The 56487-nt window shown below is 63.4% G+C and carries 57 protein-coding genes and 2 tRNA genes (1 of these 59 only partly in view); 51 read left to right on the plus strand and 8 right to left on the minus strand.

From position 1 onward, the window contains the following. From odhB to G3574_RS16065, 5 genes are all read left to right on the plus strand, one after another. The coding region (gene odhB / locus G3574_RS16045; RefSeq protein WP_163965147.1) for a 2-oxoglutarate dehydrogenase complex dihydrolipoyllysine-residue succinyltransferase at nt 1–1007 on the plus strand (1007 nt) is incomplete at its 5' end. Nucleotides 1008–1121: 114 nt separating this feature from the next. After that, nucleotides 1122–2555, plus strand: a complete 1434-nt coding sequence (gene lpdA / locus G3574_RS16050; RefSeq protein WP_163965150.1) for a dihydrolipoyl dehydrogenase — start codon at nt 1122–1124, stop codon at nt 2553–2555. 16 nt (nt 2556–2571) lie between these two features. Further along, complete coding sequence (locus G3574_RS16055) at nt 2572–2970, plus strand: hypothetical protein (protein ID WP_163965152.1); 399 nt, start codon at nt 2572–2574, stop codon at nt 2968–2970. A 108-nt stretch (nt 2971–3078) separates the two neighbouring features. Further along, a complete protein-coding gene (zapE, locus tag G3574_RS16060; protein ID WP_163965155.1) occupies nt 3079–4176 on the plus strand; it encodes a cell division protein ZapE in 1098 nt (365 codons plus the stop codon). A 6-nt stretch (nt 4177–4182) separates the two neighbouring features. Continuing rightward, nucleotides 4183–4884, plus strand: a complete 702-nt coding sequence (locus tag G3574_RS16065) for a hypothetical protein (protein ID WP_163965157.1) — start codon at nt 4183–4185, stop codon at nt 4882–4884. Between the two features lie 3 nt (nt 4885–4887). On the opposite strand, the gene G3574_RS16070 is transcribed toward G3574_RS16065, so the two are convergent. Next, nucleotides 4888–5664, minus strand: coding sequence for a PP2C family protein-serine/threonine phosphatase (locus G3574_RS16070; RefSeq protein WP_163965160.1), 777 nt, complete (start codon nt 5662–5664; stop codon nt 4888–4890). A gap of 217 nt (nt 5665–5881) precedes the next feature. On the opposite strand from G3574_RS16070, the gene G3574_RS16075 reads away from it, so the two are divergent. From G3574_RS16075 to G3574_RS16085, 3 genes are all read left to right on the plus strand, one after another. Beyond that, nucleotides 5882–6082: a YdcH family protein gene (locus G3574_RS16075; protein WP_163965162.1), complete on the plus strand. Its 201-nt coding sequence runs from the start codon at nt 5882–5884 to the stop codon at nt 6080–6082. Nucleotides 6083–6261: 179 nt separating this feature from the next. Further along, entirely contained in the window at nt 6262–8145 is a 1884-nt protein-coding gene (locus tag G3574_RS16080; protein ID WP_407941679.1) for an ATP-dependent DNA helicase, read from the plus strand. A gap of 78 nt (nt 8146–8223) precedes the next feature. Further along, nucleotides 8224–9168, plus strand: a complete 945-nt coding sequence (locus G3574_RS16085; RefSeq protein ID WP_163965167.1) for a flagellar brake protein — start codon at nt 8224–8226, stop codon at nt 9166–9168. A 72-nt stretch (nt 9169–9240) separates the two neighbouring features. On the opposite strand, the gene G3574_RS16090 is transcribed toward G3574_RS16085, so the two are convergent. Continuing rightward, nucleotides 9241–10221, minus strand: a complete 981-nt coding sequence (locus tag G3574_RS16090) for an NADPH:quinone oxidoreductase family protein (protein WP_163965170.1) — start codon at nt 10219–10221, stop codon at nt 9241–9243. A gap of 139 nt (nt 10222–10360) precedes the next feature. Between G3574_RS16090 and surE the strand changes: the two genes are divergently transcribed. The 6 genes from surE (at nt 10361) to rlmD (ending at nt 16235) form a co-directional block, all read left to right on the plus strand. Beyond that, on the plus strand, nt 10361–11098 hold the full coding sequence (gene surE / locus G3574_RS16095) for a 5'/3'-nucleotidase SurE (RefSeq protein WP_163965171.1): 738 nt from the start codon (nt 10361–10363) through the stop codon (nt 11096–11098). Continuing rightward, complete coding sequence (locus G3574_RS16100; protein WP_163965174.1) at nt 11095–11970, plus strand: protein-L-isoaspartate(D-aspartate) O-methyltransferase; 876 nt, start codon at nt 11095–11097, stop codon at nt 11968–11970. Before surE ends, G3574_RS16100 begins: the two co-directional genes overlap by 4 nt. Nucleotides 11971–12011: 41 nt before the next feature. After that, complete coding sequence (locus G3574_RS16105) at nt 12012–12986, plus strand: peptidoglycan DD-metalloendopeptidase family protein (RefSeq protein ID WP_163965177.1); 975 nt, start codon at nt 12012–12014, stop codon at nt 12984–12986. A gap of 5 nt (nt 12987–12991) precedes the next feature. Further along, nucleotides 12992–14011 (plus strand): RNA polymerase sigma factor RpoS, encoded by a 1020-nt coding sequence (rpoS, locus tag G3574_RS16110; RefSeq protein ID WP_163965179.1) that lies wholly within the window; start codon nt 12992–12994, stop codon nt 14009–14011. Next, nucleotides 14008–14796, plus strand: coding sequence for a 3'-5' exonuclease (locus G3574_RS16115; protein ID WP_163965182.1), 789 nt, complete (start codon nt 14008–14010; stop codon nt 14794–14796). Before rpoS ends, G3574_RS16115 begins: the two co-directional genes overlap by 4 nt. 98 nt (nt 14797–14894) lie before the next feature. Next, the gene (gene rlmD, locus G3574_RS16120; protein WP_163965195.1) at nt 14895–16235 is read left to right on the plus strand and encodes a 23S rRNA (uracil(1939)-C(5))-methyltransferase RlmD; all 1341 of its coding nucleotides are present in this window, start codon (nt 14895–14897) and stop codon (nt 16233–16235) included. A gap of 108 nt (nt 16236–16343) precedes the next feature. Here rlmD and G3574_RS16125 read toward each other — a convergent pair whose 3' ends face one another. Beyond that, nucleotides 16344–17036: a Bax inhibitor-1/YccA family protein gene (locus tag G3574_RS16125; protein ID WP_163965198.1), complete on the minus strand. Its 693-nt coding sequence runs from the start codon at nt 17034–17036 to the stop codon at nt 16344–16346. Between the two features lie 253 nt (nt 17037–17289). Between G3574_RS16125 and ndk the strand changes: the two genes are divergently transcribed. From ndk to G3574_RS16210, 17 genes are all read left to right on the plus strand, one after another. Further along, on the plus strand, nt 17290–17715 hold the full coding sequence (gene ndk, locus G3574_RS16130; protein ID WP_163965201.1) for a nucleoside-diphosphate kinase: 426 nt from the start codon (nt 17290–17292) through the stop codon (nt 17713–17715). Nucleotides 17716–17775: 60 nt separating this feature from the next. Then, nucleotides 17776–18939: a 23S rRNA (adenine(2503)-C(2))-methyltransferase RlmN gene (gene rlmN, locus G3574_RS16135; RefSeq protein ID WP_163965203.1), complete on the plus strand. Its 1164-nt coding sequence runs from the start codon at nt 17776–17778 to the stop codon at nt 18937–18939. 29 nt (nt 18940–18968) lie between these two features. Beyond that, the gene (gene pilW, locus G3574_RS16140) at nt 18969–19763 is read left to right on the plus strand and encodes a type IV pilus biogenesis/stability protein PilW (RefSeq protein ID WP_163965206.1); all 795 of its coding nucleotides are present in this window, start codon (nt 18969–18971) and stop codon (nt 19761–19763) included. 7 nt (nt 19764–19770) lie between these two features. Then, entirely contained in the window at nt 19771–20847 is a 1077-nt protein-coding gene (locus G3574_RS16145) for a helix-turn-helix domain-containing protein (protein ID WP_163965210.1), read from the plus strand. Nucleotides 20848–20889: 42 nt separating this feature from the next. Continuing rightward, nucleotides 20890–22170 carry a flavodoxin-dependent (E)-4-hydroxy-3-methylbut-2-enyl-diphosphate synthase gene (gene ispG, locus G3574_RS16150; protein ID WP_163965213.1) on the plus strand — a complete coding sequence of 427 codons (1281 nt, stop codon included), beginning with the start codon at nt 20890–20892 and terminating at the stop codon, nt 22168–22170. A 53-nt stretch (nt 22171–22223) separates the two neighbouring features. Beyond that, a complete protein-coding gene (gene hisS / locus G3574_RS16155; protein ID WP_163965216.1) occupies nt 22224–23579 on the plus strand; it encodes a histidine--tRNA ligase in 1356 nt (451 codons plus the stop codon). A gap of 90 nt (nt 23580–23669) precedes the next feature. Continuing rightward, on the plus strand, nt 23670–24314 hold the full coding sequence (locus G3574_RS16160; protein WP_163965219.1) for a YfgM family protein: 645 nt from the start codon (nt 23670–23672) through the stop codon (nt 24312–24314). A 34-nt stretch (nt 24315–24348) separates the two neighbouring features. Further along, nucleotides 24349–25512: an outer membrane protein assembly factor BamB gene (bamB, locus tag G3574_RS16165; protein ID WP_163965221.1), complete on the plus strand. Its 1164-nt coding sequence runs from the start codon at nt 24349–24351 to the stop codon at nt 25510–25512. Nucleotides 25513–25518: 6 nt separating this feature from the next. Beyond that, nucleotides 25519–26862, plus strand: coding sequence for a ribosome biogenesis GTPase Der (gene der, locus G3574_RS16170; protein ID WP_163965223.1), 1344 nt, complete (start codon nt 25519–25521; stop codon nt 26860–26862). 118 nt (nt 26863–26980) lie between these two features. Then, entirely contained in the window at nt 26981–27217 is a 237-nt protein-coding gene (gene hfq / locus G3574_RS16175; protein WP_163965225.1) for an RNA chaperone Hfq, read from the plus strand. Continuing rightward, on the plus strand, nt 27198–28367 hold the full coding sequence (hflX, locus tag G3574_RS16180; protein ID WP_268958891.1) for a GTPase HflX: 1170 nt from the start codon (nt 27198–27200) through the stop codon (nt 28365–28367). Before hfq ends, hflX begins: the two co-directional genes overlap by 20 nt. Nucleotides 28368–28498: 131 nt before the next feature. Further along, a complete protein-coding gene (gene hflK / locus G3574_RS16185; protein WP_163965229.1) occupies nt 28499–29779 on the plus strand; it encodes an FtsH protease activity modulator HflK in 1281 nt (426 codons plus the stop codon). Continuing rightward, on the plus strand, nt 29779–30684 hold the full coding sequence (hflC, locus tag G3574_RS16190) for a protease modulator HflC (RefSeq protein WP_163965231.1): 906 nt from the start codon (nt 29779–29781) through the stop codon (nt 30682–30684). Before hflK ends, hflC begins: the two co-directional genes overlap by 1 nt. Before the next feature lie 12 nt (nt 30685–30696). Further along, on the plus strand, nt 30697–30891 hold the full coding sequence (locus tag G3574_RS16195) for a DUF2065 domain-containing protein (RefSeq protein WP_163965234.1): 195 nt from the start codon (nt 30697–30699) through the stop codon (nt 30889–30891). 13 nt (nt 30892–30904) lie between these two features. Next, nucleotides 30905–32056, plus strand: coding sequence for an ATP phosphoribosyltransferase regulatory subunit (locus G3574_RS16200; protein ID WP_163965237.1), 1152 nt, complete (start codon nt 30905–30907; stop codon nt 32054–32056). A gap of 12 nt (nt 32057–32068) precedes the next feature. Next, on the plus strand, nt 32069–33367 hold the full coding sequence (locus tag G3574_RS16205) for an adenylosuccinate synthase (protein WP_163965240.1): 1299 nt from the start codon (nt 32069–32071) through the stop codon (nt 33365–33367). Between the two features lie 18 nt (nt 33368–33385). After that, nucleotides 33386–33922 (plus strand): phosphoribosyltransferase, encoded by a 537-nt coding sequence (locus G3574_RS16210; RefSeq protein ID WP_163965243.1) that lies wholly within the window; start codon nt 33386–33388, stop codon nt 33920–33922. A 312-nt stretch (nt 33923–34234) separates the two neighbouring features. Here G3574_RS16210 and G3574_RS16215 read toward each other — a convergent pair. Beyond that, nucleotides 34235–34321, minus strand: a tRNA-Leu gene (locus tag G3574_RS16215). A gap of 140 nt (nt 34322–34461) precedes the next feature. Here G3574_RS16215 and rnr point away from each other — a divergent pair. From rnr to G3574_RS16235, 4 genes are read left to right on the plus strand one after another with little or no spacing between them, the layout of a single operon-like run. After that, the gene (gene rnr, locus G3574_RS16220; RefSeq protein WP_163965246.1) at nt 34462–36939 is read left to right on the plus strand and encodes a ribonuclease R; all 2478 of its coding nucleotides are present in this window, start codon (nt 34462–34464) and stop codon (nt 36937–36939) included. A 3-nt stretch (nt 36940–36942) separates the two neighbouring features. Beyond that, nucleotides 36943–37683, plus strand: a complete 741-nt coding sequence (rlmB, locus tag G3574_RS16225) for a 23S rRNA (guanosine(2251)-2'-O)-methyltransferase RlmB (RefSeq protein WP_163965249.1) — start codon at nt 36943–36945, stop codon at nt 37681–37683. Nucleotides 37684–37733: 50 nt separating this feature from the next. Further along, nucleotides 37734–38486: a serine O-acetyltransferase gene (cysE, locus tag G3574_RS16230; RefSeq protein WP_163965251.1), complete on the plus strand. Its 753-nt coding sequence runs from the start codon at nt 37734–37736 to the stop codon at nt 38484–38486. 9 nt (nt 38487–38495) lie between these two features. Next, on the plus strand, nt 38496–39176 hold the full coding sequence (locus tag G3574_RS16235; RefSeq protein WP_328804796.1) for a YceH family protein: 681 nt from the start codon (nt 38496–38498) through the stop codon (nt 39174–39176). A 137-nt stretch (nt 39177–39313) separates the two neighbouring features. Here the strand turns inward: G3574_RS16235 and G3574_RS16240 are convergent, their stop codons facing one another. From G3574_RS16240 to G3574_RS16250, 3 genes are read right to left on the minus strand one after another with little or no spacing between them, the layout of a single operon-like run. Next, the gene (locus G3574_RS16240) at nt 39314–40075 is read right to left on the minus strand and encodes a UDP-2,3-diacylglucosamine diphosphatase (protein ID WP_163965255.1); all 762 of its coding nucleotides are present in this window, start codon (nt 40073–40075) and stop codon (nt 39314–39316) included. Nucleotides 40076–40102: 27 nt separating this feature from the next. After that, nucleotides 40103–40591, minus strand: coding sequence for a peptidylprolyl isomerase (locus G3574_RS16245; RefSeq protein ID WP_163965258.1), 489 nt, complete (start codon nt 40589–40591; stop codon nt 40103–40105). A gap of 21 nt (nt 40592–40612) precedes the next feature. Further along, entirely contained in the window at nt 40613–41149 is a 537-nt protein-coding gene (locus G3574_RS16250) for a peptidylprolyl isomerase (RefSeq protein ID WP_407941678.1), read from the minus strand. A gap of 362 nt (nt 41150–41511) precedes the next feature. Between G3574_RS16250 and cysS the strand changes: the two genes are divergently transcribed. The 6 genes from cysS to G3574_RS16280 all read left to right on the plus strand — a co-directional run bounded on the left by cysS (nt 41512) and on the right by G3574_RS16280 (nt 47635). Continuing rightward, the gene (cysS, locus tag G3574_RS16255) at nt 41512–42903 is read left to right on the plus strand and encodes a cysteine--tRNA ligase (RefSeq protein WP_163965263.1); all 1392 of its coding nucleotides are present in this window, start codon (nt 41512–41514) and stop codon (nt 42901–42903) included. Nucleotides 42904–42906: 3 nt separating this feature from the next. Beyond that, nucleotides 42907–43557, plus strand: coding sequence for a DNA-3-methyladenine glycosylase family protein (locus G3574_RS16260; protein ID WP_163965266.1), 651 nt, complete (start codon nt 42907–42909; stop codon nt 43555–43557). 73 nt (nt 43558–43630) lie between these two features. Beyond that, a complete protein-coding gene (locus G3574_RS16265; RefSeq protein WP_163965269.1) occupies nt 43631–44605 on the plus strand; it encodes an acetyl-CoA carboxylase carboxyltransferase subunit alpha in 975 nt (324 codons plus the stop codon). 48 nt (nt 44606–44653) lie between these two features. Continuing rightward, nucleotides 44654–46039 (plus strand): tRNA lysidine(34) synthetase TilS, encoded by a 1386-nt coding sequence (gene tilS, locus G3574_RS16270; protein ID WP_163965290.1) that lies wholly within the window; start codon nt 44654–44656, stop codon nt 46037–46039. A 133-nt stretch (nt 46040–46172) separates the two neighbouring features. Continuing rightward, on the plus strand, nt 46173–47423 hold the full coding sequence (locus G3574_RS16275) for an aspartate kinase (protein ID WP_163965293.1): 1251 nt from the start codon (nt 46173–46175) through the stop codon (nt 47421–47423). A 118-nt stretch (nt 47424–47541) separates the two neighbouring features. Continuing rightward, nucleotides 47542–47635, plus strand: a tRNA-Ser gene (locus G3574_RS16280). A 174-nt stretch (nt 47636–47809) separates the two neighbouring features. Here the strand turns inward: G3574_RS16280 and G3574_RS16285 are convergent. Further along, the gene (locus G3574_RS16285; protein ID WP_163965296.1) at nt 47810–48649 is read right to left on the minus strand and encodes a phytanoyl-CoA dioxygenase family protein; all 840 of its coding nucleotides are present in this window, start codon (nt 48647–48649) and stop codon (nt 47810–47812) included. A 21-nt stretch (nt 48650–48670) separates the two neighbouring features. Here G3574_RS16285 and G3574_RS16290 point away from each other — a divergent pair, with 21 nt between their 5' ends. The 10 genes from G3574_RS16290 to G3574_RS16335 all read left to right on the plus strand — a co-directional run. Then, a complete protein-coding gene (locus tag G3574_RS16290; RefSeq protein ID WP_163965298.1) occupies nt 48671–49048 on the plus strand; it encodes a hypothetical protein in 378 nt (125 codons plus the stop codon). Nucleotides 49049–49324: 276 nt separating this feature from the next. Next, complete coding sequence (gene flhD, locus G3574_RS16295; protein ID WP_163965301.1) at nt 49325–49642, plus strand: flagellar transcriptional regulator FlhD; 318 nt, start codon at nt 49325–49327, stop codon at nt 49640–49642. A 45-nt stretch (nt 49643–49687) separates the two neighbouring features. Continuing rightward, the gene (flhC, locus tag G3574_RS16300; RefSeq protein ID WP_163965304.1) at nt 49688–50257 is read left to right on the plus strand and encodes a flagellar transcriptional regulator FlhC; all 570 of its coding nucleotides are present in this window, start codon (nt 49688–49690) and stop codon (nt 50255–50257) included. A 17-nt stretch (nt 50258–50274) separates the two neighbouring features. After that, nucleotides 50275–51066, plus strand: coding sequence for an SAM-dependent methyltransferase (locus G3574_RS16305; protein ID WP_163965307.1), 792 nt, complete (start codon nt 50275–50277; stop codon nt 51064–51066). A 162-nt stretch (nt 51067–51228) separates the two neighbouring features. Then, a complete protein-coding gene (gene motA / locus G3574_RS16310) occupies nt 51229–52089 on the plus strand; it encodes a flagellar motor stator protein MotA (RefSeq protein ID WP_163965309.1) in 861 nt (286 codons plus the stop codon). A gap of 36 nt (nt 52090–52125) precedes the next feature. Continuing rightward, complete coding sequence (motB, locus tag G3574_RS16315; protein WP_163965311.1) at nt 52126–53082, plus strand: flagellar motor protein MotB; 957 nt, start codon at nt 52126–52128, stop codon at nt 53080–53082. Nucleotides 53083–53130: 48 nt separating this feature from the next. Continuing rightward, complete coding sequence (locus G3574_RS16320) at nt 53131–53679, plus strand: chemotaxis protein (RefSeq protein ID WP_163965315.1); 549 nt, start codon at nt 53131–53133, stop codon at nt 53677–53679. Between the two features lie 62 nt (nt 53680–53741). Then, the gene (locus G3574_RS16325) at nt 53742–54107 is read left to right on the plus strand and encodes a response regulator (RefSeq protein ID WP_163965318.1); all 366 of its coding nucleotides are present in this window, start codon (nt 53742–53744) and stop codon (nt 54105–54107) included. 69 nt (nt 54108–54176) lie between these two features. Next, nucleotides 54177–56336 carry a chemotaxis protein CheA gene (gene cheA, locus G3574_RS16330; protein WP_163965321.1) on the plus strand — a complete coding sequence of 720 codons (2160 nt, stop codon included), beginning with the start codon at nt 54177–54179 and terminating at the stop codon, nt 56334–56336. After that, a protein-coding gene (locus G3574_RS16335; protein ID WP_205609817.1) for a chemotaxis protein CheW crosses the window boundary here: on the plus strand, nt 56336–56487 show its start. 358 nt of this gene lie beyond the right edge of the window; the window shows 152 of its 510 coding nt (coding positions 1–152); it begins with the start codon at nt 56336–56338; its stop codon lies off the right edge, out of view. The genes cheA and G3574_RS16335 overlap by 1 nt, the downstream gene beginning before the upstream one ends.

Genomic DNA, 56487 nt, shown 5'->3' on the forward strand with positions numbered 1-56487 from the left:
CGGCCGCACCCGCGCCCGCTGCTGCCCCGGCCGCCGATCCGGTCGCCGCCGCCATCGGCCAGCTCGCCGCGAACGCGGGCGGCGCCTCCGCCGGCGTCGCCATGCCGGCCGCAGCGAAGATGCTGTCCGAGAACAGCATGAACGCTTCCCAGGTCGCCGGCACCGGCAAGGATGGCCGCGTCACCAAGGGCGACGTCATCGGCGCCCTGCAGAACAAGGCTGCACCGGGTCCCGCCGCCGCGCCTGCGCCCGCCGCCAAGCCCGCTCTCCAGCAGGTCGCCGCGCCGGTCACGCTCAACCTCGCCAACCGCCCGGAAGAGCGCGTTCCGATGAGCCGCCTGCGCGCCCGCATCGCCGAGCGCCTGCTGCAATCGCAAGCCACCAACGCCATCCTGACCACGTTCAATGAAGTGAACATGCAGCCGGTCATGGACCTGCGCAACAAGTACAAGGACAAGTTCGAGAAGGAGCACGGCGTCAAGCTGGGCTTCATGTCCTTCTTTGTGAAGGCCGCCGTGGCCGCGCTCAAGAAGTACCCGATCATCAACGCCTCGGTCGACGGCAATGACATCGTCTACCACGGCTACTTCGACATCGGCATCGCCGTCGGCTCGCCGCGCGGCCTGGTCGTGCCCATCCTGCGCGACGCCGACCAGATGACCATCGCCGACATCGAGAAGAAGATCGCCGAATTCGGCGTCAAGGCCAAGGACGGCAAGCTCACGCTCGACGAGCTGACCGGCGGCACGTTCTCGATCTCCAATGGCGGCGTGTTCGGCTCCATGCTGTCCACCCCGATCATCAACCCGCCGCAGTCGGCCATCCTCGGCGTACACGCCACCAAGGATCGCCCGGTGGTGGAGAACGGTCAGATCGTCATCCGTCCGATCAACTACCTCGCGATGTCCTACGACCACCGCATCATCGACGGCCGCGAAGCCGTGCTCGGCCTGGTCGCCATGAAGGAAGCGCTGGAAGATCCCGCGCGCCTGCTGCTCGACCTGTAATCCGCTGCACCCGGACGTCCGCCGGACACCCTCTGGCGGACGGCATCCCTTCACGCCGCGGCAGGGCGACACGCCCTTGTCGCGGCCAAACTACCTAGCGATCAAGGTACACCTATGTCCAAGAATTTTGATGTGGTGGTCATCGGGGGCGGTCCCGGCGGCTACATCGCGGCCATCCGCGCTGCGCAACTCGGTTTCAGCACGGCCTGCATCGACGAGTGGAAGAACGCCAAGAACGGCCCCGCGCCGGGCGGCACCTGCACCAACGTCGGCTGCATTCCCTCCAAGGCCCTGCTGCAATCGTCCGAAAACTTCGAGCATGCCGGCCATGCCTTCGCCGACCATGGCATCAAGGTCGACGGCCTGTCCATCGACATCCCCAAGATGCTGGCCCGCAAGGACACCGTCGTGAAGCAGAACAACGACGGCATCCTCTACCTGTTCAAGAAGAACAAGGTCACCTTCTTCCATGGCCGCGGTTCCTTCGCCAAGGCTGCCGACGGCGGCGCGGGCTATGAAATCAAGGTCGCCGGCGCGGCAGAGGAAACCATTACCGGCAAGCACATCATCCTTGCCACCGGCTCCAATCCCCGCCAGCTGCCCAACCTTCCCTTCGACGAGAAGCTCATCCTGTCGAACACCGGCGCACTCGCCATCGACGCCGTGCCCAAGAAGCTGGGCGTGATCGGCGCCGGCGTCATCGGCCTCGAAATGGGCAGCGTCTGGCGCCGCGTGGGCGCGGAAGTCACCGTGCTCGAAGCGCTGCCGGCCTTCCTCGGCGCGGTCGACGAGCAGATCGCCAAGGAAGCTCAGAAGCTGTTCGTCAAGCAGGGCCTGGCCATCCACCTCGGCGTCAAGATCGGCGCGATCACTGCCGGCAAGAAAGACGTCACCGTCGAATACACCGACGACAAGGGCAATGCGCAAAAGGCGGTGTTCGACAAGCTCATCGTTTCCATCGGCCGCGTGCCCAACACCACCGGCCTGAACCATGATGCCGTCGGCCTCAAGCTCGACGAGCGCGGCTTCATCGCCGTCGACCACGACTGCAAGACCAACCTGCCGAATGTGTGGGCGGTCGGCGACGTGGTGCGCGGCCCGATGCTCGCCCACAAGGCGGAAGAAGAGGGCGTGGCTGTCGCCGAGCGTATCGCCGGTCAACATGGCCATGTGAACTTCAATACAATTCCCTGGGTCATATATACGTCTCCGGAAATTGCCTGGGTGGGCAAGACCGAGCAGCAGCTCAAGGCGGAAGGCGTGGCCTACAAGGCCGGCACCTTCCCATTCATGGCCAATGGCCGCGCCCGCGCGCTTGGCGATACCTCCGGCATGGTGAAGTTCCTGGCCGATGCCAAGACCGACGAGATCCTCGGCGTGCATATCGTTGGCCCGATGGCCTCCGAACTGATTTCCGAAGCCGTGGTCGCCATGGAGTTCCGCGCCTCGGCCGAGGACATCGCCCGCATCTGCCATGCCCATCCTTCGCTTTCCGAGGCAACCAAGGAAGCCGCGCTCGCGGTCGACAAACGGTCGTTGAACTTCTAAAGCCAAGGAGCCTGCCATGCGTTACCCGATCCTGTTGCTGACCGCACTGCTTGCCGCTTGCGCGACGACGGGATCGAACGATGGCAGCATCACGATCGACACCCGCGCCGGCGGGCAGCAGCTGGCCGGCGCGAATTGCATGGTCAGCACCAACAGCGGCAGCTGGAACGTCGTGACTCCCGCCACGGTACCCGTCGGCAGCGCCAACGGCGACCTGCGGGTCGTCTGCAACAAGCCGGGTTACCGCACGGCCGAGACGCTATACCGGCCGGCGGGTTCATCGGGATCCAGCCTCGGGCTCGGCGTCGGCGGGGGTGGCGGCCATGTCGGCGTCGGCCTCGGCATCGGCGTGCCGATCCAGCTTGGTTCGCGCGGTTATCCCGGGACGGTCACCGTCGACATGAACCCGCAATGAGCAGTAAACGCGTGCACGCAGGCTAGCGCAGGGCGAGCAAGACTCGCCTTTTTCATTGTCCAATTTTTGCATCCAGGAAAGCTTTCCGGATGACAGGCGAACGAAGCCATGAATGTCAGGGAGTTCTACGCGCATGCGCTCGCGCAGCGCGGTTACCAGTCCGACGATGCCCAGGCGCGCGCCGTCGCGCGGCTGCAGCAAGCCTATGACGACTGGGTCGCGTACAAGGCGCAACGCTCCAGCCGCCTGAAGCGCCTGATCAGCCGGCCGGAGGTCCCGCGCGGGCTCTACATGTGGGGCGGGGTAGGGCGCGGGAAGTCGTTCCTGATGGACAGCTTCTATTCCGTCGTGCCGGTGGTGCGCAAGACCCGCCTGCACTTCCATGAATTCATGCGCGGCGTGCATCGCCAGCTCGACGACCTCAAGGGCGTCGCCGATCCGCTCGACGAGGTCGCCAAGCGCATCGCCAAGAAATACCGCCTCATCTGCTTCGACGAATTCCATGTTTCGGACATCGCCGATGCCATGATTCTCTACAACCTGCTCAAGGCCCTGTTCGAGAACGGCGTCTCCTTCGTGATGACCTCGAACTACGAGCCGGGCACCCTCTATCCGGATGGATTGCACCGCGACCGCATCCTGCCGGCCATCGCCCTCCTGAAGGAAAAGCTCGACATCCTCAATGTCGATGCCGGCAATGATTACCGCAAGCGCGCGCTGGAGCAGGTGGAGGCCTACCACACGCCGCTCGGCGCGGCCGCAGACGAAGCCCTGCGCAAGGCGTTTGCCAACATCGCAGAGACCGCCGACGAAGATCCCAGGATCCATATCGAGGCGCGGGAAATCCGTGCCCTGCGGCGCGCGGGCGGCGTGGTATGGTTCGACTTCCATACCCTCTGCGGCGGGCCGCGTTCGCAAAACGACTACCTCGAGATCTCGAGCCGCTTCCATACGGTGATCCTGTCGGACGTGCCGCGCATGTCCGCCGCCATGTCTTCCGAGGCCCGACGCTTCACCTGGCTGGTCGACGTGTTCTATGATCACAAGGTCAAGCTGCTGATGTCGGCGGAAGCGCCGCCCGACGAGCTCTATACCCAGGGGATGCTGGCCAATGAATTCCACCGCACGGTGTCGCGCATCATCGAGATGCAATCCGCCGAATACATGCAGAGCCAGCGCCGCGACGTCGCCGGCTCGCTTGCCTGACGCGCCATGAACCGATTCCTTCGCCATCTCGCTGCCTGCCTCTTCGCCTTCGCAATGCTGCCGCCGCCTGCCGGTGCAGCCGACGGCAGGCCGGCCCCGGCATCGCCGGTGGCGATCGATTCCGTGGAGACCGCCGACCGCATCATTGAGCAGTCGGCCAGGGCAAGGGAACGCATCGAATCGCAATTCCAGCGGGAGACCGGCGCCTGCGCCGACCGGTTCTTCGCGTCCTCGTGCGAAGCCGAGGCGCGCGAGCGGCGCCGGCGCGCCTTGAACGACGTGCGCACGCAGGAAGTGGAGGCGAATGCCTACAAGCGGCGGGTCCGCACCGAGCAGCGCGATGCGGCGCTCAAGGAAAGGAACCAGGCGGCAGAGGAAGACCGGCAGCGCAGGGAAGGGCAGATGCCCGCAACGGCGCCCGGGCACGCCGGCATCCCGGACCAGGATCTGGATATTCCCCGGCCGGCGGACAGCGAGCCGGCGGCCGCTGGTCCGTCCGAACGCGAACGGCAGCACGCCGAGCGCCTCAGGCGCGCCCGAGAAAAAGAAGCGGCCGATGCGCCGCGCCGGGCAGAGAAGGAAGCCGCTTTCGCGCGCAAGGCGCAGCAGGCCGAACAGGAGCAGCAGGCCCTGCGGCAACGGCAGGCGGAGAAGGCAAAAGAGGCAAAAGAGGCCGAGGGCAAGGCTAACAGCGAAGCGCCGAAGTAGGCGTCAGGCTTTCGCTGCCGGTCCGGGCAGCGCCAGCTTCACGATGGCAAAGGTGCAGTTGTCCGCCTCGGTGCCTGAGGCACGTTCGCGCGCCTTGGTGATCAGCATTTCTGCCGCCGAGCGGGGAGCATTCATGGCGATCGCCGCGCCGAGTTCCGCATCCGAGAAGTAGTGCCACAGGCCGTCCGTGCACAGCAGGAAGGCGTCGCCCGGTTCGAGGCGGGCATGTCGGCCGAGCGTGATTTCCGGATCGGCTTCATGGCTCCCCAGGGCCGAGAGCAGCACGTTCGACAGGCGGTGGTTCGCCGCCTGGTCCCGCGCCAGTTTTCCCTGCGCCACCAGTCGCTCGACATAGGAATGGTCGATGGTGCGCCCGGCGAAATTCGGACCCGAGAAGCGGTAGAGCCGTGAATCGCCAACGTGCACCCAGTGGGCCGAGCGTTCCGGCGTCAGCACCAGGGCAACGAGGGTGCTGTGCGGTTGTTTTTCAGTGGAAAAGGCTGTCAGCTTGATCACGGTATGCGCGTCGCGCGCAACGCCGGCCAGCAGTTGCTCCACGCTTTCAGTAGCCGGGGAAAACTGGTCGAAGGCCAGTTTCGCGGTGCGCAGCACCTGTTCCGCGGCGAGCGCGCCGCCGCTCCTCCCGCCCATGCCGTCCGCCACGACCGCCATCATGTACCCCGGCGCACGCGGGGAGGTGAACAATGCCACGCGATCCTGCTGCTCGTGCCGGTCGCCGATGTGCTGTCCTGTGCCTGCTTCGATTTTGTATTGGCTCATGTGGCTGGTGTGGATTACACTGCTGACATTCTGCAAGTATTGCATCGGGCACCTGGATCGGCCCGCCTGTGTAAGGTTTTTTTACAACTCTTTGCCTCAGGAAAAATTGTTCCCCGCCGATGCGGTGTTGCACAAACACATCGGCCGGGCAGGTCCTATGCGGCCAGGCCAATCACTTTTAAAATAGCGGCTCAAGCAGCATCAGCCATTTCGTGCCATGATTTCAAACGAAGAAATTCAGCGACGCATCGTCGAACTGGAAGTTGAACACCGTGATCTCGATTCCGTCATTGAACTTCTCATCCGCGACGGGCGGCACGACGAACTGCAGATCCGCCGCCTGAAAAAGCGCAAGCTTCAGCTCAAGGATCACATCACCCTGCTGAAGATGCAACTGATTCCCGACATCCCTGCCTGACGAGGCCCCGAGCCCGCGCAGGGAACCCAACCCATTCCCGGCACGCTGCTTTGACTGAAGAAAACGTTTCACTTCCCGCGCCCGATGAACATGACGCCGACATCGAGCGCCTGTTCAGCCCCGATGGTTCCCTGAGCAATGCGGTCAAGGGCTTCCGCCCCCGGCAATCGCAGACGGAAATGGCCAAGGCGATCGCTTCCGCCATCGGCCAGCGCAGCACCCTGATCGCCGAGGCCGGCACCGGCACCGGCAAGACCTTCGCCTACCTCGTCCCCGCGCTGCTGTGGGGCGGCAAGGTCATCCTGTCCACCGGCACCAAGAACCTCCAGGACCAGCTCTACCTGCGCGACATTCCCACCGTGCGCCGCGCCCTCAACGCCCCGGTGTCGGTCGCGCTGCTCAAGGGCCGGGCAAATTACGTCTGCCACTTCCATCTCGAACGGACCTTGCAGAATGGCCGCCTGACCACCCGCGAGGACGTCGGCTACCTGCGCGAGATCTCCCGCTTCATCAAGACCACCAGCACCGGCGACAAGGCCGAGCTTTCCCGCGTGCCGGAAACCGCCTCGGTCTGGAACCTCGTCACCTCCACGCGCGACACCTGCCTCGGCGCCGAATGCCAGTACCACCAGGACTGCTTCGTGATGAAGGCGCGCAAGGAAGCCCAGCAGGCCGACGTGGTCGTGGTGAACCACCACCTGTTCTTCGCCGACGTCGCCCTCAAGGACACCGGCATGGCCGAGCTGCTGCCCTCGGCGAACACCATCATCTTCGACGAAGCGCACCAGCTGCCGGAGACCGCCACCCTGTTCTTCGGCGAGACGGTATCGACCTCGCAGATCCTGGAATTGTGCCGCGACGTGCTCGCCGAAGGCCTGGCGCATGCGCGCGACGGCGCGGACTGGCCCAAGGTGGTCGCGCCGGTCGAGCGCGCCGCCCGCGACCTGCGCCTGACCTTCCCGCAGGACATCGTGCGCATGTCGGTCAGCCAGATCGCGCCGTCGAGTCCCTTCTTCGCCGCGCTGGAAACCCTCAAGGACGAGCTGCACGACATGAACGCCGTCCTGGAGAAAATGGCCGAGCGCGCCGAGACCATCGAGCAATGCCATGGCCGCGGCGTGGAACTCGGCACCCGCCTGGAGCGCTGGAACGCGCCCGGCGAACCCGCCAAGGACGGCGAGGACAAGGTGCTGTGGGTGGAAGCCTTCACCTCCTCGCTGCAGCTGCACCAGACGCCGCTGTCCATCGCGCCCATCTTCAGCCGGCAGCGCGAGGGTTCGCCCCGGGCCTGGGTCTTTGCCTCGGCGACGCTGGCGGTCAAGAACGACTTCCATCACTACGCCTCGCAGATGGGCTTGTGGAACGAGCCCGCGAAGACCTGGCCCAGCCCCTTCGACTACGGCTCGCAAGGCATTCTCTACGTGCCGGACAACATGCCGCAGCCGAATGCGCCCGACTACACCGACGCCGTGATCGATGCGGCCTTGCCCGTCATCGAGGCGTCCGGCGGCCGCGCCTTCCTGCTCTGCACCACGCTGCGGGCAGTCAACCGCGCGGCCGAGCGGCTGAAGGAAGAGTTCGCCAGTCGTGGCTTAGATTTTCCACTTATGGTACAAGGAGAGGCTGGCCGCACGGAATTGCTTGACCGCTTCCGCGCGGCGGGTAATGCTGTGCTCATTGGCAGCCAGAGTTTCTGGGAAGGGGTGGATGTGCGTGGCGAAGCGCTGTCGCTGGTCATCATCGACAAGCTGCCGTTTTCGCCGCCCGACGACCCGGTGCTCGCCGCCAGGATCGAAGCGCTGGAACGCAAGGGTCTCAATGGTTTCGTGCATCATCAACTGCCGTCGGCCATCATCAACCTGAAGCAGGGCGCCGGCCGCCTGATCCGCGACGAGACCGACCGCGGCGTGCTGATGATCTGCGATACGCGCCTGATCACCAAGCCTTACGGACGGCGCGTGTGGCAAAGCCTGCCGCCGTTCAAGCGCACCAGGGACGTGGCCGTGGTGCGCGCGTTCTTCGAGGAATGCAGGAAAGCAGAGCCGGATGCGGTGACCATCTAAAAAAATCGCGCGGCAGGGCAGGGGGACGCCGCGCCAAGGGAGGCGCTGCGATCGGGAAACCGCAGTGGAAAAGAGAAGATGACTGAACCCGTGATTTCACTGGTGCCGGTCCGGGGATCGGAACTGGCTGTTGGAAAACCCTTGAGCCAGTCCGTCTACGACTGGCACGGCAAGCTTCTGCTCGGCGCCGGATGCGTGATCGAGTCCGCCTCCCAGCTCGAATCGCTGACGGAAAGCGGTTACGTCGCCGATTCCACCTGGGACCTGAAGCCGGCCGAGCCCAAGCCTTCGCCGCTGATGAAGCCGTCGGTGGGCGCCAAGCCGGAGAAACCCGCGCAGAAACCCGGAGCGCCCTTCGATGACGACCAGGGCAAGGAAGTCGTCACCGCGATGGACGACATCCGCTGGCAGGTCAACGAGACCCTCTACCTGCAGCAGATCGACAATCCCAACATCCGCTACACCGTCCGCATGATCGGTTTCATGAAGGGCAAGATGGTGTTCGTCACGCCGCCGGCGGCCGACGGCAAGTTCGAGTTCGTACGAGAAGGCCAGATCTTCGTGGCACGCGCCTTCTCGGGCAAGAAGGCCTACGCGTTCGCGGCTGCCGCGATGAAGTCGGTGATGACGCCGCATCCTTACCTGCTGCTGTCCTATCCCAAGGAAGTCCGGTGCACGGTGGTTCGCCGCGGCGTCCGCGCCGCGGTCAAGCTGATCGCCTCGGTGACGGTGGGCCAGCCGGAACGCACCGGCGCCGCCACGCTGACCGACATGAGCATCGGCGGCACGTCCGGCCTGCTCAAGCAGGCCATCGGTGTGAAGGGCGACGAAGGCATCATGAAGTTCAAGGTTCATGCCGCTGGGCAGGATGAATTCCTCAGCGTGAAGATCGTCCTGCGGTCGGTGGCCCAGGCCGAGAACGGCGAGGGTTTCCGGCATGGCTTCGAGTTCGTGGATTTGTCGATCCACGACAGGCTGATTCTCTCGGCTTTCGTGCACCAGACGCTGGCGGAAGGGGAGTAGTCCCGCCAGATGTTGCAGCGCTCATTCCCGCTTGCGCGGGAATGAGCGAGGTCGTCGGCGTTGACGGATCCGTTACCGCTGCGGCTGGATCACCACCTTCCCCGTCACCTTCCGCGCCGCCATGTCCTCGAGCGCGCGCGCCGTCTCTGCCAGCGCATAGCGCCCCGAGATGTGCGGCTTGATCTTCCCTTCCGCCATCCATCCCATGAGCTGCTGCATCGCCGCGGCATTCGCCTTCGGCTCGCGCCGCGCATACTCTCCCCAGAACACGCCCACCAGGGAAGCGCCCTTGAGCAAGGGCAGGTTCAGCGGAAGCTTGGGAATCTCGCCGTTCGCGAAGCCGATGACGAGGTAGCGTCCGCGCCATGCGATCGAGCGGAAGGCCGGTTCCGCATATACGCCGCCGACCGGGTCATAGATGACGTCTGGGCCCTTGCCGTCGGTGGCGGTCTTGATCGCTTCGCGCAGGTCTTGCGTGGTGTAGTTGATCAGCGCATCGGCGCCGTGCTGGCGGCAGACTTCCAGCTTTTCATCGGTGGAGGCAGCAGCGATCACGCGCGCGCCGAGTGCCTTGCCGATCTCGATGGCGGCCAGTCCCACGCCGCCGGCCGCGCCGAGCACCAGCATGGTTTCGCCGGCCTTCAGGGCGGCGCGGTCGACCACGGCATGGTGCGAGGTGCCGTAGGTCAGGGTGACCGCCGCGGCGGTATCGAAATCCAGCCCCGGAGGCATGGGCATGACCGCTTTCTCGGGCGCGGCGATCTGCTGCGAGAATGCGCCGGTCGACACGAAAGCCAGCACCCTGTCGCCGACCTTGTGGCGGGTCACGCCTTCGCCGACCGCGCGCACCACGCCGGCCAGTTCGCTGCCCGGGGTGAACGGCAGCTCGGGCTTGAACTGGTATTTGTTCTGGATGATCAGGACGTCAGGGAAGTTGACGCCGGCAGCCTGCACATCGATAGCGACCTCGCCCGCGCCCGGAACCACGTCCGGCAAGTCCTCGACGACGAGGGTATCGGGCAATCCCCAGGATTTGCAGAGCACTGCTTTCATGTTGTCTCCTTGTTTCTAATGGTCAGTAAAAAGCGAACGGTCGTTTCATTTTTATGCGGCAGCGCCAAAATGTCAATAAGCGTCTTTCGTCGTCTTTTCCACCACATCGGCGGCGGGAGGCATCAGGTAAAATCGTCGCATGAAAATTCTCGTGAGTAATGACGACGGCTATCTCGCGCCCGGCCTGCTGGCACTGGTGGAAGCCTTGCGGCCGATCGCCGAAATCGCCGTGGTCGCGCCGGACAGCAACCGTTCCGGCAGTTCGAATTCATTGACGCTCGACCGCCCCCTGACGGTGCAGCGCGCGGAGAACGGCTTTTATTTCATCAATGGCACGCCCTCGGATTGCGTGCACGTCGCCCTGACCGGCGGCCTGACCTTCCGGCCCGACCTGATCGTGTCGGGCATCAACCAGGGCCAGAACATGGGCGACGATACCCTGTACTCGGGCACGGTCGCCGCCGCCACGGAAGGCTATCTGTTCGGCATCCCGGCAATTGCCTTTTCGCAGGTGGAGCGCGGCTGGGAACACGTGAAGGATGCCGCCTGCGTCGCGCGCGACATCGTCGAGCAGGGTTTCGGCAGCCTGCCGCGCCCCTGGCTGGTCAACGTCAACATTCCCAACCTGCCTTACGACCAGATCAAGGGGCGCGTGCCGACGAGGCTGGGCAAGCGCCACGAATCCGAGCCGGTGATCCGCACCCAGGATCCGCATGGCCGTGAAATCTATTGGATCGGCCCCGCCGGACGTGCCAAGGATGCCGGCGAGGGCACAGACTTTCATGCCGTGGCGCAGGGCTTCGTGTCGGTCACGCCGCTGCAGATCGATCTCACGCACGCGCGCCAGCTGGAGCTGCTGAAGAAGGAAATGTCATGACGGAAAAGGACAAGCGCTTTCCCCTGAACTTGTCTTCCGTCGTCGACAAGCCCAAGGCCCAGCGCGCAGGCGCGCCCGCGCGCGTCGTCGCGACGCCCCAGACCGCCACGCAGAACGCCGCGCGCAACGTCAACCTGGCACCGCCGCGGCCGGCCGTTTCAACGACGGAACGCATTTCGCCGCGCAAGGAAGCCATCGCCGTGACGACGCCGGCGAGGCCCGCGGCCCTGGTGTCGGATGCCGTGCGCAGCGCCATGGTGGCGCGCGTCGCCAAGCAGGGCGTGCGCGATGCGCGGGTGCTCGCCGCGCTGGAAAGCGTGCCGCGCCATCTGTTCATCGAGCCGGCCTTGTCGAGCCAGGCCTATATCGACGCCTCGCTGCCCATCGGACATCACCAGACCATCTCCCAGCCGTATATCGTCGCGCGGATGATCGAGGTCATGCGCGCCAACGGCAATGGCGGTACGCTGGACAGGGTGCTCGAAATCGGCACCGGATGTGGTTACCAGGCGGCAGTGCTGTCGCTCGTGGCGAGGGAGGTGTATTCCATCGAACGCATCAAGCCGTTGCACGAGCTGGCGAAGACCAATCTCCGTCCATTGCGCATCCCCAATATCCGCTTGCACTATGGAGATGGTATGCTTGGCTTGCCGCAAGCCGCCCCATTCGATGGCATCATTCTCGCCGCGGCCGGCCTCGAGGTGCCGCAAGCCCTGCTGGAGCAGCTTTCCATCGGCGGACGCCTGGTCGCGCCGGTCGGCGAGCGCCGGCAGGTGCTGCAGCTGATCGAGCGCACCGGCAAGTTCGAATGGACCAGAACCACCCTGGAAGATTGCCATTTCGTGCCGTTGCGTTCCGGAGTGGTGGCCTGATGCGCCAGCGTTGTGCATCAGCTCATGATGAATTGAAAAGAATGAAGAAAGCAAGACTGTTAACCTTCCTGCTGGCGTCCGGCATGCTTGCCGCGTGCACGACCACGCCGCGCCAGACGGCGCCGGTGGTCGACCGCACGCCGCCGCCGAAACCCGTCGAGGCGCCGCGCCCGCCGGTGCAGGCCCAGCCCGTCACGCCGCCGCCGCAAAAACATAACGAGCGCGGTTTCTACACCGTCAAGAAAGGCGATACCCTGATCCAGATCGCACTGGATGTCGGCCAGAATTACCGTGATCTCGTGGCCTGGAACAACCTCGCCAATCCGAACGACATCAAGGTCGACCAGGTGCTGCGCGTCCTGCCTCCGGAAGGCGGCGTGCAGACCGGCGCGGTGGCGCCGTCGTCCGGGATCGAAACCAAGCCGCTGCCGGCCGGCACGGCGACGCCGCCGGCCGCCGCGGGAAGCGCCGGCCACAAGACCGGTCCGCGCGGTGAGAAGCGCCCGTATTCCGACGCCGCACTGGCAGAGTTGAACAAGCCCGATGCCGCCGTGGCCGCACCGTCGGCCGGCACGAAGACCGAGCCGCCGAAGACTGCCGATAAGCCGGAAAAATCTCCCGAACCGCCCGTCGCCGCGTCGCCGGAAGACGAAGGCCTGTCCTGGGTATGGCCGGCCGACGGCAAGATCGTTTCCAATTTCGGCGAAGGCAAGCGCGGCATCGACATCGCCGGCAAGCTGGGCCAGCCCGTGCTGGCGGCCGGCGCCGGCAAGGTCCTGTACGCCGGCAGCGGCATCCGCGGCTATGGCAACCTCGTGATCGTCAAGCATTCGAACAACTTGCTGTCAGCCTACGCTCACAACAAGGCAATCTTCGTGAAAGAAGATCAAACCGTCACCAAGGGGCAGAAGATCGCCGAGATGGGCAACTCGGATGCCGATTCCGTGAAGCTGCATTTCGAGATCCGCCAGCAGGGCAAGCCGGTTGATCCCTCCAAATTCCTGCCAAGCCGATAGATGCCATGAGCCGACTTCCCGACGATTCGCTGGATGATGATGCCGTTCCCGACAATATGTCCGAGGACATGAGCCTCGGCGACGCCGGGGAAGCGGCCATCACCGAAGACGGGGAAGTGGCGCAGGCCGACGGCGCGGCCGCCCAGGCCGATCCGGTCGACGAACTGAAGACGGTGCTCGCCGCCGAGCTGTCCACCGACACGACGCAGCATTACCTCAACCAGATCGGCGCCCGGCCGCTGCTGTCGGTGAAGGAAGAGCTGCACTACGCCACGCTCGCCAAGCAGGGCAACTTCGAGGCGCGGCAGAAAATGATCGAGCACAACCTGCGCCTGGTCGTGTCGATCGCCAAGCATTACATCAACCGCGGCGTGGTGCTGCTCGACCTCATCGAGGAAGGCAACCTCGGCCTGATGCGCGCCATCGACAAGTTCGAGCCCGAGCGCGGGTTCCGCTTCTCCACCTACGCGACCTGGTGGATCCGCCAGAGCATCGAGCGCGCCATCATGAACCAGGCCCGCACCGTGCGCCTGCCGGTGCACATGGTGCGCGAGCTCAACCAGATCCTGCGCGCCAAGTACCACCTCGAAGCCCAGCACCACGACGGCAAGGACGCGACCGCCGAAGACATCGCCCATCTTGTGGACCGCCCGGTGGAAGACGTGCAGGACATCCTTGCCTTGTCCGAGCATGCCACCTCGCTCGACGCGCCGCTCGACAACGATCCGCAGGCCAGCCTGATGGACATGCTGCCCGGCGATACCGAGGACGGACCCGATTCCCGCGCCGAACACCACGAAATGACCATCCTCGTGCGCGACTGGCTCAAGAAATTGCCGGACAAGCAGCGCGTTGTCATCATCCGCCGCTTCGGCCTCGACAACGATGACCCCGCCACGCTGGAAGAACTCGCGGCGGAAATGAGCGTCACGCGCGAACGCGTGCGCCAGATCCAGCAGGAAGCGCTGGTCAAGCTCAAGCGCGCATTGACCGCCCGCGGCGTCAGCAAGGACGCTCTTCTGTGATTCCGGTGCTCGTATTCGACATCGAGACCATTCCCGATGTCGCGGGTCTGCGCGCGCTCCATGACCATCCTGCCTCGATGAGCGACGCCGAGGTGGCCGCCGCCGCCTTCGCCGCGCGCCGCGAAAAGACCGGCTCGGATTTTCTGCCGCATCACCTGCATCGCGTCGCCGCGATTTCCTGCGTCTTCCGCGACAAGGACGGTTTCCGCGTGAAGTCGATCGGTTCGCTTGAAGACGGCGAGCCCAAGCTGGTGCAGGATTTCTTCCGCATCATCGACAAGTACACGCCCCAGCTCGTGTCCTGGAACGGCGGCGGCTTCGACTTGCCCGTCCTGCATTACCGCGCAATGGTGAACGGCATCTCTGCCGCGCGTTACTGGGAGATGGGCGACGACGACCGCGACTTCAAGTGGAACAACTACCTCAGCCGCTACCACACCCGCCATCTCGACCTGATGGACTTGCTGGCCCTGTACACCGGCCGTGCCAACGCGCCGCTCGACGACCTGGCCAAGCTCTGCGGGTTTCCCGGCAAGCTCGGCGTCGACGGTTCGCAGGTCTGGACCTTGTTCCAGGAAGGGCGGCTGAAGGAAATCCGCGACTATTGCGAGACCGACGTGGTCAACACCTACCTCGTCTACTGCCGCTACCTGCTCATGCGGGGCGTAATGAGCCGGGAAGACTACCAGGAGGAAGTGGGGCTTGTCCGCAGCACCCTCTCGGGCATGGACGGCGAACAATGGAAGGCCTACCTCGCCGCGTGGAAGCCGGTCATGCGCGGCTGAGGCCGCAACCCCTCTTTCCGGACGCGGTCGAAGTATAATGCCGGTTTTTCCGGGGCACGCCGATGCGGGCAGCCCCGCGCCATCTCCCGATTTTCCTTATGCAGCAACCCATTATCGAAATTGAATCCCTCGACATGGAGGGACGCGGCGTCGGCCATCTGCGTGATGAAGAAGGCAACCCCGGCAAGGTCATCTTCGTCGAGGGCGCCTTGCCCGGCGAACGTGTCAGCTTCCAGTCCTTCCGGCGCAAGCCCAAGTGGGAAGCGGCGACGCTGACCGCGCTCCACAACGAATCGTCGCTGCGGGTGAAGCCGAAATGCGAGTATTTCGGCACCTGCGGCGGCTGCGCCATGCAGCACCTCGAGCCATCGGCCCAGGTCGCCGTCAAGCAGCGCGTGCTGGAAGACAATCTTTGGCATCTCGGCAAGGTCAGGGCGGAAACCATGCTGCGGCCGATCTACGGCCCGACCTGGGGCTACCGCTACCGCGCCCGGCTGTCGGTGCGCAACGTCGTCAAGAAGGGCGGGGTGCTGGTCGGCTTCCACGAGCGCAAGTCGTCTTACATCGCCGACATGAAGACCTGCGAGATCCTGCCGCCGCATGTGTCCGCCATGCTGGTGCCGCTGCGCGAGCTGGTTGCGTCGCTGTCGATCTTCGACCAGATGCCGCAGATCGAGCTGGCCGTCGGCGAAACCGTGACTGCGCTGGTCATGCGCAACATGGCGCCGCTCACGGCCGACGACGAAGCCAAGCTCCGCCGGTTCGCGGATGAATACAAGGTCCAGTGGTGGCTGCAGCCCAAAGGGCCGGACACGGTCCATCCCTTCTACCCGCTGGACCAGGAACTCCATTACGCCTTGCCGGAATTCGGCGTGAAGATGCCCTTCAAGCCGACCGACTTTACCCAGGTCAACCACCACATCAACAGGGTGCTGGTGGCACGGGCATTGCGCCTGCTGGACATCCAGCCGGGCGAGCGCGTCGCCGACCTGTTTTGCGGCCTGGGCAACTTTACCCTGCCGATCGCGACCCTCGCCAGGGAAGTGGTGGGCATCGAGGGCAGTACCACCCTGACCGACCGCGCGCTGCAGAACGCGAGGATCAACCGTCTCGACGGCAAGACCACGTTTCAGTCACGCAACCTGTTCGAGGCGACGACGGACGACTTCGTCAAGCTGGGCAAGTTCGACCGCATGCTTATCGATCCGCCCCGCGAAGGCGCGTTCGCGGTATGCCAGGCCATCGCCGGCCTGGCCGAAGGACATGCCGGCATGAAGCCGCGCAGGCTGGTGTACGTTTCTTGCAATCCGGCGACGCTGGCGCGCGACGCAGGCTACCTGGTTCACCAGGGCGGGTACGTGCTCAGGCATGCCGGCGTGGTGAACATGTTCCCGCATACCGCCCACGTCGAATCGATCGCGGTTTTCGATCTGGCTTGACGGGGGCGGCCACGCCGCGGATTCGCGCTGGCGTCGTATCAAAAGAAAAAGCCGGCGTGCTGCCGGCTTTTTCACTGGTGGAACGCTTGTTCCGGATTCAGTGCCGCTTCAGTCCCGCTGGCCGCCGAAGATGCCGAGCAGGGCGAGGAGATTGCTGAAGATGTTGTAGATGTCGAGATAGATGTTCAGCGTGGCGGTGATGTAGTTGGTCTCGCCGCCGTTGATGATCTGTTGCACGTCGAACAGGATGTAGGCGGAGAAGATGCCGATCGCGATCACCGACATGGCCAGGTACAGGGCAGGGAGGTGCAGCCAGATGTTGGCCACGCCGGCGACCAGCACCACCAGCATGCCGGCGAACAACCACTTGCCGAGGCCGGAAAAGTCGCGTTTCGAGACAGTCGCGATGGTGGCCATGGTGCCCAGGATCGCGGCGGTGCCGCCGAATGCCGTCATGATCAGGGAAACGCCGTTGGAAAAGCCGAGGATCTGTCCGACGAGGCGCGACAGCATCAAACCCATGAAGAAGGTGAAGCCCAGCAGGATCGCCACGCCCAGGCCGGAATTCTTGGTCTTCTCGATGGCGTAGAAGAAGCCGAAGGCAATGGCGAGGAAGGCAACGAAGCCGATGAACGGGCTGGCGGGGAAGAAGTTGAACTTGAACTGCACGCCCAGCCATGCGCCCAAAATCGTGGGAATCATGGAGATGGCGAGCAACCAGTAGGTATTGCGCAGCACCCGGTTGCGGACGACGAGGACGTCGCTGCTCGTGCCGTATGCCTGTTGCAGACGTTGATCCATGTTTTCCTCCTGAAAAGTTGATCGGTCCGGACGCGGCGGAAAATCGCCTCCGGATAGCAAAAGCATACCATGTGCCTGCCCGAGCTTGGATGACAGGTAAGTGTCAAGGTTCTACGCTAGGTTCAACAGCGAAAACATGCGCTTGAAATCCGCGCTGCAAGGCAATAGATAGCGCTATTCATGCTACAATAGAAGGTTAGTTGATTTCTAACTTAATAACTTTAACCCTTTATTTTTATTGGAGTTTTTACAGATGGCAATCGAGCGCACCCTGTCGATCATCAAGCCCGACGCAGTTGCAAAAAATGTGATCGGCCAGATCTATACCCGTTTCGAAAACGCCGGCCTGAAGGTCGTCGCCGCCCGCATGGCCCAGCTGTCCCGCGCCGAAGCCGAAGGCTTCTACGCCGTGCACCGCGAGCGTCCCTTCTTCAAGGACCTGGTTGACTTCATGGTCTCCGGCCCGGTCATGATCCAGGTGCTCGAGGGCGAGAGCGCCATCGCCAAGAACCGCGAACTGATGGGCGCCACCGATCCGAAGAAGGCTGACAAGGGCACCATCCGCGCCGACTTCGCCGACTCCATCGACGCCAATGCCGTTCACGGCTCCGACGCGGTCGAGACCGCCAATGTGGAAGTGGCCTACTTCTTCCCTGCCCTGAACGTTTACTCCCGTTAATTGACACGCCGTTCAACTTGATGATCTGATTCTTCAACATGAACGGCCACTGGAAAAACCATGACAGCTCTCACCAATCTGCTGGATCTCGATCCCGCGCAACTCGTCGCCTACTGCGGCGAGTTGGGTGAGAAGCCGTTTCGCGCCAAACAGCTGCAGCGCTGGATCCATCAGTTCGGCGCGAGCGACTTCGACGCGATGACCGACCTGGCGAAATCGCTGCGCGAAAAGCTCAAGACGCGCGCCACGATCACCGCTCCCGCCATCATCAGCGACCATACTTCCTCCGACGGCACCCGCAAGTGGCTGGTGGACGTGGGGCAGGGCAACGCGGTCGAAACCGTGTTCATCCCTGAGGAAAACCGCGGCACCCTTTGCATTTCCACCCAGGCCGGCTGCGCGGTGAACTGCCGCTTCTGCTCCACCGGCAAGCAAGGCTTCAACCGCAACCTCGCCGTCGGCGAAATCATCGGCCAGCTCTGGATGGCCGAGTTCGAACTGCGCAAGACCAAGGGCATCGAGTTCGGTCCCAAGGGCGAGCGCCAGATCACCAACGTCGTCATGATGGGCATGGGCGAGCCGCTGCTCAACTTCGAGCCGACGGTCACGGCGCTCAAGCTCATGCTCGACGATAACGCCTACGGCCTGTCGCGCCGCCGCGTAACCTTGTCCACCAGCGGCGTCGTGCCGATGATCGACAAGCTTGCCCAGGAATGCCCCGTGGCGATGGCCGTGTCGCTGCATGCGTCCAATGACGCGCTGCGCGACGGGCTGGTGCCCCTCAACAAGAAATACCCGCTGGCCGAACTCATGGCGGCATGCCGCCGCTACCTCGAGTTCGCGCCGCGCGACTTCATCACCTTCGAGTACTGCATGCTCGACGGCGTCAACGACACCGACGCCAATGCGCGCGAACTGGTGGCGCTGGTGCAGGGACATGACGTCCCTTGCAAGTTCAACCTCATTCCCTTCAATCCTTTCCCCGAATCAGGGCTGACGCGCTCCAACAATGCGCGCATCAAGGCCTTCGCCCAGATCCTGATCGACGCCGGCATCGTCACCACCATCCGCAAGACGCGCGGCGACGACATCGACGCCGCATGCGGACAGCTTGCCGGAGAAGTGCAGGACCGTACCCGCGTGCAGGAAAGGATGCTGAAGATGGAAGAATACAAGCAGAAGTTCGGCAAGAACTTCGGCCGCATCGTCGAGGTCCCGCGGTGAGGTCCGGGCTGCGGTCGACAGGGTGCCTGATGGGCCGCCCCACCACGCGCGCCGCCGCCGGCCTGTTCTTCGCGCTGCTCGCGCTGGCCGGCTGCAACAATCTCCCGGCGAGCGGGCAGGCCGACCTTCCCACCAGCTCCGACCAGACCGATGCCCAGAAGCGGGCCCGCATCCGGCTGCAGCTGGCGACCGGCTACTACGAGCAACGCCAGATTCCCGTGGCGCTGGATGAAATCAAGATGGCGCTGCAGGCCGACCCCAACATGGCCGATGCCTACAGTGTGCGCGGCCTGATCTACCTGGACATGGGCGAGAACAAGCTGGCCGAGGACAACTTCATCACGGCCCTGAAGCTGGAGCCCAACTCGCCGGATTTCAACAACAATTATGGCTGGTTCCTGTGCCAGACGGGCAGGGCGGCCAAGTCCATCGACTATTTCGAGACGGCGCTCAAGAGCCGCGCTTACCGGTCGCCCGAAAAGGCGCTGAACAATGCCGGCCTGTGCAGCCTCAAGCTGAAGGACAAGGCGGCGGCGGAAAAATATTTTTCGCGCGCCTTCCAGGCCGACCCTGGCAATCCTAATACCAACGCCAATCTCGCCCGGATCTATTACGACCAGGGAGATTACGAGCGCGCGCGCTTTTATGTCGGGCGCGTGATGAAGGCGGAAGTCATGACCGCCGACATCCTGTGGCTCGCCATCAAGATCGAACATAAGCTGGGAGACCGCGCGGCGGAATCCAGCCTGGCCACGCAATTGCGTCGTCGCCATGGCGGATCCTCCGAATTCGCGGCTTACCAGCGTGGGGCTTTCAATGAATGAACGGGAAATGAATCACGAGCCGGACGAGGCAAGGGGGCAGGACATGTCCTCCATGCCATCGTCTCCGGGCGCCATCCTGCGGCGCGGGCGCGAAGAGCGCGGCTGGACCGTGGAACAGGTCGCCAGCCAGCTGAACCTCGCGCCGCGACAGGTCCATGCCCTGGAAAGCGACGACTATCCCTCGCTTCCCGGCATGGCCATCGTCCGCGGCTTCACCCGCTCGTATGCCAAGCTGCTCAGGATCGACGCCGCGCCGCTGCTGGCCGCGCTAGGCGGCGAAACGATGATGGCAAAGGAATCCCTGCCATCGCGCAAACCTCTGGCGACGCCTTTCTCCGAAACGCGCATGCCATCGATGACCGACAAGAACGGCGTGTCCTCGAAATGGCTGATCGGCGGCCTTCTTGTCGTGCTCGCCGGTGTCGGCCTCTGGGCCGCCCAGCAGAATGGCCAGGTCGCCAGCCTGTCGAAATCCGCTTCCGAGCAGGTGAGGGATGGCATCGCCCAGTTGTCGGGCTCCGACGCGTCGAAGAACGCGAGCGCCCCGCAGTCGGCGCCCGCCACAAATTCCGCCGAGTCCGCGACTTCCGCCACCGCACCCTCGGCACCCCCGGCACCCGCAACGTCCAACACGCCTTCACCTGACGCCGGCGCCCCTCCTGCCGCCCCGTCCGCGCCAGCCGCCGATGCGGCGGCCACGGCGAAGGCGCCAGCTGCAGACAAGGCCCAAGAAAAACCCGCGGAGCCGCCCAAGGCCGCCGCTCCTGCCAATGCCGCCCCCGACAGCGCCGCGTCCTCCGGCAAGTCCGTCGACGCCGGTGCCGGAACCGCCGCCGCGAGCGACGCGAAGAACCCCCTCGTCCTGAACGTGCGCGAAGAATCGTGGGTGACCGTCAAGCGCGCCGGAGATGGCGGCACGGTGTTTTCCCGGCTGATGAAGGCGGGAACCAGCGAGACGATCGACATTCCCGGGCCTGTCAATGTGGTCATCGGCAACGCCGCAGGCGCGAGCGCGACCTTGCGCGGCGCGCCCGTCGACCTCAAGCCGGGCAGCAGCAACGTGGCCAAGCTTTCCCTGAAGTGATCGCCGCCGCGCCATCGAGTTCAACAACAGACCAGACCACCCATGCCTGACACCACCACGATCCACTCGCCGATTCCCTCCGGACCCGCGCGGCGGCACATGACCCGCCAGGTCACCGTGCGCTACGGGGACCGCCAGGTGCTGGTCGGCGGCGGGGCGCCGGTAGTGGTGCAGTCGATGACCAACACCGATACCGCGGACGCCATCGCGACCGCGATCCAGGTCAAGGAATTGGCCCGCGCCGGTTCGGAAATGGTCCGCATCACCGTCAACAATCCGGAAGCCGCCGCCGCGGTGCCCGCCATCCGGGATCAGCTCGACCGCATGGGCGTCGACGTGCCGCTGATCGGCGACTTCCATTACAACGGCCACAAGCTGCTCACCGACTTCCCGGCATGCGCCCAAGCCTTGTCGAAGTACCGCATCAATCCCGGCAACGTCGGGCAGGGCGCCAAGCGCGACACCCAGTTCGCCCAGATGATCGAGGTCGCCTGCAAGCATGACAAGCCGGTGCGCATCGGCGTCAACTGGGGCAGCCTCGACCAGTCGCTGCTGGCGCGCATCATGGATGAAAACGCTCGCCGCGCCGACCCCTGGGATGCGCAGGCCGTCATGTACGAAGCCCTCGTGACGTCCGCGATCGAAAACGCGCAGCGCGCGGAAGAGCTCGGCCTGGCCGGCAACATGATCACGCTGTCGTGCAAGGTGTCCGGCGTGCAGGACTTGATCGCGGTCTACCGCGAACTCGCGCGCCGCTGCGACTATCCGCTTCACCTCGGGCTCACCGAGGCCGGCATGGGCAGCAAGGGCATCGTTGCGTCGACCGCCGCGCTGTCGGTGCTGCTGCAGGAAGGAATCGGCGACACCATCCGCATCTCGCTCACCCCGGAACCCGGCGGCGACCGCACCCGCGAAGTCATCGTCGGCCAGGAAATCCTGCAGACAATGGGGCTGCGCAAGTTCACGCCCATGGTCATCGCCTGCCCGGGCTGCGGCCGCACCACGTCCACCGTGTTCCAGGAACTGGCCGACAAGATCCAGACCTACCTGCGCGAGCAGATGCCGGTCTGGAAGCACCAGTATCCCGGCGTGGAAAACATGAACGTCGCCGTCATGGGTTGCATCGTCAACGGTCCCGGCGAATCCAAGCACGCCCACATCGGCATCAGCCTGCCGGGCACCGGCGAATCGCCGGCCGCGCCGGTATTCGTCGACGGCGAAAAGAAAATCACCCTGCGGGGCGAGCGCATTGCCGAGGAGTTCCAGGCGATCGTGCTCGACTACGTCAAAACCCGCTATGGAAAGGAATCCGCCGCCGCCTGACGCTTGCGCCCGACCTCCGGCGCAGCGCAGCCGCAGCCATCTCAGAGAACCGTATGTCCGAAAACAAGAAAGCAGAAAAGATCGCCGGCGTGAAGGGGATGAACGACATCCTGCCCGCCGACGCGCCGTTATGGGAGCTGTTCGAAAACACGGTGCAGTCCGTGCTCAAGAGCTATGGCTTCCAGCAGATCCGCACGCCCATCGTCGAGCCCACCGCGCTGTTCGCGCGCGGCCTCGGCGCCGTCACCGACATCGTCGAGAAGGAAATGTATTCCTTCGTCGATTCCATGAACGGCGACAACCTCACGCTGCGCCCGGAAAGCACCGCCGGCGTGGTGCGCTCCGCTATCGAACACAACCTGACCTATGACGGTCCCAAGCGCCTCTGGTACTTCGGCCCGATGTTCCGCCACGAGAAGCCGCAGCGCGGCCGCTATCGCCAGTTCCACCAGGTGGGCGCCGAAGCCCTCGGCTTCACCGGTCCGGACGTCGATGCCGAACTCATCATGCTCTGCCAGCGGCTGTGGGACGACCTCGGCCTGCAGGACGTGCGCCTGGAAATCAATTCCATCGGCGATGCCGAGGAGCGCAACCGCCACCGCGCCGACCTGATCGCCTATTTCGAGCAGCACAAGGACAAGCTCGACGCCGAGGCCCAGCGCCGCCTGTACAGCAATCCGCTGCGCATCCTCGACACCAAGAATCCCGCGATGCAGGAGCTGGTGAACGCCGCGCCCAAGCTGCTCGACTACCTTGGCGACGAATCTCGCGCCCACTTCGAGGGCCTGCAAAAGATCCTGCGCCACAACAGCATCGTTTTCACCATCAATCCGCGCCTCGTTCGCGGCATGGATTACTACAACCGCAGCGTGTTCGAGTGGGTCACCGACAAGCTCGGGTCGCAGGGCACGATCTGCGGCGGCGGCCGCTACGATCCGCTGGTGGAAATCTTCGGCGGCAAGCCGACGCCGGCATGCGGCTTCGCGATCGGCGTGGAGCGCCTGATCGAGCTGCTGAAGGAATCGGGCGAGGAATTCGTACCCAACCAGTGCGATGTCTACGTCGTGCACCAGGGCGAGCAGGCGCAGCTTCAGGCATTCGTGGCCGCAGAGCGCCTGCGCGACGCCGGCCTCGACGTGGTGCTGCATTGCGCCGCGGCGGGCAGCGGCGGCAGCTTCAAGGCGCAGATGAAGCGGGCCGACGCCAGTGGCGCCAGCTTCGCCGTCATTCTCGGCGAGGACGAAGTGGCGCAAGGCGTGGCTGCGGTCAAGGAATTGCGCGCCGACGACGGCAGCGGCAAGCAGGCGACCATTCCGTTCGAGCAGCTCGTCGACCACATCGTCGGCCAGATCACGGGCGGCGGCGACTGCGTCGATTGCGACGATCCCACCCATCATCACCATCACTGACGACGTGCCGCGCCACGCTGCGGGATGGCAGGGCGGGCGGATCAGGACACGCGGAACACAAAGAACACAGGGAACACGAGGAGGACCAACATGGCATACGATCTCGAAGAACAGGAACAGCTAGCCACGCTCAAGGCATGGTGGAACCAGTACGGCAACCTCGTCACGTGGCTGCTCATCATCGCCCTGGCCGGCTATGCCGCCTGGTCCGGCTGGAATTTCTACCAGCGCAACCAGTCCGCGCAGGCAGGCGTGCTCTACGAAGAATTGCAGAACGGGCTGAACGCCAAGGACAATGCCAAGGTGCAGCGCGCCTCCGGCGACCTGACCTCGCGCTATCCTGGCACCGCCTATGCGCAGATGGCCGGCCTGGCCGCGGCGAAGAGCGCCTTCGACGCCAACGACCTCAAGACCGCAAAGACCCAGCTGCAATGGGTGGCCGACCACGGCAACGAGGAGTACAAGGCGATCGCGCGCATCCGCCTGGCCGGCGTGCTGCTCGACGAGAAGGCCTACGACGACGCCCTGAAGATCCTCGCCGGCGACTTTCCGGCACCCTTCGCCGGCGAGGTTGCAGACCGCAAGGGAGATATCCTGCTGGCGCAGAACAAGGTCCAGGAGGCACGCGATGCCTACAAGCTCGCGCTCGAAAAAACAGAAGAGAAAAATCCTGGCCGCCAACTGATCCAGCTCAAGCTGGACGCGATCGGCGGCGCCGGCAAGGCCGCCGCCTGAGGCGCCGCACTGGCCGTTCACTGAAGGGGAAGAAATGCGTATTGCCATCAAGCTGTCCTGCCTTGCCGCTGCCATGGTGCTGGCCGGGTGCTCATCCATGTCGTCGTGGAATCCGTTCGCATCGAAGACGGACGCCAAGAATCCGCCTTCGCCGCTGGTCGAGTTCCAGCCCGTGCGTTCGGTTGCCACGACCTGGACCGCCAACATCGGCAAGGCGGGCAACTTCAGCTTCTCGCCCGCGATTGCCGGCAGCAGCGTCTATGCCGCGGCCGCCGACGGAACGCTCGCCCGCCTCGACGTGGTGAGCGGCCGCCAGGTGTGGCGCATCAATGCCGGCATGCCCCTGACCGCCGGCGTCGGCACCGATGGCCAGACCGTGGCGGTGGCGGGCGAGAAAGGCCAGCTCCTGGCCTACGATGCTGATGGCAAGCAAATCTGGAAGGCGCAGGCTTCCAGCGAGATACTTTCCGCGCCGGCCGTGGGGCAGGGCGTGGTCGTGATCCGCAGCGTCGACAACAAGCTCGCGGCCTATGATGCCGCTACTGGCGCCCGCCGCTGGGTGACGCAGCGCACCGCGCCGCCGCTGACCCTGCGCACTGCCCCGGGCATCGTCATTTCCGGGCAGACCGCCTATGTCGCCATGCCGGGCGGACGCCTCCTCGCGCTGTCGGTCGCCAACGGCGGCCCGCGCTGGGAAATGGCCGTGGGCGATCCGCGCGGCACCACTGAACTTGAGCGCGTGGCCGACGTTTCCGGCCGGCCCGCGATCATTGCCGGCGACGTCTGCGCGGCTGCCTACCAGGGCCGCATCGCCTGCTTTGACGCCAACACCGGCGCGCCGCGCTGGGCCAAGGATTTTTCCAGCGATACCGGTGTCGCAGCCGATGAGCGCTTCGTCTATGCCGGCGATGACAAGGGCAACGTTTCCGCCCTGTCGCGCGACACCGGCACCAGCGCCTGGCGCAACAACAAGCTGGTCAACCGCCGTTTATCCTCGCCTGCCGCCGTCGCCAACATGGTGGCGGTCGGCGACTACGAGGGATATGTCCATTTCCTGAACCGCGACGACGGCGCATTTGTCGCCCGCGCCCGCACGGATGGCAGTTCCCTGGCCGCCGCCATGCCGGTGGTGGACGGCAAGACCGTTTTCTTCCAGACAAAAGATGGCACCGTCGTCGCACTGACGGCAGCACAGTAAAGAACAATGAAGCCGGTTATCGCACTCGTCGGCCGACCCAACGTCGGCAAATCCACCCTGTTCAACCGGCTCACCCGGTCGCGCGACGCGCTCGTCGCCGACCTGCCCGGACTCACCCGCGACCGCCACTATGGCGAAGGCCGCATCGGCGAGCGTCCCTTCCTGGTCATCGATACCGGTGGTTTCGAACCGGTCGCCAAGGAAGGCATCATGCACGAGATGGCGAAGCAGACCAAGCAGGCGGTGGCCGAGGCCGACGCCGTGGTCTTCCTCGTCGATGGCCGCCAGGGCATGACGCCCCACGACAAGACCATCACCGACTTCCTGCGCAAGGCAGGACGTCCGGTGCTGCTGGTAGTGAACAAGGCCGAAGGCATGAAGTACACGTCGGTCACCGCCGACTTCTACGAGCTCGGCCTGGGCGATCCCTACGTGATCTCCGCCGCGCACGGCGATGGCGTGCCTGACCTGGTCAATGAAGTCCTCGACCAGATCGAAGCCCAGAAACCGGCGGAGATCGAGGCCGAGCCCGCGCCCGCGCGCGGCATCAAGATCGCCATCGTCGGCCGGCCGAACGTCGGCAAGTCCACGCTGGTCAATACCCTGCTCGGCGAAGAGCGGGTCATCGCCTTCGACATGCCGGGCACCACCCGCGATTCCATCGAGATTCCCTTCGAGCGCGACGGCAAGCATTACACCCTAATCGACACCGCCGGCATCCGCCGGCGAGGCAAGGTGTTCGAAGCGATCGAGAAGTTCTCGGTGGTGAAGACGCTGCAGTCGATCTCCGAAGCCAACGTCGTGCTGCTGCTGCTTGATGCCCAGCAAGACATCTCCGAGCAGGACGCACACATCGCCGGCTTCATCCTGGAATCGGGCAGGGCGCTTGTCGTCGGCATCAACAAGTGGGATGGCCTGACCTCGGACAAGCGCGACGCGATCAAGATCGACATCGAGCGCAAGCTGCACTTCCTGTTCTTCGCCAAGTTCCATTTCATCTCCGCGCTCAACAACAGCGGCATCGGTCCGCTGATGAAATCCATCGACAGCGCTTACGCCGCGGCCATGGCCAAGCTCACGACGCCGCGCCTCACGCGGGCGCTGATCGAAGCCGTCGAGCACCAGCAGCCGCGCCGCAAGGGATCGATCAGGCCGAAGATGCGCTATGCCCACCAGGGCGGCCAGAACCCGCCGATCATCGTTATCCACGGCAATGCGCTCGACGCCATTGACGACAATTACAAGCGCTACCTCGAGAAGCACTTCCGCGAAACTTTTTCGTTGACAGGAACTCCATTACGTATCGAACTGCGTTCTGGCAAGAATCCGTTTGCCAAGGGTGAAAAGTAAGGATTGTTTGGCAGGAAACGCGAAAATCGATTACAGTCGTCATTAGTCATATGGGAGCGGGCTTGAAATATTTCACGCCGCCACCACCTCCACATCACAACAACACCATGGAGCCGTCATGAGCAATAAAGGGCAATTGTTACAAGACCCGTTTTTGAATGCCTTGCGCAAAGAGCACGTCCCCGTTTCCATCTACCTCGTCAACGGCATCAAGCTCCAGGGACATATCGAATCCTTCGACCAGTACGTCGTCCTGCTCCGCAACACGGTTACGCAGATGGTCTACAAGCACGCAATTTCCACCGTGGTTCCGGCACGCGCCGTCAACATCAATCTTGACTCAGACTCAGAATAACTCCTTCACCCGGGCGGCGCCCGCCATGCGCGCTGCATTGGTCGGTGTCGACTTCGGCAAGGGCGACTTTACCGCCGGCCTCGAAGAACTTTCCCTGCTATCAAAGTCGGCTGGCGCCGAACCGGTGGTCACCATCACCGGCAAGCGCTCCAGTCCCGACGCGGCATTGTTCGTCGGTTCAGGCAAGGCCGAAGAGATCGCCAATGCCGTGACCGCCGAGAAGCTCGACATCGTCATCTTCAATCACGCACTGTCGCCTGCCCAGCAGCGCAACCTCGAGCGCAATCTCAAGACCCGCGTGGTCGACCGCACCAGCCTCATCCTCGACATCTTCGCGCAACGCGCCAAGAGCCACGAGGGCAAGGTGCAGGTCGAGCTTGCCCAGTTGCAGCACCTGTCCACCCGCCTGATCCGGGGCTGGACCCACCTGGAAAGACAGAAGGGCGGTATCGGCCTGCGCGGCCCAGGCGAAACCCAGCTCGAAACCGACCGCCGGCTGCTCGGCGACCGGGTCAAGATGCTGCGCACCCGCCTCGACAAGCTGCATCGCCAGCGCGAAACCCAGCGCCGGGCCCGGGGCCGCAACAATACGTTTTCCGTTTCGCTCGTCGGCTATACCAACGCCGGCAAGTCGACACTGTTCAATTCCTTGACCAAGGCGCAGGCCTACGCGGCGAACCAGCTGTTCGCCACGCTGGATACGACCTCGCGCCGCATCTACCTCGGCGAGGCGGGCAACGTGGTCATCTCCGACACGGTCGGATTCATCCGCGAGCTTCCCCACCAGCTCGTCGCCGCGTTCCGCGCAACGCTGGAGGAAACCATCCACGCCGACCTGCTGCTGCATGTGGTCGATGCGGCCAGCCCGGTGCGCATGGAACAGATCGAGCAGGTCAACGGCGTGCTCGCGGAAATCGGCGCCGATCACATCCCGCAGATTCTCGTGTGGAACAAGATCGATGCTGCTGGTCTTGAACCGGCTGTCGAGCGTGATGAATATGATAAAATCCAGCGGGTTTTCATCAGCGCCCAGACAGGCGCCGGCCTCGACCTGCTGCGAGAGGCTATCGCGGAACACGCGAAAGACAGCGCCATCGCGCCCCTGGATCATGTCCCGGTGCGGGAAACCGGCGACGTCCGGCAACTGTAAATCGTCAACACGGACATGCCTTCGCCGAGGGATGTCCGTTTTTGCGCGCCGATGCAATTGGCGAACCTGAACGTGCCGTCCTGACCAACCGTCCACAACCTGCCGCATACAACTAGCCGGATAGCGAGAGAATGCCTGTTCCTCTTTTCAGAAAACTTGGCCTGAAATTCAACCTGAACGATCCCCGCTGGGGACGCGGTTCGCAGGACAACGACCAGGACGGCAAGCGGCCCGCCAACGATGGTCCGCCCGACCTCGACCAGCTCTGGCGCGACTTCAACCTTCGCCTCAACCGCCTCCTCGGCGGCAAGGGCGGGCGGGGCGACGGCGGCGGATTCGGTCCCGACATGCGCGGCGCCGGCATCGGCATCGGCCTCATCGCCGCCATCATCCTTTTCCTCTGGCTCGTCAGCGGCTTCTTCATCGTGCAGGAAGGGCAGACCGGCGTGGTCATGACCTTCGGCAAGTTCAGCCATACCACTTCCGCCGGCTTCAACTGGCGCTGGCCCCATCCCATCCAGAGCCACGAGATCGTCAACGTGTCGCAGGTGCGCACCGTCGAGGTCGGCTACCGGTCCAGCGTGCGCAACAAGCAGGCACGCGAATCCCTGATGCTTACCGATGACGAGAACATCATCGACATCCAGTTCGCCGTGCAGTACAAGCTCAAGAATGCGTCCGACTGGGTATTCAACAACCGCGACCAGGAAGAAACCGTGCGCCAGGTCGCCGAGACTTCCATTCGCGAGATCGTTGGACGCAGCAAGATGGATTTCGTTCTTTACGAAGGACGCGAGAAGGTGGCGTTCGACGTCGGCCAGTCGATGCAGCAGATCCTCGACCGCTACAAGTCGGGCGTGCAGGTCACGAACGTGACCATGCAGGGCGTCCAGCCGCCGGAACAGGTGCAGGCAGCCTTCGACGACGCCGTCAAGGCAGGCCAAGACCGCGAGCGGCAGAAAAACGAAGGCCAGGCCTATGCCAACGACGTGATTCCCAAGGCCCGCGGCCAGGCATCGCGCCTGCTGCAGGAAGCCGAGGCCTACCGCGCCCGCGTGGTGGCGAATGCGGAAGGCGATGCCGCCCGCTTCAAGCAGGTGCTGGTGGAATACCAGAAGGCACCCGCGGTGACCCGCGACCGCATGTACATCGAAACCATGCAGCAGATCTTCAACAGCACTTCCAAGCTCATGATCGATGCCCGCGGCAGCGGCAATCTCCTGTATCTGCCGCTGGACAAGCTTCTCTCCCAGAACGGAACGATGGACATGAACGCAGGCAAAGCGATGCCTCCCGCCGCGGCGCCGGCGCAGCCAGCGGCCGGCGAGCCGGTGCCTTCCATGGAAACGCAGCGCGCCCGCGAACCGCGCGGCCGCGACAGCCGCGATTCCCGTGAAAGGGAGGTGCGCTGATGGGCCGCTTCGTCTCCACCCTGATCGCCGGGCTGATCCTGCTCGCCGTCCTGGCATCCACGATGTTCGTGGTCGACCAGCGCCAGTACGCCATCGTCTTCGCGCTCGGCGAAGTCAAGAAGGTCATCAACGAACCCGGACTGCATTTCAAGCTGCCGCCGCCGTTCCAGAACGTGGTCTTCCTCGACAAGCGCATCCTCACGCTCGACACGCCCGAGGCCGACCGCTTCATCACGGCGGAAAAGAAGAACATCCTGGTCGACGCCTACATCAAGTGGCGCATCACCGAGCCGCGCCTGTACTTCATCAGCTTCAGCGGCGACGAGCGCCGCGCGCAGGATCGCATGTCGCAGATCGTGAAGGCCGCCCTGAACGATGAAATCACCAAGCGCACCGTGCGCGAAGTGATCTCAGGCGAGCGCGGCAAGGTGATGGACGCCATCCGCCAGAAGGTCATGGAAGAGGCGAAGCAGATCGGCGTAGACATCGTCGACGTCCGCCTGAAGCGGGTCGACTACGTCGAGCAGATCAACAATTCCGTCTACGACCGCATGAAGGCCGAGCGCGCGCGCGTTGCCAACGAATTGCGCTCCACCGGCGCGGCGGAATCCGAAAAGATCCGCGCCGATGCCGATCGCCAGCGCACCGTGATCCTGGCCGAAGCCTACCGGGAAGCGGAAACGTTACGCGGCGACGGCGATGCCAAGGCGTCCCAGGTATATGCGCAGGCATTCGGACAGAACCCCGAGTTCTTCAAGTTCTACCGCAGCCTGGAAGCGTACAAGGCCTCCTTCCGCAGCCGCACCGACGTGCTGGTGGTCGATCCCAGTTCGGAGTTCTTCAGGTACTTCAAGGGCAACGGGCCGGCGGAACGCCCGGCCGCGCCGGCCTCCTCGAAGAAGTGATGCAGGCAGGTCGTGGCCGCGCACTGGATCACCGCGCTCGGGCTGATGCTTCTCCTGGAGGGCGTGGTTCCGATGCTTTTCCCCAGGCAGTGGCGCGACACCATGCGTCGCCTCACCGGATTTAACGACGGCCAGCTTCGATTCATTGGCCTTGCCGCCATGCTGACCGGGCTGGCGGCATTGGCGCTTGCGGACCTCTTCTCATAAACGTTTTTCTGTCATGCCCAACTGGCTCCTACCTGAAAACATCGCGGACGTCCTGCCGTCCGAGGCGCGCAAGATCGAAGAATTGCGGCGAACCCTGCTCGACAACTTCCGCCTCTACGGGTATGAGCTCGTCATGCCCCCCATGCTCGAGTACCTCGAGTCCCTGCTGACCGGCGCCGGCCGCGACATGGACCTGCGTACCTTCAAGCTGGTCGATCAACTGTCCGGACGCACCATGGGCATCCGCGCCGACATGACCACCCAGGTCGCGCGCATCGACGCCCACCTGCTCAACCGCGGCTCCGTCACGCGCCTGTGCTATGCCGGCAGCGTGCTGCATACACTGCCTTCCGGGCTGCATGCCACCCGGGAACCCCTGCAGATTGGGGCGGAAATCTATGGCCATGCCGGGCTCGAAGCCGACGCCGAAATCCAGGAACTGGCGCTGGCTTCGCTCGCGCTCGCCGGCTTCACGCAGGTCAGGCTTGATCTTTGCCACGTCGGTGTGTTGCGCGCCATCATTTCCGATGATCCGGCGGCGAAGCGGTGTGAAGCGGAATTATTCAGCCTGCTCGAGTCCAAGGATGTGCCGGGACTGCGCGTGATCACGCAAACTTTCCGTCCTGCCACGCGGGAGGCGCTGCTGGTCCTGCCCGGGCTGTACGGCGATGCGGGCACGCTGGCGCGCGCGCGCGCCGACCTCGGCAGCATTCCCGGCGTGGCCAAGGCCCTCGACGAACTCGAAAGCCTGATCCGGCTCGCAGGCGCGGCAAGCATCACCGTAGACCTCGCCGATCTGCGCGGCTACCACTATCATAGCGGCGTGATGTTCGCCGCCTATGTTCCCGGCCTGCCCAACGCGGTGGCCAGGGGAGGGCGCTACGACCACGTTGGCGAAGCCTTCGGCCGGGCCCGTCCGGCAACCGGATTCTCGCTCGACCTGCGCGAACTCGCGCGGCTCATGCCCGGGGCGGAACGCAAGCGCGCCATCCGCGCGCCGTGGGGCAACGATCCCGCGCTGCGCGCCAAGATCGCGGACCTGCGCAAGGCCGGGGAAATCGTCATCCAGACGCTTCCCGGTCATGAAAACGATCTCGATGAATTCGACTGCGACCGCGTGGTCGTGGCCGACAATGGAAACTGGATTCTCAATACCTTAGCTTGATAGGCTCTTAGCATGGCAAAAAATGTCGTTGTCATCGGCACCCAGTGGGGCGATGAAGGAAAAGGAAAGATCGTCGACTGGCTGACCGACCACGCCCAGGGCGTGGTTCGCTTCCAGGGCGGTCACAACGCCGGCCACACCCTGGTCATCGGCGGACAGAAGACCGCGCTGCAACTGATTCCTTCCGGCATCATGCGCGCCGGCGTGGCCTGCTACATCGGCAATGGCGTGGTGCTGTCGGTGCCCGACTTGCTGCGCGAGATCGACAAGCTGCAAGGCAATGGCGTGGAAGTGGCGTCCCGCCTGAAGGTCTCCGAGGCCTGCCCGGTGATCCTTCCGTATCACACCGCGCTCGACGCCGCCCGCGAGGCCGCGCGCGGCGCCGCCAAGATCGGCACCACCGGCAAGGGCATCGGCCCCGCCTACGAAGACAAGGTCGCGCGCCGTGCCATCCGCGTCGCGGACCTGCTCAACGAGAGCCGCTTCACGGAAAAGCTGCGCGAGAACCTCGACTACCATAACTTCGTGCTGGAGAACTACCTCAAGGCCCAGCCCGTCGACTTCCAGAAGACGCTCGACGACGCGCTCGCCACCGTGCCGCGCATCGCGCCAATGGTGGCCGACGTCTCCAGCGCCCTCTACGCCGCGCACAAGGCGGGCGCCAGCCTGCTGTTCGAAGGCGCGCAGGGCAGCCTGCTCGACGTCGACCACGGCACCTATCCCTTCGTCACCTCCAGCAACTGCGTGGCGGGCAATGCCGCCGCCGGTTCAGGCGTTGGTCCCAACATGCTGCATTACGTCCTCGGCATCACCAAGGCCTACACCACCCGCGTGGGCTCAGGCCCGTTCCCGTCGGAACTGCCGACGGACGCCGGCATCGGCAAGCACCTCGCGAGCGTCGGCCATGAATTCGGCACCGTCACCGGCCGCGCCCGCCGCTGCGGCTGGTTCGATGCCGCGCTGCTGCGCCGCTCGGTGCAGATCAACGGCGTGTCCGGCATGTGCCTCACCAAGCTCGACGTCCTCGATGGCCTCGACACCCTCAGGCTCTGCACCGGCTACAAGCTCGATGGCAAGACCGTGGACGTGTTCCCGGTGGGCGCCGAAGACGCCGGCCGCTGCGAACCCATCTACGAAGACATGCCCGGCTGGAAAGAATCGACCGTCGGCGCCAAGAGCATGGATGCGCTGCCGGCCACGGCCCGCGCCTACATCAAGCGCATCGAGGAACTGGTTGGCGTGCCGGTCGACATGGTTTCCACCGGACCGGATCGCGAAGAGACGATCGTCCTGCGCCATCCCTTTGCCTGATCACTGCGCGAGCGAACCATGACAGCCTCTACCAATACCGATCTCTGGGTCTCCTGGGCCGACTACGACAAGGCAATCGTCAGCCTTGCGGCAATGGTCCATGACTCCGGCTGGCAGTTCGACCAGGTGCTATGCCTGGCGCGCGGCGGCCTGCGTCCCGGCGACATTTTTTCACGCATCTTCGACGTGCCGCTGGCCATCCTGTCCACCAGTTCCTACCGCGAGGAAGCCGGCAAGGTCCAGGGCGACCTGGACATCGCCAGGCACATCACCATGACGAAAGGCTCGCTTGCCGGCCGCGTCCTGCTGATCGATGACCTGGTCGATTCCGGCGTCACCTTGCAGCGCGTGCAGGAACACCTCAAGCAACACTTCCCGGCGGTGACCGAAGTCCGATCGGCGGTCATCTGGTGCAAGGCGTGTTCGGCGGTGCGTCCGGATTTTTATCTCCAGTACCTGGAGACGAACCCCTGGATCCACCAGCCCTTCGAGGAATTCGATGGCCTGCGCCCGCACCAGCTTTCCGCCTGGCTGCGCAAGGGAGAAACGGCCTGAGGCATCGAGGCACCTGTCCGGCGATGGAATGCCGGACGGCGCGCCGAAGTGCCTGAAGAACTTGGTCCCTGCTGCACACTCCAAGCAGGGATCGATTGCGCCAAGAAAAAGCCCGCGCGATACGGCGGGCTTTTTGTTTCGCATGAACGGACTATGATGGTGAGCATGCCCCGGATGGTGGGGGATGCCATGGTGTGGAATGACAAAGCGTAGCCGTGGCGTGATGCGGCGAAGGACTTGCGGGATGATGAGCGTCGCGCGAATGCGGACCCTGAAAAGAAAAAAGGTCCGCCGAAGCGGACCTTTGAATCTTGGTGCCCAGAAGAGGACTCGAACCTCCACAGTGTTGCCACCGCTAGGACCTGAACCTAGTGCGTCTACCAATTCCGCCATCTGGGCGATGCGAAAGACCGTCATTATAGCGGCTTTTTGGTTCGTGTCAACGCCACGGAAAAAGGATTGCGTTGAGGTGGCTAGGTAATCGGAGCAGACCTCCGGTACACTAGCTCAAATTAATAAAAATGAATTGAAGCAAGGTTTTGAGCCAATTTACTTATACGATTCCCAGCCGGGAGGAAATCCTCGGCATCCTGCGTACGGCGAGCGAGCCGCACGACCTGCATTCGCTGGCCGCCGCGCTTGGCGTCAAGCAAAACGAACTGGAAGGACTGACGCGCCGGCTCAATGCGATGGAGCGCGACGGACAGGTCCGGCCTTCCCGCAACGGCCATTACCAACTCACCCACCAGCCCAGCTTCATCGAGGGACGCGTCAGCGGCCACCGCGAAGGCTATGGCTTCCTGATTCCCGATGACGGCACCGAAGACATCTTCCTTCCGGAAAAGGAAATGCAGAAGGTGCTCAACGGCGACCGGGTGCAGGTCCGCATCGTCGGCACCGACCGGCGCGGCCGTCCCGAGGGTTCGATCGTCGAGGTCCTCGAACGCGCCAATACCCATGTCATCGGCCGCCTGCTCAATGAGAACGGCGTGTGGATCGTGGCACCGGAAGACAAGCGCATCGGCCAGGACATCCTGCTCTCCGGCGCGCCTGGCAAGGCCAAGACCGGGCAGGTGGTGAGCGTGGAGTTGCTGGAACAGCCCTCCCGCTACACCCAGCCGGTGGGGCGCATCGTCGAGGTGCTGGGCGACATCGACGATCCCGGCATGGAGATCGAGATCGCGGTGCGCAAGTATGGCGTGCCGCATGAATTCTCCGAAGCCGCCAAGAAGCTGGCTGCCAAGCTGCCCTCCGAGGTCAAGCAGGCCGACCTCGCCAACCGCGTCGACCTGCGCGACGTGCCGCTGGTCACCATCGACGGCGAGGATGCGCGCGATTTCGACGACGCCGTCTACTGCGAACCGGTGAAGATAGGGCGCACCAACGCCTTCCGCCTCATCGTGGCGATCGCCGACGTCAGCCATTACGTCAAGCCCAACGACGCCCTGGATGTCGACGCGCTGGAGCGCAGCACCTCGGTCTACTTCCCGCGGCGCGTGATTCCCATGCTCCCGGAGAAGCTGTCCAACGGCCTTTGTTCGCTGAACCCGGCGGTGGACCGCCTGACGCTTGCCTGCGACCTGGTGATCACCGCCAAGGGCGAGATCAAGGCCTACCAGTTCTATCCCGCGGTCATCCATTCCGCCGCGCGCCTGACCTATACCGAGGTCGCCGCCATCCTGGCCAATACCAAGGGCCCGGAAGCGGCGCGCCGCGGCGCGCTCGTGCCGCACCTGCTGCACCTGTATGAAGTCTTCCAGTCCCTGCTGCAGGCCCGCCAGAAGCGCGGCGCGATCGACTTCGAAACCACCGAGACCTACATCGTCTGCAACGCCGCCGGAAAGATCGAGCAGATCGTGCCGCGGACGCGCAACGACGCGCACCGCGTGATCGAGGAATGCATGCTGGCGGCGAACGTTTGCGCCGCCGACCTGCTGGCGCGGCACAAGCACCCGGGCGTGTATCGCGTGCATGCCGGGCCGTCCAAAGAAAAGCTCAATCAGGTGCGCACCTTCCTCAAGCAGCAGGGCTTGCACCTGGGCGGCGGCGACACGCCGGCGGCATCGGACTACGCCGAGCTGATCCCCAAGATCAAGCTGCGCCCCGATGCGGTGCTGCTGCAGACCATGCTGCTGCGCTCCATGCAGCAGGCGGTCTACAGCCCTGACAACATCGGCCACTTCGGCCTCGCCTACGAGGCGTACGCGCACTTCACCAGCCCGATCCGCCGCTACCCCGACCTGCTGACGCACCGCGCCATCAAGGCCATCCTCGACGGCAAGCGCTATGTCCCGAAGGGCATCGACATGAGCGGCCTCAACACCATGCTGTCGCCGGCGGCGCGCAAGATGATGGCGGCAAGCAAGTCGGACAAACCCGCGAAGAAGCGCGACGACGAACTGGCGATCTGGGAAGCCCTCGGCATCCATTGTTCCGCCAACGAGCGCCGCGCGGACGAAGCCTCGCGCGACGTGGAAGCCTGGCTCAAATGCTATTTCGTCCGCGACAAGCTCGGCGAAGAATTCACCGGCACGATTTCCGGCGTGACGCCCTTCGGCATCTTCGTGCAGCTCGACCAGCTGTTCATCGAAGGCCTGGTCCACGTCACCGAGCTTGGCGCCGATTACTTCCAGTACGACGAGGTGCGCCACGAGCTGCGTGGCGAGCGTACCGGCATCCGCTACCAGCTCACCGACCGGGTCACGGTGCAGGTCAGCCGCGTCGATCTCGACGCGCGCAAGATCGACCTGCGCCTGGTGAACGAACCGGCCATCCGGCCGCCCTCATCCAAGCCTGCCCGGCAGGCCCAGCCGGAACCGGAGCTCGAAGAGAGCGACGCACCTCGCCGGAAGAAGGCTGCACCCAAGAAGGCGGCCGCGCCCAAGTCGGCCAAGGCGGCGGAAGCCGTCAAGGCCCGGCGCAGCAAGACCATGACCGCCTCCTCGAAGTCGGCCCGCGGAACGGGCGCCCGCAGCGCCCGGGGCAAGACCGGCAAGGCCGGAAAACGCAAAAGATAAAACATGAAAAGCAGAATGATTTTCGGCTTCCACGCCGTGACGGCGCGCTTGCGCCATGACGCCTCGTCGATCGAGGAAATCTATGTCGATGCGACCCGGCATGACCGGCGCATGAGCGACCTCCTGAAGGCTGCCGAGGCCGCCAAGGTGAGGATCATCCACGCCGACGATGCCCGTCTCGACGGCATGGTCGGCACGCGCCGCCACCAGGGCGTGGTGGCCAAGGCGGGCGAACTGTCGCTGGCCCGCAACCTCGACGAATTGCTCGATGCCATCGAAGGACCGCCCCTATTGCTGATCCTCGACGGCGTGACCGATCCGCACAACCTCGGCGCCTGCCTGCGCGTGGCCGACGGCGCCGGCGCGCATGCGGTCATCGCCCCCAAGGACAGGGCCGTCGGACTCAATGCGACGGCGGCGAAGGTGGCCAGCGGCGCCGCCGACACTGTGCCCTACATCACGGTCACCAATCTCGCGCGCGCGATGCGCGAATTGAAGGAGCGCGACATCTGGCTCACCGGCACCGCCGACGATGCTGAAAAGTCGCTCTACGAGGCTGACTTCCGCGGTCCCGCAGCGATCGTCATGGGCTCGGAAGGCGAGGGCATGCGCCGACTGACGCGCGAGAACTGCGACCTCCTGATCAGCATTCCGATGCATGGTTCTGTCGAAAGCCTGAACGTCTCCGTGGCATCGGGCGTCTGCCTGTTCGAGGCGCGCCGGCAGCGCATCCAGGCGGGCTGACATGGGATTGCGCCTGTCGCCGCCGTCTTCCGCACCCGCCTGAGGCCGCCATGTTCGGCCGCATCCGCGAAGACATCGCCAGCATCATCGAACGCGACCCGGCCGCACGCAGCGGCTGGGAAGTACTGACCTGCTACCCCGGCCTGCACGCCATCATCCTGCATCGCTGGGCCCACGCCTGCTGGACCAAGGGTTTCAAGTGGCTGGGGCGCTTCATCTCGCACCTCGCGCGCATTGTCACCGGCATCGAGATCCATCCCGGCGCGACGATCGGCAGGCGCGTCTTCATCGACCACGGCTTCGGCGTGGTGATCGGCGAAACGGCGGAAGTCGGCGACGACTGCACCATCTACCAGGGCGTGACTTTGGGCGGCACCTCTCTGAGCAAGGGCGCCAAGCGGCATCCCACGCTGGAACGCGGCGTGATCATCGGCGCCGGGGCGAAGGTGCTGGGTGCGTTCACGGTGGGCGAGGGCGCCAAGGTCGGGTCGAACGCGGTCGTGGTCAGGGAAGTGCCCCCCGGGGCCACTGCCGTCGGCAATCCGGCGCACATCCAGCAGAAGGATGCGAGCAAGCAGCGCGAGGAAGCCGCCGCGCGCGTGTTCGCCGCCTATGGCGTCACGCTCAACAGCGGAGAGGATCCGCTGTCGACGGCGCTGCACAAGCTGATCGACCGCGCGCAGGTGCAGGAAGAACAGATGCAAAAGATTATCGCAGCGCTGCGCGCCGCCGGGCTGAGCTGCGAGGTCTTGCCGCAATCCGGGGATTTCGATCCCGAATCCCTCAACAAACTGGTGGAATAAGGTGGTGCCGTGAGCGAATCACCCAGGACCGAAGACAACGTGCTCGACCCGTTCGAGATCCGCGTGCTCGCCGTGTTGGCGGAAAAGGAAGCGCTGACGCCCGACAATTATCCCTTGTCGCTGAACGCCCTGACCAACGGCTGCAACCAGTTGTCAAGTCGCGACCCCGTCATGTCCCTGTCGGAAGACACGGTGCTCGACGTCCTGCAGCGACTGGTGCAGAAGCGGCTCGCGACCGAGGTGCGCCAGGCCGGCGCGCGCGTCGTCAAGTACGAACACCGCATGCGCATGAAGTGGTCGCTGGAGCAGGACAAGCTCGCGGTGCTGGTGATCCTCATGCTGCGCGGCATCCAGACCGCCGGGGAAATCCGCGCGCGCTGCGGCAGGCTGCATGACTTTGCGTCGGTGGGCGATGTGGAGCAGGCGCTGCAGTTCCTGGTCGACAAGTATCCGCCCCTCGTGGCCCGCCTCGCACGCGCGCCCGGGACCAAGGAAGCGCGGTATGCTCACCTGCTTTCGGGGGAAGAGATCGTCGAGCAGCAGGAGACGGCGGCAAGTTTCTCGGGCAGCGTGGCGCAACCCGCGCGCCAGGACCGGGTCGCGCAGCTGGAGGACGAGATGGCGCAGTTGCGTAACGAGATCGAAAGCCTGAAGACGATGTTCGACGAGTTTCGGCGGCAGTTCGAGTGACGGCGGCATGCCTGCCTCTGTCATTCCCGCGAAGGCGGGAATCCCTTGTCGGTAGTCCGGAGCGCCGCGCAATGGGATTCCCGCCTTCGCGGGAATGACAACCTTAGCCAGCAGTCCTGGCGCCCACCGCCCGGCGCTCACCCCTCAACGCCAACCCTGACGAATACCCCATCTTCCCGTAACGCCAGCCACCCGCCGCGCGGAATCGCACCATCGCAATCCCAATCCGGCAATACATGCCTCACCACGCCGCGTCCTTCATGCACCGCCGGCCGGTGCGTGTGCCCGTGCACCAGCACCGTCGCCCCGCTGGACGCGAACAGCGCATCGATCGCGCCGGCGTTCACATCCATGATGTCCATCGTCTTCTGGCGCTGCGCCTGCCTGCTGCCGTCCCGCATGCCATCGATGATGGCTTTTCGTTCGGCGAGCGGCATGGCGAGGAAGCGCTGTTGCCATGACGGGTCGCGCACCTGCGCGCGGAAACGCATGTAGTCGGTGTCGTCGGTGCAGGCCGCGTCCCCGTGGGCGAGGACGATGCGCAGGCCGGCATGTTCGACCACGGTGGGGTCGCCGAGCAGGGTCATGCCGGCGCGGTAGGCAAATTCTTCGCCAACCAGGAAATCGCGGTTGCCGGCCATCCAGTAGAGCTTGACGCCGCTGTCGCTCAGCCTGCGCAGCGCGGCGACGATGCCGGCGTTGTATCCGCCATCGATGTCATCGTCGCCCGCCCAGTATTCGAAGATGTCGCCCAGCAAGTAGACGTGCGAGGCGTGCAGCGCCGGTCCGTCGAGGAATCGCAGGAAGGCATCGGTGGTGCGGGGAATGCCTTCGTGCAGATGGACGTCCGAAACAAAAAGCGCAACCACTGGTTGCGCCTCGCCTGATGCCTGAATCATGGAAGTCGAGAGGTCTGCTTAGACGACTTAGACGACTTCGGCTTTCTCGATCACGACGTTCTCGACCGGCACGTCGGAATGCATGCCCGCACGTGTGGTCTTGACGGCCTTGATCTTGTCGACGACGTCGGTGCCTTCGACGACCTTGCCGAACACGCAGTAGCCCCAGCCATCCTGGCCGGGATAGTCGAGGAAGCTGTTGTTCTTGACGTTGATGAAGAATTGCGCCGACGCGGAATGCGGGGCCGAGGTGCGCGCCATGGCAAGGGTGTAAGGCTCGTTCTTCAGGCCGTTCTTCGCTTCGTTCTCGATGGGCTCGTTGGTCGGCTTCTGCTTCATGCCGGCTTCAAAGCCGCCGCCCTGGATCATGAAGCCATCGATCACGCGGTGGAAGATGGTGCCGTCGTAGTGGCCGCTCTTGACGTAGTTGAGGAAGTTCTCGACTGTCTTGGGCGCTTTCTCGGCGTCGAGTTCGATCTTGATGGGGCCGTGGTTCGTGGTAAGCAGGACTGCCATGATGCTCCTTTGCTGAGAATGTTATTTGACGATGGTGGCCGACTGGATGACGACCGGCTTGACTGGCACGTTCTGGTGCATGCCGCTGCTTCCTGTTTCCACCTTCTTGATCTGGTCGACGACCTCGGTGCCCTTGACCACCTTGCCGAACACCGCATAGCCCCAGCCGTCGCGGCCCGGATAGTCGAGCATGGCATTGTCTTTGACGTTGATGAAGAACTGCGCGGTGGCGGAGTTCGGGTCGGAGGTGCGGGCCATGGCGACAGTATAGGTTGCGTTCTTCAAGCCGTTCTTCGCCTCGTTCTCGATGGGCGCCTTGGTCGGCTTTTCCTTCATGTCCTTGTCGTAGCCGCCGCCCTGGATCATGAAGCCGTCGATCACGCGGTGGAATATCGTGCCGTTGTACTGGCCGCTCTTGACGTACTGCAGGAAGTTGGCCACGGTCTTCGGCGCCTTTTCCTGGTCGAGTTCGAGCACGATCTCGCCCATGCTGGTCTTCAGGGACACCTTGGGCATGTCCGCTGCGAATGCGGGCGCGAGCGCTCCGAGGAAAGACATGGCGGCTGCTGCCCGGACGAGAATGCGGCGCGTGTGATTCATGAATGATCCCTTTGTTCCTTGGTGCTCTTTACAGGAAATTATTGATTGTGTATCTTCCAGGTCCCGCCGCCGGCCGGTGCTTCGTGCCGGGAAAGGGCACCGGAAAGTCATCGCGGATGGCTTGGCGCGTCAATCGCTGGAACAGCGGCACATTCGCGATGTTGCTCCGCGTCCATGCCCAAAAAAGGCGGAGGCGCTTCGGTGCTATACTGAAGCGAAAGCGCATTTTAGCAAAATAAGCATGACCCAGGTATCAGGCAGGCTGCACGGCCGCCAGCCACCCAGGCCTGTTTCCTGTCCCGCCGGAACCATAACCGTCCATGACTGCCCTGAAAATCTACAACACGCTGGCGCGTGAAAAGCAGGTTTTTGTTCCCATCGAGCCTGGCAAGGCGCGCATGTACGTATGCGGCATGACGGTCTACGACTACTGCCACCTCGGCCATGCGCGCGTCATGGTGGTCTTCGACATGGTGCAGCGCTGGCTGCGCGCATCCGGCTTCGACGTCACCTACGTGCGCAACATCACCGACATCGATGACAAGATCATCAAGCGCGCGGTGGAAAACAAGGAATCGATCTCCGCGCTGACGCAGCGTTTCATCACGGCCATGGACGAGGACGCCGCCGCGCTCGGCGTGCAGAAGCCCGATCACGAGCCGCGCGCGACCGCCTACGTGCCGCAGATGCTCGACATCATCCGCAAGCTGGAAAGGAATGGCCTGGCCTATCGCGCCGCCGACGGCGACGTGAACTATTCCGTGCGCGACTTCCCCGGCTACGGCAAGCTGTCCGGCAAGTCGCTCGACGACCTGCGCGCCGGCGAACGCGTGGAACTCAACACCGGCAAGCGCGATCCGCTCGACTTCGTGCTGTGGAAGTCGTCCAAGGAATCCGAGCCCGACGAAGTCAAGTGGGAGTCGCCCTGGGGCAAGGGCCGGCCCGGCTGGCACATCGAATGCTCGGCCATGAGCTGCGAGCTGCTCGGCGAACACTTCGACATCCATGGCGGCGGCGAAGACCTGCAGTTTCCCCATCACGAGAACGAAATCGCCCAGTCCGAAGGCGCGCACAAGCACGGTTTCGTCAATGTCTGGATGCATAACGGCTTCATCCGCGTCGACAACGAGAAGATGTCCAAGTCGCTGGGCAACTTCTTCACCATCCGCGATGTGCTCAAGAAATACGATGCGGAAGTCGTGCGCTTCTTCATCCTGCGCGCCCACTACCGCAGCCCCCTGAATTATTCCGACGTGCATCTCGACGATGCGAAGAATGCGCTGACCCGCCTCTACACCGCGCTCAAGGACGTGGCGCCCGACGATAAGCCGCTGGACCTCGAGGAAGCCCACGCCCGGCGTTTCGCCGAGGCCATGAACGACGATTTCAACACGCCGATCGCGATCTCCGTCCTTTTCGATCTCGCCAACGAGGTCAACAAGAACAAGGATGCCGCGCTGGCCCGCCAGCTGCAGAAGCTCGCCGGCATCATCGGCCTGCTGCAGCGCCCGGCACAGGAATTCCTGCAGGCCGGACCCGCGCAGGAAGGCGCCATGCCAGAGTCCGAGATCGCCGCGCATATCGACGCGCGCGCAGCAGCAAAGAAAGCCAGGAATTTCGCCGAAGCAGACCGCATCCGCGCCGCCTTGCTCGAGGCGGGCATCGTCCTCGAGGACAAGCCCGGCGGCGTGACCGAGTGGCGCAGGGTATAACGCATGGCAACGACCCGCAAGGCGGCCCTCGAGGTCTGCATCCCCGCGTACTGGCATGACGCGAAGGAAGAGTTGATGAAGCGCGACCGGATCATGCGCAAGCTGATTCCGCAGTTCGGCGACATGCAGCTCGTCGGCCGCGCCGACCCGTTCGTGACGCTCGCGCGCTCCATCATCGGCCAGCAGATTTCCGTCAAGGCGGCGGAAGCCGTATGGCAACGCTTCCTGCTCGCCTGCACCAAGTGCACCCCGGCGCAAGTCATCAAGACCGGTCCGGAAGCCTTGTCAGCATGCGGCCTGTCCAAGCGCAAGGCGGAGTACGTGCTCGACCTCGCGGATCATTTCAAGGAAAAACGTGTCCATGCAGATAAGTGGGCCGACATGGATGACGAGCAGGTGATCGGTGAATTGATCCAGATCCGCGGCATCGGCCGCTGGACAGCGGAGATGTTTTTGATATTTAATCTGCTCCGGCCGAATATCCTGCCCCTGGACGACCTCGGTTTGCTCAAGGGCATCAGCATGAACTATTTCTCGGGCGAACCCGTCACGCGCAGCGATGCACGTGAAGTGGCCGCGAACTGGGAGCCGTGGCGCACCGTCGCCACCTGGTACCTGTGGCGCAGCCTGGACGCTTCGCCCGTCGTGTATTGATTATTGGTTGAAGGGCTTTCCGGCGTGAAGGCCCGGTATGACATTCCATCTCGCGCAGAGACAAGGAGGCAAGATGAGCAAGACAACGTTTCTCGGCTTCGAGCAACCCATCGCCGAACTAGAGGGAAAGATCGAGGAACTGCGCTTCGTGCAGGATGATTCCGCCGTCGACATCTCGGAAGAAATCGACCGCCTCTCCAAGAAAAGCCAGCAGCTCACGAAGGACATCTATGCCAAGCTGACGCCGTGGCAGGTATCGCAGATCGCCCGTCATCCGCAGCGTCCCTATACGCTCGACTACGTCAATGAAATCTTCACCGATTTCCATGAACTGCACGGCGACCGGACCTATGCCGACGACCTGTCCATCGTCGGCGGGCTCGCCCGATTCAATGGCCAGGCCTGCATGGTGATCGGCCACCAGAAGGGGCGGGATACGAAGGAGCGCGCGATGCGCAATTTCGGCATGCCCAAGCCGGAAGGCTATCGCAAGGCAATGCGCCTCATGAAGCTCGCCGAAAAGTTCGGCCTGCCCGTCTTTACCTTCGTCGACACGCCCGGCGCCTTCCCCGGCATCGACGCCGAAGAGCGCGGCCAGTCCGAGGCGATCGGCCACAACCTCTACGTGATGGCCGAGCTCAAGGTGCCGCTCATCGCCACCATCATCGGCGAAGGCGGTTCCGGCGGCGCGCTGGCCATCGCCGTGGGCGACGCGGTGCTGATGCTGCAATACGCCACGTATTCCGTCATTTCCCCCGAGGGCTGCGCGTCCATCCTCTGGAAAACCTCCGAGCGCGCCGCTGATGCCGCCGAGGCGCTCGGCCTGACCGCTCATCGCCTGAAGGCGATGAACCTGATCGACAAGATCATCACCGAACCGCTTGGCGGCGCGCACCGCGATCCCAAGCAGATGGCCGTCATGCTCAAGCGGGCCCTGGCTGATTCGCTGCGCCAGCTGCAAGGATTGAAGCCCAAGGAACTCATCGCCGCCCGCCACGAAAAGCTCATGGGCTATGGCAAATTCAAGGAACTCAATTCGGCCGAGTGAACGGGCCGATGCCCGACGCCCGGCCGGGTGACATGATGGCCTGATCCCATGCCCACGGCAGCCCTGACCGACACCCTCGAACGCGCGCTGGATCTCATCCTGGCGCGCGTTTTCATTTCCGCTCCGGCACCCGGCACGCGCATTGCGCTTGCCTACAGCGGCGGGCTCGATTCGTCGGTGCTGCTTGATTTGCTTGCACCCAGCGCGCGCCGGCGCAACCTCACGCTGCTTGCCTTCCATGTGCATCACGGCCTGAGCGCGGACGCAAACGCCTGGTTAAATCATTGCGAACGCGAATGCGCGCTGCGCCAGGTCGAGTTCGATTGCCGGCGCATCCGGCTGGATGGAAAAGGGGAGGGCATCGAGCAGGCGGCGCGCAAGGGACGCTACGCCGCGCTCGGCGAGATGTGCCGGCAGCATGACGTGCCATTGCTGCTGACCGCCCACCATCTCGACGATCAGGCCGAGACGGTCCTGCTGCAGCTTTTCCGCGGTACCGGCATCGCGGGACTCGCCGGCATGGAAGACTGCAACACCGCGCCGTCGCTGCTGGGCACGCCATCGCCGCACGTCGGCCGGCCTTTGCTCGCTGTGACGCGGGCGGAACTCGAGTCGCATGCCGCCGCCCGCCAATTGCGTCATGTCGACGATGCCTCGAACCGTGACACGCGTTTTGCCCGCAATGCCTTGCGCGGCACCATCATGCCTGCGCTCGGGCAGGCCTTTCCCGGATTCCAGCAACGTGTCGCGCGCGCCGCGCTGCATGCCGCTTCGGCGCAGCGCCTGCTGCAGGAACTCGGCGCGCAGGATCTCGCGGCTTGCGGCGATAAGCTTTCGCTCGACCTGGAAAAGGTGAGGCGCCTGAGCCAGGACCGCATCGATAACGTGTTCCGTCACTGGTTCGCGGTTGCCGGCTTGCGCATGCCATCCTCCGCGTGGCTGAAGGAGATGCAGCTGCAATTGTTCGAGGCGGACGTCGATGCGCAATTGCGCGTGACGCATCCGGATGCCGAGGTCCATCGCTATCGGGGCAAGGTTTACCTCGCACCGCGCTGCGCAAGCGGCGGGCAAGTGCGCGAGGTTCGCTTTCAGTGGGACGGTGGCGGCGTACTGGTGTTTCCCGATTACGGCGGCACGCTGCATTTCCTGGAAGGGGAGCAGGGTATCGACCGGAACTGGCTACTGGAAAACGCCCTGGTGCTTCGTCCCCGCGGCCCGGGCGACAAGCTCAAGCCCGCGTCGAATAGGCCAACCCGGAGCCTGAAGCTTCATTACCAGGCGCTCGGCATTCCGCCTTGGCAACGCGAGCACCTGCCGGTCGCTGCCACGCCTGCCGGCAAGCTGGTCTTTGCCGCCGGCGTCGGCTGCGACAGCCGGCATGCGCCGCCTGGAAAGGTGGTGCTTCGCTGGCATAGCGAAATCTTTCCATCCTGACCGCAACACGCTTCACGCTGCGGAAAAGCAGGAGTTTTGGCGACCAAACCCTTGCCATCCCGCGTTGCAGCATGTAAAGTAAAAGGTTGATTTTTATCAGAATTCTCCACCTCAGCGTAAGCTCCTCCATCGTATGGCTTTAATCGTCCACAAATATGGCGGCACTTCCATGGGCTCGACCGAGCGCATCAAGAACGTCGCCAAGCGCGTTGCCAAGTGGCATGACGCCGGTCACCAGATCGTCGTGGTGCCTTCCGCCATGTCCGGCGAAACCAACCGCCTGATCGGCCTTGCCAAGGAAATCATGCCCCAGCCGGACCCGCGCGAGCTCGACATGCTCGCGTCGACCGGTGAGCAGGTTTCCGTGGCCCTGCTGTCCATGGCCCTGCAGACGATCGGCAAGGAAGCCGTCTCGTATGCCGGCTGGCAGGTTCCCATCAAGACCGATTCGGCCTATACGAAGGCCCGCATCCAGTCGATCGACGACGTCCGCGTGCGCAAGGATCTCGAGGCAGGCAAGGTCGTCATCATCACCGGCTTCCAGGGCGTGGACGATCGCGGCAACATCACCACGCTGGGCCGCGGCGGTTCCGATACCTCGGCCGTGGCCGTGGCGGCCGCGCTCAAGGCGGCGGAATGCCTGATCTACACCGACGTCGACGGCGTGTACACCACCGATCCCCGCGTGGTCTCCGAAGCGCGCCGGCTCAAGACCGTGACCTTCGAAGAGATGCTCGAACTGGCATCGCTCGGGTCCAAGGTCCTGCAGATCCGCTCGGTGGAATTCGCCGGTAACTACAAGGTGCCCACCCGCGTCCTGTCGTCGCTGACCGACCCGCTCATGTCGCTGGAAGAGGAAGCCAGCTCTGGCACCCTGATTTCGTTTGAGGAAGACACACACATGGAACAAGCCGTCATTTCCGGTATCGCGTTCAACCGCGATGAAGCAAAGATCACCGTCCTGGGCGTGCCCGACAAGCCCGGCATCGCGTTCCAGATCCTCGGCCCGATCGCCGACGCGAACATCGAAGTCGACATGATCATCCAGAACCAGTCCGTGGATGGCAAGACCGACTTCACGTTCACCGTGCCGCGCGGCGAGTACGTCAAGGCCATGGACGTGCTGAACAAGAACGTCAAGGAGCACATCGGCGCCGGCAGCATCATCGGCGATTCCAAGGTGTCGAAGGTATCCGTCGTCGGCGTCGGCATGCGCAGCCACGTCGGCATTGCATCCCAGATGTTCCGCACGCTGTCGGAAGAGGGCATCAACATCCAGATGATCTCCACCTCGGAAATCAAGATTTCCGTGTTGATCGATGAAAAGTACATGGAGCTCGCCGTGCGCGCCCTGCACAAGGCATTCGATCTGGAAAAAGCCTGAGCCGGAAAGCTTGCGCTAAGTCCATCGAATCGCTGTTTGCATTGACCAAGTTGCCTCCAGCAGTTATGATGCGGGGCTTCACTGATGCGGAGTGATGATTCATCATTCCGCACGGTGTGGAGACGTGGCCGAGTGGTCGAAGGCACTTCCCTGCTAAGGAAGCATACGGGCTTAAACCTGTATCGAGGGTTCGAATCCCTCCGTCTCCGCCAGATTCAAGCATGACAAGCAAGCAGACCCAACCCGGGTCTGTTTTCATTTCTGCGGCTGCTTCTCGCTTGATTCGGCATGCCACCCTGACGCTGCGCGAATGCCGCGGCCAGTAAAAAAGCCCCTGGCGGGGCTTTTTGTTTTTGGCTAATGCAGACTTCACGGATAACGCAAGGTCAATCGGCCGCCTTCTTCAGCGCTTCGATCGTGTGCGCCTGTTCGATCAGCTCCAATGACTCCACGATGCGGCAGGTCAGGTGCTCGCGCGCATGCGGTGTCAGCGACGCATGATACGCGCGCGTGACTTGCAGGTCGTGATGCGCGGCGTTGTTCGCCTCCGGCGAATCCACGCCAAGCACGAAGACGGGGCGCGAAATCGACGATCGGTTCGCGGTGCCGCGATGGATTGTCAACGCGGATCGTGCCGAAATGTCGCCCATCCTGGGCATCTTCCGTTGGGCGCGCGCTTCGTAGCGATGGTAGAACGACTTCGGCGGGAACATCTCGTTCTCGCAGGCGGACAAGTCATCCCATTGCGTTCCAGGAGCGATCTCGAAAGGGCCCATGTTCTCGGTGACGTCCACCGTGGTGATGTTGAACGCCAGGGACGTCAGGCGCCGGCCGACCCGGGTTTCGGCCGGAGTCTTGAAATCGCGGTGCCAGGGCTGGTTTTCCGCACCGGGCAGGGGCACGTCGAAGCCCGCCTCCACGACCTTGTAGTTCGGTCCGAGCACGGCTTCGCAGACGGTCACGACCCAGGGGTGGGTGATCAGGTCGGAAAAGCCGCGGATCCGTTCCGGATGAACCTCGACGTAGAACCGGTTCGGTCCGCGGTTCAATGCGCCGCCTGGCCGGCGTAGCGCTTCCTGGAACAGCATGTCGATGTCTTCGCGCAGTCGCGCCACCCACGCCCGGTCGAACGCTCCCTTGAGGCCGATGATGCCGTCCCCGTAAAGGCCGCCCATGATGTCTGCGATGTCGAATTGGTACGGTTGTGGTTTGAGGACTGCGCTCATGACTGCTCCTGGGAAGATGAATTGGTCAATCGTCTGCGGTCATCCGGCCTGAAAGCGACCGGCGGCATGCCCGCAAGGAAGCACAGACAGAGTGAAATCAGGAAAGTGCCTGCCTGCGAGAAAAAGTTTTGCGACGCGGTACCGGGCCCCGATTTAGGAGGTTTCCTTACAAACAGTTACTTGATGGAAACCGATGCGTGCGAACAAAGCGAAATTTATGAAGTCGTAACCCTAAATCCGACGCTTAGCGTGCCGTTAAGGATTCCAAGGCGAGAAAAGTTGCAAAATTTTTTTCGAAATAACCCTAAATTCGACCGTGCTGCTGCCGTTAAGCAACAAGAGCGGAAGAAATTTTCGGCCAAAGCGGCGGTCGCAGCTTCTGTTTCATTGTCTGAATGATCATCTTTTGATGATGAAAGTCATGAAAATTGAAACAGAATGTTAGTGAGCAATTCGCCGCAAACCTATAGCCATAGCCATTCCGAGCTTGTCCCCATCAAGCTCAACCAAGACTGCCCCGGATTTGTAAGACAAACTCCGACAGGCAGGCTAGTCGTTTTTCCTACCCAAAATACAGAATTTTTCTTATTTCTCGCTGGCAATGGTCCAAGCAGAATGCATTTCATCGGCGTTAGAAATGTTTCGCCGACGTTCATTCTCCAGGGGGGCTGCCAAATGAATACCAATGACGTGATCGCCGAAATCCGGGACGCTAACCTGAGCTACCTCATGCTCGCCCAGCAGATGATCCGGGCGGACAAGGCCAGCGCCGTCTTCCGCCTGGGCATCAGCGGCGAGATCGCCGACATGATCGAAAGCATGAACAATGCGCAAATTCTCAAGCTCGCCGGCGCCAACATGATGCTTGCCCGTTTCCGATTCGACGACGGCGCCATCCTCGGCATGTTGACCAGCTACAATAAAGACCGTAATCTCGCGCACTCGCATGCGGCGATTCTCATGTCGGGGCAGAACGTCGAGGCAGTTGCCTGACATGCCACGGCGGCCGTCTTTTCATGCGGAAGTCTTGAGGAAAACATGACAAAGAAAAGCGTTGTAACGGAAGCCCAGGAGATACAGCTGGCCATTGAGCTGATCAACCTCGGGGCAAGGCTTCAGTTGCTTGAATCCGAAACCACGCTGTCTCGCGAGCGCCTGCTCAAGCTGTACAAGGAATTGAAGGGCGTTTCCCCGCCCAAGGGTATGCTGCCGTTCTCGACCGACTGGTTCATTACCTGGCAGCCGAACATCCATTCTTCCCTGTTCATCAATATCCACAAATATCTCGTCGAGCACGCCCAGATCAGCGGCATCGAAGCCGTGATGAAGGCCTACAAGCTCTACCTGGAGCAGGTCGAGCCCGAGGCGGGCGGCGAGCCGGTGCTTTCCTTGACGCGCGCCTGGACACTGGTGCGGTTCTTCGAAAGCCGCATGCTCGACACCGCGACCTGCAGCAAGTGCGGCGGCGACTTCGTGGTGCACCGCCTGGACCTGAACAAGGACTATGTGTGCGGCCTGTGCCACATGCCTTCCCGTGCGGGCAAGACCAAGAAGGCGAAAGAGGATGCCGCCGCGGCCTCGTCTGCGCCGCCGGCGCTTCCCGCCTGACTCCACCATTTCTTCCCATGCGCGCGCGACTCCGGCGCGGAACGTCTCCGCGTCGCCGCAGCCTGCTTGACGCTCCCGCCATCCAGGCCTTGTTGTGCCAGATCGGCGCGCTGGCGATCGTCATCGGATGCGCGTACATCCTTGCCTGGCAAGGCTTTCAGGTCACGGTGGCCCAGGCGATCCTGCTCCAGTCTTTCCTCGCCGCCGGCCTCGGACGCTTGCGCGGCATGGCGCCGTGGTGGACTGCCATCCAGTTCATCTTTCCCATTGCAGTGGCGCTCGCCCGGGCGGCGAACTTGCCGGCGTGGATCTATCTTGCCATTTTTGCCATGCTGCTGGCGGTCTTTTGGTCAACATTCCGAACGCAGGTGCCTTATTTCCCTTCCACTGCTTCGGTCTGGGATGAGGTCGAATCCCTCGTGCCATCAAGCCAGTCGTGTCGGCTCATCGACATCGGCTGCGGCTTTGGGGGCATGGCCTTGCGTCTGGCGCGCAACAAGCCCGCATGCAGCGTGGAGGGAATCGAACTCGCGCCCTTGCCCTGGCTGGTGAGTGTCATGCGCGCCATCCTTTCCCGCAGCCGGGCGCGCTTCCGCTACGGCGACTTCCACGCACTCGACTTCGGCGGCTACGACATCGTGTTCGGCTATCTGTCGCCCGCGGCAATGCCCGATCTATGGCGTAAGGCGGCATCGGAAATGAAGAAGGGCAGCCTCCTGCTCAGCAATGAATTCTCCATTCCCGGAATCGAACCTGAATTCATGCGGCGCTGCGGCGATGGCCGCGTCCTCTACGGCTGGCGCATCTAGCGTTCTCCCTCAAGTTCTTTTCGTTCGCGTCGTAACAATCTGGATGTGCTCCCGACGGCGCATCACGTTTTACACCACATACAGGTTGTGGTTCGCCTGATGTCTTGGCACAATGTTTAACCATAAGAAATAAGATTACCTACCTTCCTGGAGCAAGCGCCTGTGTTAGTCCTCGTCGGATATTTGATTGTGATGGGTTCCGTCTTCGGGGGCTTCGTGCTGAGCGGCGGCCATCTTGCCGCGCTTTTCCAGCCGCTCGAGCTGCTGATGATCGGCGGCGCCGCGGTCGGCGCCTTCTTCGTCGGGAACAACGGCAAGGCAATCAAGGCCACCCTCGGCGCCTTGCCCAGCCTGCTCAAGGGCTCCAAGTTCACAAAGGCGCTTTACATGGAGCTCATGTCGCTCCTGTTCGAGATTCTCAGCAAGGTCCGCAAGGAAGGCTTGATGTCGATCGAAGGCGACATCGAGTCGCCGGAAGAGAGCGCCATCTTCAGCAAGTATCCGGGCATCTTGTCCGATCATCACATCGTCGAGTTCATGACCGACTACCTGCGCCTCATGGTGTCGGGCAACATGGACGCATTCCAGATCGAAAACCTGATGGACAATGAAATCGAGACGCACCATGCGGAAGCCGAGGTGCCGATTCATTGCATCGCCAAGCTCGGCGACGGCCTGCCGGCATTCGGCATCGTGGCGGCGGTGATGGGCGTGGTGCACACCATGGAATCGGTAGGCCTGCCGCCATCCGAACTCGGCATGCTGATCGCCCACGCGCTCGTCGGCACCTTCCTCGGCATCCTGCTCGCCTATGGCTTCGTCGGGCCGCTGTCCAGCCTGCTCGAGCAGAAGATGCACGAATCCTCCAAGATGTTCCAGTGCGTGAAGGTCACGCTGCTGGCCAGCCTGAACGGCTACGCGCCCGCCCTTGCCGTGGAATTCGGCCGCAAGGTCCTGTTCTCGACGGAGCGTCCCTCGTTCAGCGAGCTGGAAGAACACATCAAGAATGCGAAGTCGAAATAACGCGTCAGGCCAAACGGACATCAGGCAAATTTCATCATGGCAGACGAAGGCTTACGGCCGATCATCGTAAAAAAGATCAAGAAGGGCGGCGGCGGTCACCACGGCGGCGCGTGGAAGATCGCGTACGCCGACTTCGTGACGGCGATGATGGCGTTCTTCCTGCTGATGTGGCTGCTCGGCTCCACCACGAAAGGCGACCTGCAGGGCATCGCCGACTATTTCAAGACTCCCCTCAAGGTCGCCATGTCAGGTGGGTCCGGAAGCGGCGACAGCTCGAGCGTCGTGCAGGGCGGAGGCAAGGACCTCACCCGCAAGGACGGCCAGGTCAAGAAGGGCGATGATCCCGCGCTCAAGAAAACCTACAACCTGCAGGCGGCCCATCTGAAGGAAGCCAAGCAGGAATTGGAAAAGATGGAAATCGCGCGCCTGCGCGGCCTCAAGGAAAAGATCGAGGCGGCGATCGACGCGCGTCCTCTCCTCAGGCAATTCAAGAACCAGCTTCTGATCGATATTTCCACCGAGGGCTTGCGCATCCAGATCGTTGACGAGCAAAATCGACCCATGTTCGCCCTGGCGCGCGCGGAGCCTCAGCCTTACACGCGCGAGATCCTGCTCGAGATCGGGCGCGCGCTCAATGACGTGCCGAACAAGGTCAGCCTGTCCGGACATACCGATTCGACGCCCTACGCCAATGGCGAAAAGGGTTACAGCAACTGGGAATTGTCGGCCGACCGGGCGAATGCCGCGCGGCGCGTGCTGGTTGCGGGCGGCATGGATGAATCGAAGCTGGTGCGCGTGGTGGGCTTGTCGTCGGCGGTCTTGTTCGACAAGGAAAACCCGACCAATCCGGTGAACAGGCGCATCAGCATCATCGTAATGAACAAGAAGACGGAAGAGGCTGTGTTGAAAGACGCCGGCTCGGTGGACGTCTCGAACGAAGCGGAAGCCAAGAAGGAGATCGCTGCCGCGGGAGCAAGGGAAGCATCGCGCTGAAGGCGTTTCGGCAAGCGCGCATGAACTGTTTGGGGACGAGGCAACTTCATGACATCTGAAAAACAGCTGGGTTCGCAGGTAAAGCATCTGCTTTCAAACCTGTCGGATCACAGCGCCCAGCATCTCAAGGAAGTCGAGACGGATTTGGTGCAGACCAGTTTCCTGCTCGGCGAGGCCATACAGAAGCTGGGTGCAAGCTTCATCGCGATCCACGAGGCGATCAGCGCGCAGCAGGATGCGGTCGACCTGCTGCTCTCGGGCGCGCAGCCAACGCCCGAGATCGCGGAAAGACTCAAGACGAAACACCAGGAAATCGGGCAGCACGTCAACGCGGCAGTCACCGGACTGCAATTCCAGGACATGACCAGCCAGCTGATCGGACGAACGGTCCGGCGGGTCACCGGACTGCGCGACGTGCTGGGCGATCTCGCGAACGGCACTGCCACGCTGCCCTCGCACGGCAACATCGATGACATCATCCAGACGCTGAACGGCATCAATACGGTGTTGGAAGAGCAGAGCGTCAAGCTGGAAAGCGCGCTCTGGAAGGCGGTTTGCCAGACGCACATGGACAGCGGCGACATCGAGCTGTTCTGAATTCATTTATCAAGTTAGCGCGGGCGGATAGCCTGGAAACAAAGATCCCGGGAGCAAGGAAGATGGCAAAGACGATATTGGCAGTGGACGACTCTGGCTCACTCCGTCAGATGGTGGTGTTCAGCTTGAGGGCGGCCGGCTACCAGGTCACCGAAGCGATCGACGGCCAGGACGGCCTCGAAAAGGCGCGCGGCCAGGTGTTCGACCTGGTCCTGACCGACCAAAACATGCCGCGCATGGATGGGCTGACCCTGATCCGTTCCCTGCGCGGCCTGCCCACCTACCAGAAGGTGCCCATCCTGATGCTGACGACCGAGTCGAGCGACGAGATGAAATCCAAGGGACGCGCCGCCGGCGCCAACGGCTGGCTGGTCAAGCCCTTCGATCCGCAGCGGCTGACCGAAGTCGTGAAGAAGGTGATCGGCTGATACGGTCGCCGGCGTGTCCCGCACGGACAATGCCGGGAACAACACAGAGCATGAAGATGGAGTTCTAACATGACCATCGATATGAGCCAGTTCTTCCAGGTTTTCTTCGACGAAACCGAGGAGCTTCTCGCTGAAATGGAAAAGCTGCTCCTCGCGATCGACGCATCTGCGCCCGACGAAGAGGACCTCAATGCCATATTCCGGGCAGCGCACTCCATCAAGGGAGGCGCCGGCACGTTCGGGCTGACCGACCTTACCGACATCACGCACGTTCTCGAGAACCTGCTTGACCGCATCCGCAAGGGAGAGATGCCCTTGACGGCGGAACATGTCGATGCCTTCCTGGTCGCCAAGGACGTGCTGAAGATGCAGCTTGACGGCCATCGGCTGCACACGCCGGTCGACCAGGACCAGGTGGGCGACGTGCGCATGCTGCTGCAATCGCTGTCGCAGGGGCACGTGTCGCACGCCGCGCCTTCCGCTTCGATCGAGATCGCGCGCGCGCCTGCCCCGGAGGTCCACGTTCCCACCGACGGCAGCGCCCGGAAGTTCAGGATCGAGCTCCCCGAGGTGTCTCCGCGCGACGTCGAGGCCCTTTCGGCCGAGCTCGGCCTGCTTGGCCAGATCGCCCGCGTCGAGGCTGCCGGCAAGACGGTCTTTACCCTGGTCACGGCGGAAGGGCAGGAAGATATCATTGCGATCTGTTCCTTCATCCTGAATCCGGACGATCTCAACATCACCGAGCTCGATCGTCCCGCGGCGGCGATGACGCCCGCCCAGTTGAAAGCGGCCCAGGAAGAGGCCCAGGGTTACGGATTCTTCGATCCGATCGACGATGCCGCCGCAAAGGCGGCGCAGGAAGAGGCGCAGGGATATGGCTTCTTCGACAATTTCGAAATGCCGGCAATGAAGGACGCAAAGGCAGGGGAGGCCGCCGCGCCGGTTGCGGCTGCCGTTGCTCCGGTCGTTGCGCCCACCGAAAAGAAGGTCCCGCCGAAGCGGGAGGAAAAGCTGGCGCACAACCAGGAATCGACGTCGATCCGGGTCGGCATCGAAAAGGTCGACCAGCTCATCAACCTCGTCGGCGAGCTGGTGATCACCCAGGCCATGATCGAGCAACGCACCGGTTCGCTCGATCCCATGCTGCACGAACGCCTGCACAACAGCGTCAGCCAGTTGACCCGCAACACCCGCGACCTGCAGGAAGCCGTAATGTCCATCCGCATGATGCCGATGGACTATGTTTTTTCGCGCTTCCCCCGCATGGTCCGCGACCTGGCGACCAAGCTGGGCAAGCGTATCGAATTCGTCACCCATGGCGCCGCCACCGAACTCGACAAGGGCCTGATCGAGCGCATCGTGGATCCGCTGACCCACCTCGTGCGCAACAGCATCGACCATGGCATCGAGATGCCTGACGTGCGCCGCGCGGCGGGCAAGAGCGAGACCGGCAAGCTGTCGCTGTCGGCGGCGCACCAGGGCGGCAACATCGTCATCGAGGTGACCGACGATGGCGGCGGCCTGAACCGCGAACGGATCATCGCCAAGGCGCGCGAACGCGGCCTTCCGGTTTCCGACTCGATGTCCGATGCGGACGTATGGCAGCTCATCTTCGCGCCCGGCTTCTCGACGGCGGAAACGGTGACCGACGTGTCCGGCCGCGGCGTCGGCATGGACGTCGTCAAGCGCAACATCACCGCCATGGGCGGCGTGGTCGACATCCGTTCAGCAAAGGGATTCGGCACCACTATTTCCATTTCGCTGCCGCTGACGCTTGCGATCCTCGATGGCATGTCCATCAAGGTGGGCGAGGAAATCTACATCCTCCCGCTGGGCTACGTGGTCGAGTCCCTGCAGCCTGCGCCGGTGGACATCAAGGAAATCGCGGGACAGGGCAGGGTGGTCAAGGTCCGCGGCGATTACCTGCCGCTGATTCCCCTCTACCAGGTGTTCGACATCGAGCCGCGCTTCACGAATCCGTCGGAAGGCATCGTGGTGATCCTCGAATCCGAAGGCAGGAAGGCTGCGCTGTTCATCGATGACCTGGTCGGCCAGCAGCAGGTGGTGGTGAAGAACCTGGAGTCGAATTACCGCAAGGTCGCAGGCATTTCCGGAGCCACCATCCTCGGCGATGGCGGCGTGTCCCTGATCATCGACGTTGCCGCGCTCTTGAGATCGAGCAGGCAACTGAGTGATGAATCCATTTTTTCCGAGAAGGTCCCATCATGATGCAAACTACCCAATCCAGCATTTCCGCCCTTGGCGAAAAATCCGAGCACGATACCGGCGGACAGGAATATCTCGCCTTTACCCTGGGCCGCGAAGAGTATGGCATCGACATCCTGAAAGTGCAGGAAATCCGCGGCTATGAAACCGTCAC

The organism is Noviherbaspirillum galbum (genome assembly GCF_010974945.1).
Lineage (GTDB): Bacteria > Pseudomonadota > Gammaproteobacteria > Burkholderiales > Burkholderiaceae_D > Noviherbaspirillum > Noviherbaspirillum galbum.

Bases quoted from the DNA above. Each gene is read 5' to 3' on its own strand.
- pilW (WP_163965206.1), top strand. From the start codon at position 18,969: ATGGGCCGCCCCACCACGCGCGCCGCCGCCGGCCTGTTCTTCGCGCTG.
- bamB (WP_163965221.1), top strand. From the start codon at position 24,349: ATGCGTATTGCCATCAAGCTGTCCTGCCTTGCCGCTGCCATGGTGCTG.
- zapE (WP_163965155.1), top strand. From the start codon at position 3,079: ATGAATGTCAGGGAGTTCTACGCGCATGCGCTCGCGCAGCGCGGTTAC.
- G3574_RS16260 (WP_163965266.1), top strand. From the start codon at position 42,907: ATGGCAACGACCCGCAAGGCGGCCCTCGAGGTCTGCATCCCCGCGTAC.
- der (WP_163965223.1), top strand. From the start codon at position 25,519: ATGAAGCCGGTTATCGCACTCGTCGGCCGACCCAACGTCGGCAAATCC.
- G3574_RS16085 (WP_163965167.1), top strand. From the start codon at position 8,224: ATGACTGAACCCGTGATTTCACTGGTGCCGGTCCGGGGATCGGAACTG.
- tilS (WP_163965290.1), top strand. From the start codon at position 44,654: ATGCCCACGGCAGCCCTGACCGACACCCTCGAACGCGCGCTGGATCTC.
- hfq (WP_163965225.1), top strand. From the start codon at position 26,981: ATGAGCAATAAAGGGCAATTGTTACAAGACCCGTTTTTGAATGCCTTG.
- G3574_RS16200 (WP_163965237.1), top strand. From the start codon at position 30,905: ATGCCCAACTGGCTCCTACCTGAAAACATCGCGGACGTCCTGCCGTCC.
- G3574_RS16320 (WP_163965315.1), top strand. From the start codon at position 53,131: ATGACATCTGAAAAACAGCTGGGTTCGCAGGTAAAGCATCTGCTTTCA.
- G3574_RS16125 (WP_163965198.1), bottom strand. From the start codon at position 17,036: ATGGATCAACGTCTGCAACAGGCATACGGCACGAGCAGCGACGTCCTC.
- ndk (WP_163965201.1), top strand. From the start codon at position 17,290: ATGGCAATCGAGCGCACCCTGTCGATCATCAAGCCCGACGCAGTTGCA.
- G3574_RS16275 (WP_163965293.1), top strand. From the start codon at position 46,173: ATGGCTTTAATCGTCCACAAATATGGCGGCACTTCCATGGGCTCGACC.
- G3574_RS16160 (WP_163965219.1), top strand. From the start codon at position 23,670: ATGGCATACGATCTCGAAGAACAGGAACAGCTAGCCACGCTCAAGGCA.
- rlmN (WP_163965203.1), top strand. From the start codon at position 17,776: ATGACAGCTCTCACCAATCTGCTGGATCTCGATCCCGCGCAACTCGTC.
- G3574_RS16205 (WP_163965240.1), top strand. From the start codon at position 32,069: ATGGCAAAAAATGTCGTTGTCATCGGCACCCAGTGGGGCGATGAAGGA.
- flhC (WP_163965304.1), top strand. From the start codon at position 49,688: ATGACAAAGAAAAGCGTTGTAACGGAAGCCCAGGAGATACAGCTGGCC.
- ispG (WP_163965213.1), top strand. From the start codon at position 20,890: ATGCCTGACACCACCACGATCCACTCGCCGATTCCCTCCGGACCCGCG.
- G3574_RS16240 (WP_163965255.1), bottom strand. From the start codon at position 40,075: ATGATTCAGGCATCAGGCGAGGCGCAACCAGTGGTTGCGCTTTTTGTT.
- G3574_RS16210 (WP_163965243.1), top strand. From the start codon at position 33,386: ATGACAGCCTCTACCAATACCGATCTCTGGGTCTCCTGGGCCGACTAC.
- G3574_RS16145 (WP_163965210.1), top strand. From the start codon at position 19,771: ATGAATCACGAGCCGGACGAGGCAAGGGGGCAGGACATGTCCTCCATG.
- G3574_RS16250 (WP_407941678.1), bottom strand. From the start codon at position 41,149: ATGTCTTTCCTCGGAGCGCTCGCGCCCGCATTCGCAGCGGACATGCCC.
- hisS (WP_163965216.1), top strand. From the start codon at position 22,224: ATGTCCGAAAACAAGAAAGCAGAAAAGATCGCCGGCGTGAAGGGGATG.
- surE (WP_163965171.1), top strand. From the start codon at position 10,361: ATGAAAATTCTCGTGAGTAATGACGACGGCTATCTCGCGCCCGGCCTG.
- G3574_RS16265 (WP_163965269.1), top strand. From the start codon at position 43,631: ATGAGCAAGACAACGTTTCTCGGCTTCGAGCAACCCATCGCCGAACTA.
- G3574_RS16285 (WP_163965296.1), bottom strand. From the start codon at position 48,649: ATGAGCGCAGTCCTCAAACCACAACCGTACCAATTCGACATCGCAGAC.
- rlmB (WP_163965249.1), top strand. From the start codon at position 36,943: ATGAAAAGCAGAATGATTTTCGGCTTCCACGCCGTGACGGCGCGCTTG.
- rlmD (WP_163965195.1), top strand. From the start codon at position 14,895: ATGCAGCAACCCATTATCGAAATTGAATCCCTCGACATGGAGGGACGC.
- G3574_RS16080 (WP_407941679.1), top strand. From the start codon at position 6,262: ATGGCCAAGGCGATCGCTTCCGCCATCGGCCAGCGCAGCACCCTGATC.
- hflK (WP_163965229.1), top strand. From the start codon at position 28,499: ATGCCTGTTCCTCTTTTCAGAAAACTTGGCCTGAAATTCAACCTGAAC.
- G3574_RS16325 (WP_163965318.1), top strand. From the start codon at position 53,742: ATGGCAAAGACGATATTGGCAGTGGACGACTCTGGCTCACTCCGTCAG.
- G3574_RS16105 (WP_163965177.1), top strand. From the start codon at position 12,012: ATGAAGAAAGCAAGACTGTTAACCTTCCTGCTGGCGTCCGGCATGCTT.
- cheA (WP_163965321.1), top strand. From the start codon at position 54,177: ATGACCATCGATATGAGCCAGTTCTTCCAGGTTTTCTTCGACGAAACC.
- G3574_RS16070 (WP_163965160.1), bottom strand. From the start codon at position 5,664: ATGAGCCAATACAAAATCGAAGCAGGCACAGGACAGCACATCGGCGAC.
- cysS (WP_163965263.1), top strand. From the start codon at position 41,512: ATGACTGCCCTGAAAATCTACAACACGCTGGCGCGTGAAAAGCAGGTT.
- G3574_RS16075 (WP_163965162.1), top strand. From the start codon at position 5,882: ATGATTTCAAACGAAGAAATTCAGCGACGCATCGTCGAACTGGAAGTT.
- lpdA (WP_163965150.1), top strand. From the start codon at position 1,122: ATGTCCAAGAATTTTGATGTGGTGGTCATCGGGGGCGGTCCCGGCGGC.
- G3574_RS16100 (WP_163965174.1), top strand. From the start codon at position 11,095: ATGACGGAAAAGGACAAGCGCTTTCCCCTGAACTTGTCTTCCGTCGTC.
- G3574_RS16245 (WP_163965258.1), bottom strand. From the start codon at position 40,591: ATGGCAGTCCTGCTTACCACGAACCACGGCCCCATCAAGATCGAACTC.
- G3574_RS16090 (WP_163965170.1), bottom strand. From the start codon at position 10,221: ATGAAAGCAGTGCTCTGCAAATCCTGGGGATTGCCCGATACCCTCGTC.
- G3574_RS16055 (WP_163965152.1), top strand. From the start codon at position 2,572: ATGCGTTACCCGATCCTGTTGCTGACCGCACTGCTTGCCGCTTGCGCG.
- cysE (WP_163965251.1), top strand. From the start codon at position 37,734: ATGTTCGGCCGCATCCGCGAAGACATCGCCAGCATCATCGAACGCGAC.
- hflC (WP_163965231.1), top strand. From the start codon at position 29,779: ATGGGCCGCTTCGTCTCCACCCTGATCGCCGGGCTGATCCTGCTCGCC.
- G3574_RS16305 (WP_163965307.1), top strand. From the start codon at position 50,275: ATGCGCGCGCGACTCCGGCGCGGAACGTCTCCGCGTCGCCGCAGCCTG.
- motB (WP_163965311.1), top strand. From the start codon at position 52,126: ATGGCAGACGAAGGCTTACGGCCGATCATCGTAAAAAAGATCAAGAAG.
- rpoS (WP_163965179.1), top strand. From the start codon at position 12,992: ATGAGCCGACTTCCCGACGATTCGCTGGATGATGATGCCGTTCCCGAC.
- G3574_RS16065 (WP_163965157.1), top strand. From the start codon at position 4,183: ATGAACCGATTCCTTCGCCATCTCGCTGCCTGCCTCTTCGCCTTCGCA.
- flhD (WP_163965301.1), top strand. From the start codon at position 49,325: ATGAATACCAATGACGTGATCGCCGAAATCCGGGACGCTAACCTGAGC.